55 protein-coding genes and 1 riboswitch (1 of these 56 running past the window's edge) are annotated in these 57,671 nt (G+C 35.9%); of the genes, 17 read left to right on the plus strand and 38 right to left on the minus strand.

Annotation, left to right across the window (positions count from 1 at the left end; all coding sequences use genetic code 11):
- From ABH955_RS25255 to ABH955_RS25265, 3 genes are all read right to left on the minus strand, one after another.
- The coding region (locus ABH955_RS25255; protein WP_483862314.1) for a Cna B-type domain-containing protein at positions 1-2,513 on the minus strand (2,513 nt) is incomplete at its 3' end.
- Between the two features lie 613 nt (positions 2,514-3,126).
- The gene (locus tag ABH955_RS25260) at positions 3,127-4,683 is read right to left on the minus strand and encodes a fatty acid--CoA ligase (RefSeq protein ID WP_404455544.1); all 1,557 of its coding nucleotides are present in this window, start codon (positions 4,681-4,683) and stop codon (positions 3,127-3,129) included.
- A gap of 271 nt (positions 4,684-4,954) precedes the next feature.
- Positions 4,955-6,445 carry a coproporphyrinogen III oxidase gene (locus ABH955_RS25265; protein WP_002010930.1) on the minus strand — a complete coding sequence of 497 codons (1,491 nt, stop codon included), beginning with the start codon at positions 6,443-6,445 and terminating at the stop codon, positions 4,955-4,957.
- A 257-nt stretch (positions 6,446-6,702) separates the two neighbouring features.
- On the opposite strand from ABH955_RS25265, the gene ABH955_RS25270 reads away from it, so the two are divergent.
- Positions 6,703-8,439 carry an S-layer homology domain-containing protein gene (locus ABH955_RS25270; protein ID WP_404491801.1) on the plus strand — a complete coding sequence of 579 codons (1,737 nt, stop codon included), beginning with the start codon at positions 6,703-6,705 and terminating at the stop codon, positions 8,437-8,439.
- Positions 8,440-8,480: 41 nt separating this feature from the next.
- Here ABH955_RS25270 and ABH955_RS25275 read toward each other — a convergent pair whose 3' ends face one another.
- Positions 8,481-9,353 (minus strand): Cof-type HAD-IIB family hydrolase, encoded by an 873-nt coding sequence (locus ABH955_RS25275; protein ID WP_404455537.1) that lies wholly within the window; start codon positions 9,351-9,353, stop codon positions 8,481-8,483.
- A gap of 134 nt (positions 9,354-9,487) precedes the next feature.
- On the opposite strand from ABH955_RS25275, the gene ABH955_RS25280 reads away from it, so the two are divergent.
- On the plus strand, positions 9,488-10,102 hold the full coding sequence (locus ABH955_RS25280) for a DNA-3-methyladenine glycosylase (RefSeq protein ID WP_404491803.1): 615 nt from the start codon (positions 9,488-9,490) through the stop codon (positions 10,100-10,102).
- 179 nt (positions 10,103-10,281) lie between these two features.
- Here ABH955_RS25280 and ABH955_RS25285 read toward each other — a convergent pair whose 3' ends face one another.
- The 4 genes from ABH955_RS25285 to alsS form a co-directional block, all read right to left on the minus strand.
- Complete coding sequence (locus ABH955_RS25285; protein ID WP_404491804.1) at positions 10,282-11,391, minus strand: glycosyltransferase; 1,110 nt, start codon at positions 11,389-11,391, stop codon at positions 10,282-10,284.
- Between the two features lie 50 nt (positions 11,392-11,441).
- Positions 11,442-12,521 carry a tetratricopeptide repeat-containing glycosyltransferase family 2 protein gene (locus tag ABH955_RS25290; protein WP_215576785.1) on the minus strand — a complete coding sequence of 360 codons (1,080 nt, stop codon included), beginning with the start codon at positions 12,519-12,521 and terminating at the stop codon, positions 11,442-11,444.
- 218 nt (positions 12,522-12,739) lie between these two features.
- Positions 12,740-13,498: an alpha-acetolactate decarboxylase gene (alsD, locus tag ABH955_RS25295; RefSeq protein ID WP_404491805.1), complete on the minus strand. Its 759-nt coding sequence runs from the start codon at positions 13,496-13,498 to the stop codon at positions 12,740-12,742.
- A 16-nt stretch (positions 13,499-13,514) separates the two neighbouring features.
- Complete coding sequence (alsS, locus tag ABH955_RS25300) at positions 13,515-15,203, minus strand: acetolactate synthase AlsS (protein ID WP_113936702.1); 1,689 nt, start codon at positions 15,201-15,203, stop codon at positions 13,515-13,517.
- A 400-nt stretch (positions 15,204-15,603) separates the two neighbouring features.
- Between alsS and ABH955_RS25305 the strand changes: the two genes are divergently transcribed.
- Together ABH955_RS25305 and ABH955_RS25310 are read left to right on the plus strand one after the other, a co-directional pair.
- Entirely contained in the window at positions 15,604-16,161 is a 558-nt protein-coding gene (locus tag ABH955_RS25305; RefSeq protein ID WP_113936703.1) for an HAAS signaling domain-containing protein, read from the plus strand.
- Between the two features lie 24 nt (positions 16,162-16,185).
- Positions 16,186-16,815: an NDxxF motif lipoprotein gene (locus tag ABH955_RS25310; RefSeq protein ID WP_215599017.1), complete on the plus strand. Its 630-nt coding sequence runs from the start codon at positions 16,186-16,188 to the stop codon at positions 16,813-16,815.
- Between the two features lie 128 nt (positions 16,816-16,943).
- Here ABH955_RS25310 and ABH955_RS25315 read toward each other — a convergent pair whose 3' ends face one another.
- Positions 16,944-17,300 (minus strand): YlbF/YmcA family competence regulator, encoded by a 357-nt coding sequence (locus ABH955_RS25315; protein WP_404455526.1) that lies wholly within the window; start codon positions 17,298-17,300, stop codon positions 16,944-16,946.
- 143 nt (positions 17,301-17,443) lie between these two features.
- A complete protein-coding gene (locus tag ABH955_RS25320; RefSeq protein WP_404491806.1) occupies positions 17,444-18,589 on the minus strand; it encodes a DUF445 domain-containing protein in 1,146 nt (381 codons plus the stop codon).
- Between the two features lie 125 nt (positions 18,590-18,714).
- On the opposite strand from ABH955_RS25320, the gene ABH955_RS25325 reads away from it, so the two are divergent.
- Both ABH955_RS25325 and ABH955_RS25330 read left to right on the plus strand, forming a co-directional pair.
- On the plus strand, positions 18,715-19,767 hold the full coding sequence (locus ABH955_RS25325; RefSeq protein WP_219301329.1) for a YheC/YheD family protein: 1,053 nt from the start codon (positions 18,715-18,717) through the stop codon (positions 19,765-19,767).
- A gap of 19 nt (positions 19,768-19,786) precedes the next feature.
- A complete protein-coding gene (locus ABH955_RS25330; RefSeq protein WP_113936707.1) occupies positions 19,787-21,247 on the plus strand; it encodes a YheC/YheD family endospore coat-associated protein in 1,461 nt (486 codons plus the stop codon).
- A 16-nt stretch (positions 21,248-21,263) separates the two neighbouring features.
- On the opposite strand, the gene ABH955_RS25335 is transcribed toward ABH955_RS25330, so the two are convergent.
- The gene (locus tag ABH955_RS25335) at positions 21,264-21,509 is read right to left on the minus strand and encodes a hypothetical protein (RefSeq protein ID WP_002087367.1); all 246 of its coding nucleotides are present in this window, start codon (positions 21,507-21,509) and stop codon (positions 21,264-21,266) included.
- Between the two features lie 490 nt (positions 21,510-21,999).
- Here ABH955_RS25335 and sasP point away from each other — a divergent pair, with 490 nt between their 5' ends.
- Complete coding sequence (gene sasP, locus ABH955_RS25340) at positions 22,000-22,203, plus strand: small acid-soluble spore protein, SasP family (protein WP_000013349.1); 204 nt, start codon at positions 22,000-22,002, stop codon at positions 22,201-22,203.
- A 51-nt stretch (positions 22,204-22,254) separates the two neighbouring features.
- On the opposite strand, the gene ABH955_RS25345 is transcribed toward sasP, so the two are convergent.
- The 5 genes from ABH955_RS25345 to ABH955_RS25365 all read right to left on the minus strand — a co-directional run bounded on the left by ABH955_RS25345 (position 22,255) and on the right by ABH955_RS25365 (position 28,561).
- Complete coding sequence (locus ABH955_RS25345) at positions 22,255-22,989, minus strand: amino acid ABC transporter ATP-binding protein (RefSeq protein ID WP_002010843.1); 735 nt, start codon at positions 22,987-22,989, stop codon at positions 22,255-22,257.
- Positions 22,990-23,017: 28 nt separating this feature from the next.
- The gene (locus ABH955_RS25350; RefSeq protein ID WP_404455521.1) at positions 23,018-23,716 is read right to left on the minus strand and encodes an amino acid ABC transporter permease; all 699 of its coding nucleotides are present in this window, start codon (positions 23,714-23,716) and stop codon (positions 23,018-23,020) included.
- Positions 23,703-24,500, minus strand: coding sequence for an amino acid ABC transporter substrate-binding protein (locus ABH955_RS25355; RefSeq protein ID WP_002030008.1), 798 nt, complete (start codon positions 24,498-24,500; stop codon positions 23,703-23,705). Before ABH955_RS25355 ends, ABH955_RS25350 begins: the two co-directional genes overlap by 14 nt.
- Positions 24,501-24,803: 303 nt before the next feature.
- Complete coding sequence (locus ABH955_RS25360; protein WP_404455518.1) at positions 24,804-26,804, minus strand: ABC transporter ATP-binding protein; 2,001 nt, start codon at positions 26,802-26,804, stop codon at positions 24,804-24,806.
- On the minus strand, positions 26,801-28,561 hold the full coding sequence (locus ABH955_RS25365) for an ABC transporter ATP-binding protein (RefSeq protein ID WP_404455515.1): 1,761 nt from the start codon (positions 28,559-28,561) through the stop codon (positions 26,801-26,803). Before ABH955_RS25365 ends, ABH955_RS25360 begins: the two co-directional genes overlap by 4 nt.
- Before the next feature lie 629 nt (positions 28,562-29,190).
- Here ABH955_RS25365 and gapN point away from each other — a divergent pair.
- The 4 genes from gapN to ABH955_RS25385 all read left to right on the plus strand — a co-directional run bounded on the left by gapN (position 29,191) and on the right by ABH955_RS25385 (position 34,183).
- Entirely contained in the window at positions 29,191-30,630 is a 1,440-nt protein-coding gene (gene gapN / locus ABH955_RS25370; protein WP_002010835.1) for an NADP-dependent glyceraldehyde-3-phosphate dehydrogenase, read from the plus strand.
- Positions 30,631-30,807: 177 nt separating this feature from the next.
- A riboswitch (Lysine riboswitch) is annotated at positions 30,808-30,989 on the plus strand.
- A 147-nt stretch (positions 30,990-31,136) separates the two neighbouring features.
- A complete protein-coding gene (locus ABH955_RS25375; RefSeq protein ID WP_404455512.1) occupies positions 31,137-32,561 on the plus strand; it encodes an amino acid permease in 1,425 nt (474 codons plus the stop codon).
- 60 nt (positions 32,562-32,621) lie between these two features.
- Complete coding sequence (locus ABH955_RS25380; RefSeq protein WP_404491807.1) at positions 32,622-33,821, plus strand: ABC transporter permease; 1,200 nt, start codon at positions 32,622-32,624, stop codon at positions 33,819-33,821.
- A gap of 158 nt (positions 33,822-33,979) precedes the next feature.
- The gene (locus ABH955_RS25385) at positions 33,980-34,183 is read left to right on the plus strand and encodes a hypothetical protein (RefSeq protein WP_404455507.1); all 204 of its coding nucleotides are present in this window, start codon (positions 33,980-33,982) and stop codon (positions 34,181-34,183) included.
- 54 nt (positions 34,184-34,237) lie between these two features.
- Here the strand turns inward: ABH955_RS25385 and ABH955_RS25390 are convergent, their stop codons facing one another.
- Positions 34,238-35,500: an MDR family MFS transporter gene (locus ABH955_RS25390; protein WP_404491808.1), complete on the minus strand. Its 1,263-nt coding sequence runs from the start codon at positions 35,498-35,500 to the stop codon at positions 34,238-34,240.
- A gap of 249 nt (positions 35,501-35,749) precedes the next feature.
- On the opposite strand from ABH955_RS25390, the gene ABH955_RS25395 reads away from it, so the two are divergent.
- Positions 35,750-37,489: an SgrR family transcriptional regulator gene (locus tag ABH955_RS25395; RefSeq protein WP_404491810.1), complete on the plus strand. Its 1,740-nt coding sequence runs from the start codon at positions 35,750-35,752 to the stop codon at positions 37,487-37,489.
- 30 nt (positions 37,490-37,519) lie between these two features.
- Positions 37,520-38,038, plus strand: a complete 519-nt coding sequence (locus ABH955_RS25400; protein ID WP_044444655.1) for a hypothetical protein — start codon at positions 37,520-37,522, stop codon at positions 38,036-38,038.
- A gap of 54 nt (positions 38,039-38,092) precedes the next feature.
- On the opposite strand, the gene ABH955_RS25405 is transcribed toward ABH955_RS25400, so the two are convergent.
- Together ABH955_RS25405 and ABH955_RS25410 are read right to left on the minus strand one after the other, a co-directional pair.
- The gene (locus ABH955_RS25405; protein WP_107887887.1) at positions 38,093-38,641 is read right to left on the minus strand and encodes an NAD(P)H-dependent oxidoreductase; all 549 of its coding nucleotides are present in this window, start codon (positions 38,639-38,641) and stop codon (positions 38,093-38,095) included.
- Positions 38,642-38,660: 19 nt separating this feature from the next.
- Positions 38,661-39,200 (minus strand): ester cyclase, encoded by a 540-nt coding sequence (locus ABH955_RS25410; protein ID WP_404491811.1) that lies wholly within the window; start codon positions 39,198-39,200, stop codon positions 38,661-38,663.
- Positions 39,201-39,369: 169 nt separating this feature from the next.
- Here ABH955_RS25410 and ABH955_RS25415 point away from each other — a divergent pair, with 169 nt between their 5' ends.
- Positions 39,370-39,708, plus strand: coding sequence for a winged helix-turn-helix transcriptional regulator (locus ABH955_RS25415; protein WP_002188429.1), 339 nt, complete (start codon positions 39,370-39,372; stop codon positions 39,706-39,708).
- 53 nt (positions 39,709-39,761) lie between these two features.
- Here ABH955_RS25415 and ABH955_RS25420 read toward each other — a convergent pair whose 3' ends face one another.
- The 5 genes from ABH955_RS25420 to ABH955_RS25440 form a co-directional block, all read right to left on the minus strand.
- Complete coding sequence (locus ABH955_RS25420) at positions 39,762-40,964, minus strand: MFS transporter (protein ID WP_002125479.1); 1,203 nt, start codon at positions 40,962-40,964, stop codon at positions 39,762-39,764.
- 210 nt (positions 40,965-41,174) lie between these two features.
- The gene (locus ABH955_RS25425) at positions 41,175-41,753 is read right to left on the minus strand and encodes a TetR/AcrR family transcriptional regulator (protein WP_002134597.1); all 579 of its coding nucleotides are present in this window, start codon (positions 41,751-41,753) and stop codon (positions 41,175-41,177) included.
- 138 nt (positions 41,754-41,891) lie between these two features.
- Positions 41,892-42,206 (minus strand): DMT family transporter, encoded by a 315-nt coding sequence (locus ABH955_RS25430; RefSeq protein ID WP_404491813.1) that lies wholly within the window; start codon positions 42,204-42,206, stop codon positions 41,892-41,894.
- Between the two features lie 2 nt (positions 42,207-42,208).
- On the minus strand, positions 42,209-42,565 hold the full coding sequence (locus ABH955_RS25435) for a DMT family transporter (RefSeq protein WP_002010813.1): 357 nt from the start codon (positions 42,563-42,565) through the stop codon (positions 42,209-42,211).
- 491 nt (positions 42,566-43,056) lie between these two features.
- Positions 43,057-43,416, minus strand: a complete 360-nt coding sequence (locus tag ABH955_RS25440; protein WP_002087388.1) for a MerR family transcriptional regulator — start codon at positions 43,414-43,416, stop codon at positions 43,057-43,059.
- Between the two features lie 140 nt (positions 43,417-43,556).
- Between ABH955_RS25440 and ABH955_RS25445 the strand changes: the two genes are divergently transcribed.
- Positions 43,557-44,327 (plus strand): SDR family NAD(P)-dependent oxidoreductase, encoded by a 771-nt coding sequence (locus tag ABH955_RS25445; RefSeq protein ID WP_404491814.1) that lies wholly within the window; start codon positions 43,557-43,559, stop codon positions 44,325-44,327.
- A 78-nt stretch (positions 44,328-44,405) separates the two neighbouring features.
- Here ABH955_RS25445 and ABH955_RS25450 read toward each other — a convergent pair whose 3' ends face one another.
- Positions 44,406-44,861 (minus strand): N-acetyltransferase, encoded by a 456-nt coding sequence (locus ABH955_RS25450; RefSeq protein WP_404491815.1) that lies wholly within the window; start codon positions 44,859-44,861, stop codon positions 44,406-44,408.
- Positions 44,862-45,152: 291 nt separating this feature from the next.
- Positions 45,153-45,647: an Lrp/AsnC family transcriptional regulator gene (locus tag ABH955_RS25455; protein ID WP_063219320.1), complete on the minus strand. Its 495-nt coding sequence runs from the start codon at positions 45,645-45,647 to the stop codon at positions 45,153-45,155.
- A 205-nt stretch (positions 45,648-45,852) separates the two neighbouring features.
- On the opposite strand from ABH955_RS25455, the gene ABH955_RS25460 reads away from it, so the two are divergent.
- Positions 45,853-46,764 (plus strand): DMT family transporter, encoded by a 912-nt coding sequence (locus tag ABH955_RS25460; protein ID WP_404446163.1) that lies wholly within the window; start codon positions 45,853-45,855, stop codon positions 46,762-46,764.
- 32 nt (positions 46,765-46,796) lie between these two features.
- Here the strand turns inward: ABH955_RS25460 and ABH955_RS25465 are convergent, their stop codons facing one another.
- The 10 genes from ABH955_RS25465 to ABH955_RS25510 form a co-directional block, all read right to left on the minus strand.
- Positions 46,797-47,279 (minus strand): PRK06770 family protein, encoded by a 483-nt coding sequence (locus tag ABH955_RS25465; protein ID WP_404446160.1) that lies wholly within the window; start codon positions 47,277-47,279, stop codon positions 46,797-46,799.
- An 88-nt stretch (positions 47,280-47,367) separates the two neighbouring features.
- A complete protein-coding gene (locus ABH955_RS25470; RefSeq protein WP_002140494.1) occupies positions 47,368-47,772 on the minus strand; it encodes a nuclear transport factor 2 family protein in 405 nt (134 codons plus the stop codon).
- Positions 47,772-48,572 carry an MBL fold metallo-hydrolase gene (locus ABH955_RS25475; RefSeq protein ID WP_404491816.1) on the minus strand — a complete coding sequence of 267 codons (801 nt, stop codon included), beginning with the start codon at positions 48,570-48,572 and terminating at the stop codon, positions 47,772-47,774. Before ABH955_RS25475 ends, ABH955_RS25470 begins: the two co-directional genes overlap by 1 nt.
- A gap of 182 nt (positions 48,573-48,754) precedes the next feature.
- On the minus strand, positions 48,755-49,159 hold the full coding sequence (locus ABH955_RS25480) for a DoxX family protein (RefSeq protein WP_001077751.1): 405 nt from the start codon (positions 49,157-49,159) through the stop codon (positions 48,755-48,757).
- A gap of 168 nt (positions 49,160-49,327) precedes the next feature.
- On the minus strand, positions 49,328-50,386 hold the full coding sequence (locus ABH955_RS25485) for a DUF871 domain-containing protein (protein ID WP_404491817.1): 1,059 nt from the start codon (positions 50,384-50,386) through the stop codon (positions 49,328-49,330).
- Between the two features lie 51 nt (positions 50,387-50,437).
- Positions 50,438-51,802: a PTS transporter subunit EIIC gene (locus tag ABH955_RS25490; RefSeq protein WP_002125455.1), complete on the minus strand. Its 1,365-nt coding sequence runs from the start codon at positions 51,800-51,802 to the stop codon at positions 50,438-50,440.
- 23 nt (positions 51,803-51,825) lie between these two features.
- On the minus strand, positions 51,826-52,710 hold the full coding sequence (gene murQ / locus ABH955_RS25495; protein WP_002166328.1) for an N-acetylmuramic acid 6-phosphate etherase: 885 nt from the start codon (positions 52,708-52,710) through the stop codon (positions 51,826-51,828).
- Positions 52,711-52,865: 155 nt separating this feature from the next.
- Positions 52,866-53,729 carry a MurR/RpiR family transcriptional regulator gene (locus ABH955_RS25500; RefSeq protein ID WP_002010793.1) on the minus strand — a complete coding sequence of 288 codons (864 nt, stop codon included), beginning with the start codon at positions 53,727-53,729 and terminating at the stop codon, positions 52,866-52,868.
- Positions 53,730-53,746: 17 nt separating this feature from the next.
- The gene (locus tag ABH955_RS25505; protein WP_404491818.1) at positions 53,747-54,076 is read right to left on the minus strand and encodes an outer surface protein; all 330 of its coding nucleotides are present in this window, start codon (positions 54,074-54,076) and stop codon (positions 53,747-53,749) included.
- 124 nt (positions 54,077-54,200) lie between these two features.
- On the minus strand, positions 54,201-55,328 hold the full coding sequence (locus ABH955_RS25510; RefSeq protein ID WP_016094715.1) for a cation:proton antiporter: 1,128 nt from the start codon (positions 55,326-55,328) through the stop codon (positions 54,201-54,203).
- A gap of 289 nt (positions 55,329-55,617) precedes the next feature.
- On the opposite strand from ABH955_RS25510, the gene bcaP reads away from it, so the two are divergent.
- Positions 55,618-57,021, plus strand: coding sequence for a branched-chain amino acid transporter BcaP (gene bcaP, locus ABH955_RS25515; RefSeq protein WP_002188416.1), 1,404 nt, complete (start codon positions 55,618-55,620; stop codon positions 57,019-57,021).
- Between the two features lie 144 nt (positions 57,022-57,165).
- Here bcaP and ABH955_RS25520 read toward each other — a convergent pair whose 3' ends face one another.
- Both ABH955_RS25520 and ABH955_RS25525 read right to left on the minus strand, forming a co-directional pair.
- Complete coding sequence (locus ABH955_RS25520; RefSeq protein WP_000391506.1) at positions 57,166-57,369, minus strand: hypothetical protein; 204 nt, start codon at positions 57,367-57,369, stop codon at positions 57,166-57,168.
- An 80-nt stretch (positions 57,370-57,449) separates the two neighbouring features.
- Positions 57,450-57,671, minus strand: the 3' portion of a protein-coding gene (locus ABH955_RS25525) for a LamG-like jellyroll fold domain-containing protein (protein ID WP_404455472.1). It continues 2,241 nt past the right edge of the window; 222 of the gene's 2,463 nt are visible here — the last part of the coding sequence; the start codon falls outside the window, past its right edge; its stop codon occupies positions 57,450-57,452.

The following is a 57,671-nucleotide window of genomic DNA, read 5'->3' on the forward strand; positions in this document are numbered from 1 at the left end:
TCTTTATTTTCTTCTTCAATCGGTGTTACCAAAATTTCCGGTTTCTCTGTTACCTCTGGTTTCTCTAACACATTCGGTTCCTCTGTCACCTTTGGCGTTTCCGGTTTTACTGGCTCTTCCATTTCTTCTGTTGTTTCTTCTTTATTTTCTTCTTCAATCGGTGTTACCAAAATTTCCGGTTTCTCTGTTACCTCTGGTTTCTCTAACACATTCGGTTCCTCTGTCACCTTTGGTGTTTCCGGTTTTACTGGCTCTTCCATTTCTTCTGTTGTTTCTTCTTTATTTTCTTCTTCAATCGGTGTTACCAAGATTTCCGGTTTCTCTGTTACCTCTGGTTTCTCTAACACATTCGGTTCTTCTGTCACCTTTGGTTCTTCCGGTTTTACTGGCTCTTCCATTTCTTCTGTTGTTTCTTCTGTTGTTTCTTCTTCAATTGGTGTTACCTCTACTTGCGGTTTTTCTGTTACCTCTGGTTTCTCAAGCACATTCGGCTCTTCTGTCACCTTTGGCTCTTCCGGTTTTGATGGGTCTTCCATCTCTTCTGTTGTTTCTTCTTTATTTGGCTCTACCTCTGGCGTTACCCAGATTTCCGGTTTTTCTGTTACCTCTGGCTTCTCTAACACATTCGGTTCTTCTGTCACCTTTGGCTCTTCCGGTTTTTCTTCTTTTAACTCTTCTGTTGTTTCTTCTTTATTTTCTTCTTCTGGTTTTACCCAGATTTCCGGTTTGTCTGTTACCTCTGGTTTCTCTAGTACATTCGGTTCTTCTGTCACCTTCGGTTCTTCCGGTTTCGATGGATCTTCCATCTCTTCTGTTGTTTCTTCTTCTATTTGTTCTTCTTCTGGTTTTACCCAGATTTCCGGTTTGTCTGTTACCTCTGGTTTCTCTAGTACATTCGGTTCTTCTGTCACCTTTGGTTCTTCCGGTTTTGATGGGTCTTCCATCTCTTCTGTTGTTTCTTCTTTATTTGGCTCTTCTACTTCTATTGCTTCCTGTATCTTTATATTTGTAATATCATATCCTTTAACTTTCGATTGATATCCTGATACTAGTTGTTCTTTCACTTCGTACTTATGAGCTTTTCCTTCATTATTAACTGCAGGTAACTTTTCAAACTCATATTTCCAACCATTTGCTGCAGTAACTTCTTTCGTTGCAATTATTTTACCATCTTGCAATAAATCTACTTTAATTGTATCTGGGCGATCGTTTACTTTGTCGCCTTCCCACGTTTTCGTTCCCGTAACTGATGTAGTTTTTAACTTATTTGAAATCATAAGTTTTATTCCGTTTACAGCATCCATCTTAATTGTAAAAGGAATTTTTGCTTTCGGATCAAACTCTACGTAGTTCGGAGCGGAAACTTCTTGTACATAATAATTACCTGGAGTAAGGTTTGATGCCTCAACTACTCCGTCTTGGTTTGTTGTATAAGAATCACCGATTTGCTGACCTGACTCTGTGTACAATTTAAAAGAAACACCTGGGATAACTTTCCCTTCGTTTCCTTCAATATGCTTAACAATTTGCAGCGTTCCTTTCGCAGGTAAATCCCCTTCAGCCTCGCCACCGAATGATATATTTTTAACCTTTACACTATTTGATTCAGAAGTAGGCTTCTCATATAAAATTTGATAGTCAAGCTTGTAGTCATTCTGTAGATGTTTCAACTTTTTCCCGCTATCAGTAATAGTTGATGTATAGAAAATGGTGAACGACGTAGCGTTCGCCATATGCCTATAAATTACAACTTCAAATGAGTTATCACTAGTAAGCTTAATGTATCCATAACCTCGGTCTTGAAATTGTTTAAGAGACAAATATTCTTTATTATTAATAGTAATGGTAAAGCTATCTTTATTTAGCGTTTGTCCTTCTTGTAACGTATCTTTTAAAACGATGTTGTCATGTAAATATTGTTTCTTTAAATTTATATTTAAAAACCAACGTACTTCATTACTTTTATCTGGCTGAATATCACCAGATTTATAGAAAAAGATTCCCGGTTCTTTCCCGTCCCCTTTTGAATGAGTAATGCTAACCGTTTGTTTTTCTAAATCTGTCCCTAAATTCGTTTGGACATCTTTCGTTGTTCCCGCTTCTACATTCGTACCTTGAACAGTGAAATTAAAGTTCCCTCTAATATTCTCAAGCTTCTCTACTGTATCATTAAATGTACAAACTACATTATTTGCATTGATTTGACACGTACCAAAAACACGTCCTGACTCATCCTTTAATGGAATCGTTCCACTAAAACCCTTTAATTCTGGAGGAAGTGCTAACGTTAATGTATCACCAGATTTCATCTCTTTTCCAGGTTTTTCACTAAAGTTTACACGTATGCTAGTCTGTTCCCCATAATTTAATGTTGTTTTTTCGATTGCAAAACTATCAACAAACCCTGTTGTGTTTAATTCTTGAGCATGCCCTATGATAGGTGTAAAAACTTGCCCAATAATAACAGTAAAAATAAAACAAATCACAGATATTCTTTTTAAATATGTACTCATAAAACCTCCAATATTAATTGTTAATCTTTTTAACCGTGAGATCCATTCCACCCAAAATACCCCTTAAACTAAGGGGGTACAGACTAAAGATTATTTGCAGCATCAAACCATCGTTAGTTCTACAACATAAAGTAATAAACAATACAATTCATTCACTATATTATGTTCATTCCTACTTTTTTCGGGCAGCCAACAATAAATACTATTCCTAATAAAAACACATTACAAGACTGTTCATTTACATATTAATTTGTTATTATATTCATGCTACCAAAATATACTAAATGACCACTTTATCCATATGGTCATCTGATGACTGACTTTCTTTATCTTTCAGCGATAATTCTCCTCTAATAAATTTATTCCACTCTTACTAAATTTATTATTTTAACATCTATAAAATCCACCTAAAAAGTTCACAAAACCCTTATTTAAAGCGGATTTCATACATTTATAAGCAAAATGTAATCCCTTAAAAGATATTTTTATATAATAATAAAGGAGAGTTTAAATAGAAGATACACACCATTTTTTCAATCGTTTTCAAAAAAATAAAGCTATCTTTTCTTATAAAAAAAGATAGCTTTATTCGTATAGACAACTGCTCTACTCTCTATTGTTTTGCGCCTTTTAACGACTCTCTCAGCACAAATTTTTGCAACTTCCCGCTCGCATTACGAGGAAGTTCATCTACAAATAAGTAATGACGCGGACGTTTATAGTCGGCTAATTCATCACTTTCTTTGCAATACATTTCTAAATCAGCTTCTGAAATATTTTTATCTTTCTTTACAACAACCGCAACGACACGCTCTCCCCATAGTTCATCTGGCTCACCAAGTACTGCAACATCTAATACACCAGGGTGACTATGAAGAAAATCTTCAATTTCGCGAGGATAAATATTTACGCCACCGCTAATTACCATATCATCAACGCGGTCTGCAACGAATAAATAGCCGTCTTTATCGAAGTAGCCTAAATCACCAGAATGATACCAGCCTTTATACATCGATTTTGCATTTGCTTCTTCTCGATTATGATATCCAGCCATCATAGTTGGACCGCGCAAAATAATTTCCCCTACTTCATAAGGAGGCAACGTATCATCTGGCTCTGCTGGTCCATCTTCGTTCGGTTTCACAATTCGAATTTCATGGCTAAAGCACGGTGTTCCTGCTGAACCTGCTTTCGTAATTTGATCTTCTTCTACGAGAAACGCAACAACTGGTCCCATTTCTGTCATTCCGTAAATTTGAACAAGATCAATATAAAGGCGCTCTTTACATTCCTTCACTAGCGCCGGTGCCATTGCAGCTCCACCGTATACACCGATTTTCATTGAAGTTAAATCATACTTAGTTAGATCTTTTTGCAGTAACATATTCCACATCGTCGGTGCTGCAAAAAACGTCGTAATCTTCTCTTCTTGAATGGTATGTAATACTCTATCCGTATCAAAATGATGTAAAATAACATTCTTTCCGCCAACTTGAATGCGCGGTATGATTCCAGCATTTAACTCGCCGCAATGATATAAAGGTGCTACCACAAGCCCGGCGCTATCCCTGTTATATTTTATGAAATACGTACAAATCATACTATGCTCAGCCATATCACGATGACGATGTAGTACGCCTTTCGGATGACCAGTCGTTCCGCTCGTATAAAGCATAGAACAAAAATCCATTTCATCGACTACAATATCTACTTTTTCAGCTGATGCTTCATTTACTTTTTCATGGTAAGAACTAGCATAGGAAGGTGCATCGTCTTCCACGTACCAAAAAGACGAATTTGGAAAATCTCGTTCAATCATAGCAACTGTTGATTCGACTGCTTTTTCAAAGACAACTACTTTCGAGGCTGCATCTTGGAGGATATACGATAGTTCTTTTGCTTTTAAGCGGAAATTAATTGGATTGAAGATCGCGCCAATTTTCGCACAGGCTAAGTAAACGTTTACAAATTCACGACAGTTATATAGGTAAACAGATACACAATCTCCCTTTCTTACTCCTTCTTTCAATAGAGCTTGCGCCGTTTTATTTATTTGCTCATCCCACTGTTTATATGTCCAACGAATATTTTTTTCCGGTTCTACTAACGCCTCTTTATTCGGATATTTGCCAACTGTCAAATCAAAAATTCTCCCTATCGTCATGTACATGCCAACAATTTCCCCCTTTTCTCTTTCATAAATCTATCATTTCGTCTATAAGTAGACATTGTCCTCTAATAATATGACTAATTTTTCTGATTATTATCGACATAGTTTTACAAATGGACCGTTTGATGGTAAATGAAATTATATCGGCGATTTTTTGAATATATCGAACGCAACCAAATTTATATCAGCTATTTTTCGAATATATCGACTTACCGACAAAAACTGACAATATAAAAAGAGGCTGTTCCAAATCGGAACAACCCCCTTCTTCTTACACGAATAGCTCTTCTAAAATTTTCAGTTTATCTTCTGTATATTTCACGAAGCCATCGTTATATGATTTTGGATCTTTCGGATTCGCAAAGTGTGTAATTGCTCCTGTTTGTGGGTGAACAAATTTACTTGATGCCCCGCAACCAAGTCCGATAATCGATTGTACTTCTTCCATAATAACAATATTGTAGATACTTTCTTGCGTCGGTATTGCATACCCAACGTTTTCTAAGTTACCTAAAATATTTTTTTGACGATATAAATAGTATGGTACGTAATTATGGTTCTTCGTCCACTCTTCCGCCTCATGCATCATCGCAGTAATTTCTTCGCGACCTGCTACTTTATATTTACGTTTGTTTTGCGTCATTTCAGAAGCACGTTTAAATGATAACGTATGAACTGTTAACGATTCTGGCATTAACTTTTCTGTTTCATCTAACGTATGCTTGAAGATGTCTAATCCTTCACCAGGAAGACCAATAATTAAATCCATATTAATATTGTTCATTCCCATTTCACGTGCTAAATGATACTTCTCAATCGTTTCTTCTACAGTGTGATGACGTCCAATTGCCTTTAGTGTCTCTTGATGGTATGACTGCGGATTAATACTAATACGGTCAATGTTCCATTTATTTAACACTTCTAGCTTTGCTGGTGTGATTGTATCTGGGCGACCTGCCTCAACTGTTACTTCACGTACATCTTTCACATCAGGGAAAGCTTGGTACATTTCTTCATACAACATATCCATCTCTTCTGCTGTAATACTCGTCGGTGTACCGCCGCCGTAATAAATCGTCGTAACTGTAACACCTTTTTCTTTTAAAAACTTACCAATTTCACGAACTTCATAATGTAACCCGCCTAAGAACGAATCAACTGATCCTTGGCGTCCGTTAATTGCATAAGCCGGGAACGTACAGTACGCACATTTTGTAGGACAAAACGGAATACCGATGTAAATACTTACTTCTTCTTTCAAACGGTATAAATCCGGAACAACCGCTAATTGGCAATCAACAATACGCTGAAGAAGTTCAATTTTCTCTTCATGAATTAAATAACTTTCACGAAGTTCTTTATGCGCTTCTTCTTTTGACATACCATTTTGAAGCAGCTTGTGAAGAAGTTTCGTTGGGCGTACCCCAGTTAATATTCCCCAGCTCTGTTCAAGTCCAGTTAGCTGTTGAAGTACAGAAAGATATACGTAAGAAACAACATGTTTCACTTGCTTCATACGTTCTTTTTCTTCTGTGAAAGCAGATAAATCTTTTGCGAATGTTTCTTCATATACATTTCCGGTTGCAACATCTGTTAAACGAGCCGATGCTGTCACATTACCTTCTATCTGTATATCAACGATAAGATTTGCTTCTTCTTTCTCAAACCCTATCGTGCTCTCTTCAAAAAATAAACCGCCAATATTTTGTAGCGGACGTAAAAAACGATCATCTTGTAACGTTTTAATTGAAATTAACAACATTATCACCTTTTCATTTGCAAACTCTCTTTAGTTTACTTGAAGGGCGTTTGAAGGTCAATACAGAAGGTTTTACCTTATTTCCATATTACATTTACAACATACTGAATATTGATTTTTCATAAACACCCCCTAGTTGTATAGACATTATAATATGCCCTTGTTACAATCTAAAACGTATTAGTACTAACTACTAGTTTAAATACATATAAAGGAGGCCTGTTAACACGAGATTAAAAACCTAACGTGTTAAAACAACTATGAAAAAAAAGTTTTACAACATTTTAGCACTCTCTCTTGCACTACAAACTTTTGTAGCACCTACTTATTCATTCGCAGAAAATGTAGAGAAAACCACGGAATTATCTACTGATGAACAAGCTTTAAAAAGCATTGAAGAACATGCAAAAAAACATCGACATGATGAAGAGAATCACCTTGAAATAAATGGTGAATATCTTCTCCATTTATCAAAAAAACTTCCACTATATGACTCGAATAATTTACAGAACAAAACAAATATTGAAGTTACCGAACAAGTCGTAAAGGCGACAAAGAAAAAAGATAATGCATATTATGTACAAACTGCATCTAGTTCTGGCTGGATCAATAATGATGATAATAGTTTAGAAGTACAAGAGATTCATAAACTCTCTAACAAAAAATTAATTATAAAGGAAGAGACTTTTACATATTCACTTCCTTTCGAATCATTTAAAGAAGAGAACAAAGTACAACCACAAGCACTCACTCCTACCGAACAGTCTGGGAATTGGTTTAAAATTCAATTAAACGAAACATCAAAATGGATTTACGCACCTTCAGCTACATTTGAAGGTACGAAAGCATCATTATTCGAAAATAAGGGTTCAACGGAAAATAAAAATCTATATAGAACTCCCACAAATTTATATACAAGTGATATTTATGGTACGACATTTAAAGAAATGATTGTTCCAAAAGGGAATGAAAACATTCGACCTGGATACGCAATGGATCCAAAATACATTACAATTCATGAAACTGCTAATACTAGTAAAGGTGCTAACGCTTTAAACCACGCAAAGTACTTAGATAACCAAGCACGCGGAAATACGGACCGCTCAGCATCTTGGCACTTTACAGTAGATGATAAAGAAATTTATCAGCACCTTCCATTAAATGAAGTTGGATGGCATGCTGGAGATAAAACTGGAAATTATGAATCTATTGGAATTGAAATTGCCGTAAACAGCGATGGCGATTATGCTAAAGCAGTAGAAAACGCCCGGAAATTAGCTGCTTATTTAATGAATGAACTAAATATCTCACTAGATCACGTTCAAAAGCACCAATTTTGGAGCGGAAAAAACTGTCCTGCATTTATGATTCAACGCGGACAATGGGATGCTTTCTTAAAGGGAACAAACGCTTACTATAATGAACATCATACAAATAAAGAAGATATCCCTGAAGAAGTTACGCATGAAAAAGACGACATTACAGGTGACTGGTATGAACAAGACATTCGCCAACTAGCAGCGAAAAAAATTATGTTCGGTGACGGTAATGGTTCTTATTGGCCAAATCGTCTTGTAACACGTGCGGAGTTTGCAAGTTTAATGTCGCGCTCTTTAAAATTACCTGGTGGAAATTCTAAATTTACGGACTTAAACGAAGCACATCCGTCTTTAGTAGATGGCATTAACCGTGCCGCTAGCGCAGGTATAATTAATGGTCGTGGGAATAATAAATTTGATCCAAATGCTACAATAACACGTGATGAAGCTGTTATTATGATTGACCGTGCACTAGATTACTACTGGATTTATACAAAAGAAGTGAAATTACCATTCACTGACCAGGACTTAGCATACGATAAAAAAGCATTACAAAACGTTTATGCATATGGAATTGTAAAAGGTAACGAGCGAAACGAGTTTGTACCAAAAGGCACAGCAACACGTGGTGAAGCTGCGGCATTTTTAAATAGAATGCTGAAAGTAATCGAAGCATAAAAAAAGAAAAGAAACGTAGCGAAAATGCTACGTTTCTTTTTTCATCGTTTCGGTGTATGTTTATGATTCTTTAAAAATGGAAGTGGGAATTGCTTACGAAAATGCTCTTTAATCATATACTCTACGCCGTTCTCAGTATTAGAACGTGTAATCCAGTCTGCGGCTTTCTTTAATTCTACAGGAGCGTTCCCCATCGCTACCCCAAGCCCAACATTTTCAATTACCTCTAAGTCTTCTACGCTATCTCCAATCGCAACCATTTCACTAAGGTTAATATTTAAATGCTCCCCAAGTAATTGTAAACCACGTAGTTTTGATACATTTTGAGGGAGAATTTCTATATGTCTTTCATCACACTCGACGTACTCTACATCTTGAAATGCCTTTTTTAACGTATTCATCCCTCTTTCTTTTTCACCTTTCGTATGGAAAACAATATCAATTTTTGGCGCAGCTACTGGATGATCACGCAGTGCATCCCCTAGCGAATCTACAAATTGAACCGGATAAAATAATGGATCTGCGCTTGATAATACAGTACGCGCAATTAAGTTTGGTGTATTTCTCTCACGATTCCCAATTGAATATCGTTCATGAGAAATGCGAACATTACAATCAAAATGCTCTAACACTTGCACGATATTAAAGGTTTTCTCTTCAGATAATCTCCTTTGAGCGAACGGCTTATCTAACGTTGCTGAAACGAAAGCACCACCATGTGTAACTAATATAGAATCTAATTTTAACGCCTTCGCTATTTTATGAGCAGATTGAAAATTACGATTCGTAAACAATGTAACGTATACATCTTTTCTTTTCACAAAGTCAATTGTCTCCCGTAACCCTTTTGCGATTTTTCCGTTGTTGTATAGTAGTGTCCCATCTATATTAAGAGCTAGTAAGCGATAAATCATGTCGCACTCCCCCTCTTCGCTGTTGTACTCTATCCATAATTTATGAAATAAATGTAGTAAATAGAACGAGTTAGAATTACTACTGAAAATTTGGTTTACTATATACATATACAACTGGCAAAGGAGATAGTACAATGCAGGCACCACCTTCTTTTTATGAAGGCGATACGTTAGTGGTCGCAAAGAAGTTACTCGGACATAAACTCGTTCATATTGTAGACGGCATAAAGCGGAGCGGAATTATTGTAGAAGTAGAAGCATACAAAGGTCCAGATGATAAGGCCGCTCATAGTTACGGAGGCAGACGGACTAATCGAACAGAAGTAATGTTCGGCGCACCAGGACATGCTTACGTATATTTAATTTACGGCATGTATCATTGCTTTAACGTAATTACAGCACCAATCGGTACCCCGCAAGGAGTTCTCATTCGTGCTCTTGAACCTGTAGATGGAATCGAAGACATGAAACTAGCGCGCTACAACAAAATTGACATTACGAAAGCTCAGTATAAAAACTTAACAAATGGCCCCGGAAAACTATGCCGCGCGCTCGGAATCACTTTAGAAGAGCGCGGCGTATCACTTCAAAGTGATACGTTACATATTGAATTAGTTCCTGAAGAAGACCATTTATCATCCACACATAACATACTAGCTGGTCCTCGTATTAACATTGATTATGCAGAAGAAGCCGTTCACTATCCATGGCGGTTTTATTATGAAAAGCATCCGTTTGTTTCAAAATAAAGAAGCTATCCTATAAGTCAGTGAAACCAACTTATAGGATAGCTCTTTTTTCGTAATTCATCACACGTCGAAAAGCCGAAATCCGGGCTCGGATTTCGGTTTTGTTTCTATAAAAGAAACCGTTGTTCCTCCAACATTGCCAAATACAGCTCATCTCCAAAGAGAAAATCTTAAAAGCATTATTTTTTTAATGCATAATAATTATCTAAATTGAATTTCGACATAATGAAAGTTCCTGTTGGCGTTAAAAGTTGTGACATAGATTGTATGACCTGCGGTAATTTCGCTGGCTCAATAGGATGTGATAACAAAATGTACTGGAATTTTTCATCTGTAAATACCTCATGTAACTTGTCATACTCAGCAGAAGTTGTAGGAGCTACCCTATTTGCAAGAGCTGCTGCTTTTTCATTAATTTCTGCTCCAAATATGGAAACTGCCGGGTAACGCCTTTTCATTTCTAATAAAGTTGCACCACATCCAGCTCCTATATGAAGAATATTCACTTGATCAGGCGCAAATCGATCTACAATTGCTAGTAAATCATAATGAATGTATAAACTTTCACCATAAAATCCCCATTTTTCATACAATTTTATATTATTTGCATGTAAAACTACAGAAAATTTCATACTATCTTCTTTCCATGAGACACTTCCGTAGTGATGAATAAATGTATCTTTACATAAATACAATTTATAACCTTTTTCAAACATTCTTAGTGACAAATCATCATCTTCATAATTCCCCGGTGTAAATCGTTCATCTAATAATCCAACTTCATCTAACACTGATTTTTTTATAAGCATACAGAATCCGATTAATTTCATACGTTCTTCCCATTTATCTTTATCACTTTGATTATATAAAGTTGCAAACTTCTGCATTCCTTCAATATCTTTATAAAAAGTTTGTATAGCAGTATAGTAAGCGGCATTATTAGTTACGGGCCCTACCGCTCCAGCATCCTTACTTTCATATAAACACCGAATTAAGTTGCTTAGCCAATTTTCAGTTACGACCACATCATTATTCAATAATAGAATATTGTCACCTTTTGCCTCTTTAATTCCCTGATTGCATCCCTTTGGAAAACCCATATTCTCCGCATTTTCCACTAGCATAATATCCGATTGTTTTTGTAACCATTCTACAGTACCATCTGTTGACGCGTTGTCCACAACTATTAACTCATACTCTTGTTCCACTGTATAAGTTCTAATACTTTGGATGCATTCTTTTGTATATTGTAATTGATTATGAGTCAATATAATTATACTTGTGAGCATGAATCAAACTCCTCTCAGCAGCCAAAATGATTATCTAGTATTATTAAATATTATTTTTCCGATAAACTATCAAAATATTTTCTATTATATTCAATGCTTGGATTATTAGGTATGAACTGTGCAGCTTGTTCGTTATGATAAATTGCCTTTTCATATTCTTTTATTCGATCATAACAAATACATAGTTGAATATGCGGCAACCATGTATGACACTCTTCTCGGACAAACGGAGAATCCTTTGGCCTGGGCCCGTCAATTGCTGCATGGTACCAATATATCGCTTTAGAATATTCCCCTTGTTGCAAAAATACACGTCCTAAGTGGCAACAAAGTTCTCCTCTAGGCGTGTCATACGTAAATGATTGCAAACAAGACTGTATAGATTTTTTTAAGTCCCCCAATTCTAAATAACATTCGGCTCTTTTTAAACAAGCTTGAATGTTATCTTCAACCCAACCCTTTTCTTCATCTAAAAACCTAGAATACCCCTTAACAGCCTTATCAAATAATCTGTGATCCTTACATTCATTTGCATAATAGTACACATCGCGGGGGCTAAACTCTTTTCCACTCTCAAGATGTTTTTCATATATTTTCAAATTACGATTAGTATATGCTTTTTCTTTTTTATGACTTACCCCTACGTCACTATTTATAAGATTTCCATACACCTCTAAATATTCATGAACAAATCCATACCATTGAAAATTTTTACTTCTGTTGACTAATCGATATCTCCTTAAAGAATGTGTTGGATTTCCTTCTATATCAAAAGTTAAATAATATTTCATAGATACTGCATCCGTACTACGATCTAACGTATGTTTTAACTGCAACAATTTCTTTATATCTTCCGTATCTATTATGTCATCTGCGTCTAGCCAAAGAATATATTCTTTTGTAGCTTTAGAAAACGCAAAATTTCGTGCCGCTGAAAAATCTTCAATCCATTGAAAATCATAAACTTTCGCGTCGTACTTCTTCACAATTTCTTTTGTACCATCTGTTGAACCTGTATCTACAATAATAATTTCATCCACAACACTTTTAACCGATTCTAAGCATTTTGATATAGTTTGTTCTTCATCTTTTACAATCATGCATAAACTAATAGTAATGGAGTTTTCCATCATATCCCCCCTATCCTTTTGATGTATATGTTTGGAGAGAAATTTATATTTCTTTTGCTTCAAAATTGAGTTTTCATTTTACAAAAGAAACATAATGAGGCGGTGCAGTGAAATTGGATAGGGGAATTTCACTCGAAGATTGCAAATCAATGAAAAAAACCGAAGCCTGAACAAGACTTCGGTTCTTTATATAGAGAATACATAATTTCGATTCCTTTTTACTTCGCACCTTCCGCGGCCGCAATATCATTCTCTAAGTTTTCTCTTGATAATTCCGCCGCCATAAAATCAGCTGTTTCAGGAAGTGCTAAATGCATATGAGCTTTTTGACAAATTTGGATCGTACAGTTTTCTACAACATAGTCGAAAACATGTCCGCCACCGCTTCTTTCATTATCAATGTAATGTAAGTGGAAACCAGCTACACCAATACCTTGCGCGTAATCTGGTGTCCAAAATCCAGCTAGCGTACCTTCTGTATCTTTAAATGAAAAGATCGGTTGTGATTTCGTCACTTCAACGAGCGGCGTATACGGTTTTTCTTGTCTTGGAACAGTTCTCGTTCTTACTTCACGGAACGTACCATCCATTCGAATCGCATAAAATAAGTTTTTACTTGGCATTAATTCATGTAATAACGCTTCCACTTCTTCACGATTCATCGGATGCTCTACCGTATAACTCATTTCTTTTTCAAAAAACGTTACAGTCGCAAACGGTGTTGTTTCCTCTGGCTCTACTTTTTCTGCGGAGCCGTCTGAACGTAAATGGTAAAATTCGTTATCAAACGCGATCATTTCACCATCTAATTGATCAAATGTGCCGATGCCGAAATCACCACGTTCCTTCAATTCCTCAAAGCTAATCACACCATCATATATACCATCTAATAGCGCAAGCATTGTAGATGTTTGATATACTTCATTATTCGTTTTCGTTCTTTTTGCATCAATATCAATTAATTGCGCAACAGTCATCTCACTCATGCCCCCATTAGTTTAATTGGTTTGGTAATAGTTTTTCGCTTAATTTAATGTTGTCACGGTAATCGATTGGAATATCAACAATGACAGGGCCTTCTGCTTCTAACGCTTCTCTCAATACACCTTCTAATTCGTCTGGTGTATTGACACGAAGACCTAACGCCCCGAAACTTTCCGCATATTTCACAAGATCGACATCGCCAAACTCTGTAGCTGATGTTCTGCCGTATTTCATCATTTGTTGGAACGCAACCATATCGTACGTACCGTCTCTCCATACGAGATGGACAACCGGAGCATTTAAACGTACCGCTGTTTCTAATTCCATCGCTGAGAATAAGAAACCACCGTCACCTGACACTGAGACTACTTTTTTACCCGGTTCTACTAAAGTAGCAGCAATTGCCCAAGGAAGTGCAACACCTAACGTTTGCATACCGTTACTAAATAATAGTCTACGTGGTTCATAAGAACGGAAACATCTTGCCATCCAAATAGAATGGGAACCGATGTCACATGTAACGGTTGTATCGTCACTAATTAAAGAACGAAGTGTACGAATGACTTGAAGTGGATGCGTAACACCTTCTGAAGCACGATTTGGAACTTCTGCTTGCTCTGATAATTTCGCGCGTAATCGCTCTAAAACTGCTTCTGATTTCGTATTTAATACAAGCTTCGGTAATTTCTCCGCAATGCTATTTACAGTTAAAGCGATATCACCAATTAATTCACGCTCTGGTTGGTAATCATGGTCGATATCTGCTTGGTGGTCATCAAGATGGATAATCGTTCTGTCGCCAAGTTTATTCCAGAATTTCGGATCGTACTCAATTGGGTCATAGCCGATAGATAAAACAAAATCCGCTTCTTCTAGTAAAATATCACCTGGTTGGTTACGGAATAATCCAACGCGGCCAAAGAAATGATCTTCTAACTCACGTGAAATTGCACCAGCTGCTTGATACGTTTCAACAACAGGAAGTTCTGTATCCGCAATTAACTCACGAACTGCTTTCGTCACTTCATTGGTGCTTGCTCTCATACCGAGTAAAATTACTGGTAATTTTGCTGATTTTATTTTTTCTACTACGTATTCAATATGATTTGTGGGAGCGATTCCAAGCTGTGGCTTAGAAAGCGCACCAATAGACTCTACTGTCGTTTCCGCAGTCATAACGTCTTGCGGAAGACTTACAAGTGTTGCTCCTGGATTTGTAGAAGTAGCACTTCGAAATGCATTAGTAAGTGCTTCTGGCACATTATCAGGATGCTCGACTTCTACGCTATATTTTGTGATTGGTTCGAATAATGCAGCATTATCCATAGATTGATGCGTACGTTTTAATCGATCTGTACGCGGAACTGCACCAGCTAAAGCAACAACGGGATCACTCTCCGCATTCGCAGTAACAAGACCTGTCGCTAAATTTGATGTCCCTGGTCCTGAAGTTACAAGACACACACCCGGTTTCCCTGTTAATCTACCAATAGCAGCTGCCATAAATGCTGCGTTTTGTTCATGACGACAAACAATTAACTCTGGTCCTCTTTCTTGCAGTACATCAAATACAGAATCAATCTTCGCTCCTGGAATACCGAAAACATGTGTAACACCTTGTTTAATTAAACAATCAACAACAAGATCTGCTCCTCTTGTTTTTGTTTTCACGTCGTTTGCTTTTACACCTGTACTCAAACTAATCATTCCTTTATTTCATAATGTGTGTAATAAAGATTTTTAATTTCACCTAGTTAATTAATGTGGTGAAGTATTGTTTATCATTATATTACAAATGCATTATTTTTCCAACAATATGAATTTGACAGTTTTTTGACAACCTCTAAGGAATACGCTTACAACCCTTTGTTTATCCTAAAATAATATTTTTATATCTCCTCTAAAAATGCACGAAAAAATTCCATCTAATCACAGTATTAATAAGATTATAGTACCTTGCAAAGAACACTACTAAATGATATATTTGTAAATATTGGAATACCTAATAATTGGAACGCACCTTGTAATTCGTATCCCCCTTTTCAAAAGATAGGATTCTCAGCTGTAATTCATCATTTTATAAAGGAAAGTGATTGTTATGAACAAAAGTGAATTTTTGGAACAACTTAGTTCTTCCTTGCGGAATATGCCTAATGCAGAAAAGAAAGATATTATTTCAGAGTATGAAACTCATTTTATCAGTGCTAAACAGGATGGGAAATCTGAAGAAGAAATTTCTAGAAAACTAGGAGACCCTAAAACTATTGCTAAAGAACTTAATGTTTCATATGCAATAAACAACGCTGACAATAAACGAAGCTTCAAAAATATGATAACCGCACTATTTTCTGTTATGAGCTTAAGTGTTTTAAACTTTGCCTTTATCATTATCGCCTTTTTCGTACTACTCTTTTTATTACCGGTTCTTCTAGCACTTATAATTGCCACTCCATTATTAATCATTTCACCTATTTTATTAATAGGGTTAGGATTTTTTAACGGTTTTCATCAAATCAGTTATTCCGATGTTTATAATGTGTTCATCGCTTTTTGCATCGGCTTACTCATATCCGTAATATCTTACCAAATGATAAAACATATATACGCACTTTTAGTAAAATATTTGAAATGGAATGTAGCTATTTTACAAAGATAATAATGAATGTAAAAGGAGATTAATATGAAAAAGTATATTTTATATCCACTCATGTTACTTACAATTTTATTTCTATCAGCTTGTTCAAACAGTAACCAATCTAATGAAGCAAATGATACACGATATGATAAATTAGACAATGCACAATCTATTAAAGATGTTACTATTAAAATTCCAGAACATATATTCAGCTCTCAAAAAAAGAATGAAACTATTAATGAAGATGAAATGAAACAAAGTATAAAAAATTATATAGATTATAGTTGGGAATTATCTGAAAACATCATTCCACTTGTTTCAACAATTTCTGATAAGAATTTTACTGAATCCGATCGAGAAAAATTACAAAAACTAATAGATTTAGCGAAACAAAATGATACAAATTTCCACGATTTTATTAATAATAATACGATCCCTGATGATTATAAAAAACCTTCAAATGAAATCTATGAATTTATTTCATCATCTACGGCACTTATATTAGAACTAAAACAGAAAACTGATAAATTTATGCAAAATAGTAGCTTACCAGATATAGATTTTTCTTTTTCAAAACATTTCACTAAAGCTAATGGAAGAAAGCAAAAAGAAATTGAAAACTTTTTGAACGAAAAAAATATTAAAACTTCAATCAACAGTAATAAAAAAAATTAAAGGTTGTATCACATATCCCCTTCAAAATAGTCACTAAAGAATGACTATTTTGAAGGGGATTTTTTGTGGAATAACTATCAAATTCCCTAAATAAAAAAGACGCCCCATCCAAGGGGCGTCTTCCACTATTACGCTTGTTGTTGCGCGCTATATAATTCTTCAAGTGGCTTCATGATGATTTTGTTAACGTCAGTGATAACGATGTTTAAACGTTGCTCAGTTTCCATTAACTTTGTGATTTTTGCATCTTGTTGAATGCGAGTTACAACTTCTTGTGCTTTTTGGTTATCTTCTTCAGTGATTTCTTGGCCTTGCATCATTTTTTGTTGTAGGCCAAGTTGCATTGTACGGAACTCTTCGAATAAGTTCTTTGACTCTGCATCTCCTTGTACTGCTGCGTAGCTTGCTTTTAATGTTTGGAAATCTTCGTTTTCAGCGATTGTTTTTTGTAATTCATATGCAACATCATGAATGTTTTTTGTCATTTTATTTTTCCTCCTTTAGAAGGCTAGCGCTTTTCGCTCACACTGCCTTTTAAGTGCATTTACATACGCACCTCTTCTTACCATATCAAACTATGCATGAGATGGGAAGAAATTTCACTTTTATTTCTATACACCCATCTTTATTACTTAAGGAACAAGAGTAACAAGCCTTGAATAAATCCAATTGTCCCCCCTAATAACGCCCCTAAATATGTAATCATTTTTAACTCATTTTTTGTAATGGACAATACGAGATCTTCTAGTCTCTCTGTTGAAAATGTAGATACTTCCTGCTGGACAATTTCCGCAAGCTGTAGATTTCCCAATATACTTCCCACATTTTCTGTCCCCCACTTCAAGCCTTTCTCTACTACGCTAGGGACGACTTTTTCAACGATTGTTTCTCGAACTGGCTCACATACTTGCTGAACAGACTGATTTAAAAATCTACTCACTGTTTCCTCTACTTTAACTGCCGACAATATGGAGTTCACAATCATTTCTTTCTCTACGAACATTTCTAATTCTTTTACGTCTCTTCCTTTTAACTTTTCCCACTCTTTTTGCAGTACATCAGTTAACAGACGCTCTGTTCCATCTTGTCCTAAAAACTTAATGACTTCCGGCTGCACGCGATCAACTAAACTTACACTCCCTAAAAACATACCAACTAAGTTAAGCATCGTCCCGCGAGAAGCGAAAAAGTCATCAATCATTTTTGAAAGGCGTTCCTTTCCTTCTTCACTTTCCAAAAAGCTAATTCCTCTTTTTAAAATAAAAGATGCTACATTCGGAATCGCATTCTCTACTTTTTCATGAACAGAATGAGGTAACGCCTGTTCCCATGTATATGTATAGTACTCTGCTAAAAATGCATGAATTTTTTCTGTAATAACATGTTCGATTTTCCCGATCGCCTCTTCTTCTACATGTTCTAAATTCCATTTTTCTAACATATCCCGTAACGACTGTTCATTTGTAATTACTTTATCAACTTCCACTTGTGTCCAGCGAATTAAACTGGTTTGAAACTCTTTATTTGTTAGTTTTTTTCCGATTCCTTCTGGTGTTAACAAATGGTCTACAACCATTTTACCTAATTGAACAGCAAGCTCATCGCGGCGCTTCGGAATTAACCCTGGCGTAAATGGAACTTGAAACTTTCCAATATAAATCGGACGATGAGGACGAAATAACATTTTTATCGCTAAATGATTTGTGTATCCTCCAATAATTGCCCCGAGCCCTGTCGTTATTAACATATTTAACCATATATTCATCACAATCAACCTTTCACTTCTCCAAAACTATAGCATATCATCATACGGACAAAAGTATAATGGTATAAAAACGTATTTGCAATATATAGCTTCGCCTATAATGCAAACATCTTATTACTAAAGGAGTGATTTCGTTGGTTCTTGGTCTTTTAACTTCCGGGCTCCATCACGAGCAAACGTATTACACCGAAATCGCTAAGCGAGCTCGTCTTTATCATAACGTCGTTGCCCAATTCACACCGTTTAGCATTGATTCAAAGACAGATCTTGTTTCTGGTCTTATTTACGATACAGATACAGGAAATTGGATAGATCAAACCTTTCCCATTCCTTCATATATATATGATCGTTGTCATTTCAAAGAGGATGAGGAATTCCAACAAGCAAATGCGATTATTCATTCATTACACAAACGTTCTTCCACTACTTTTTTAAACAACACACTTATTAACCCAAGCGATTTGCACAATCTTTTTCTTACTAATAAACGTCTTTCCCCTTACGTACCAAAAATAATAAAAGGAACAGTACAAGGAATTTTTAAATTACTACTAGAAACAAGAGATATTATTATAAGACCAATCAATATACACTCCAATGAAAATTTATATCGGGCCACTTACAAAAATAAAACATTTCATATCGAGACAATAAATGAACAACATCATACTTCTACTCAATTCAAACGAACAGATGAATTTATATCATGGTGCAAATCGAACATACACTCATTCCGTTATATGATTCATCCAATGTTACAACCTCCAAATCAACTATCATATCCGATTCATATTCGAACCATTATGCAAAAAAATAAAGAACAGAATTGGAAAGTGCTCGGTCAATTTATACAAAAATCTTCATTCCCAGCACAATTTTTACTTTCAGCAACAGAACGTTCTATGTTACATCCATTTTCTAAAATTAAATATTTACTTTCTCCAACTGGCGTCCAATTATTAAAAGATGCTTTACATGATGTTGTAACCGAAGTTTTTAAAACACTCGATCAGTCCTATTCTTCATTATTTGAACTAGAGCTTTCTACCATTATGGATCAAAAAGGTGCCATTTGGCTTATGTACGTCAATACGATGCCTTCTTACGAAGTTTATACTAGGTACAACGACGAACTGGCTGAACAAATTTTTCATGGTCCATTAAAGTTTAGCCGATTTACACCATAACGAAAGGAGGAAATCCCCGTTGAAAGAGCACATATATACATTAAGTATTTCAGATGAGCATCCAAATAGTATTACTTTACCTTACGTTTTTTCTATTACACCACCAATTACATCCTTTTTCTTTGGCTTACGTTATATTACATGTGAGAATATTAAAATTCATTATTCATTCACGCGAGAAATTATTATTGGCGAACAGATTGCAGCCGATCTTTTACTACCGCATTCGACGACAATCCATGCCTTCTTACACAATCAAACCATTGTTTTCGGCCCATTAATCGGGATTTTCACAACTGGCTTTAACGATGATTCTAATTCTCCTTTAGGAAGTCGTTCCATCTCTCTCAGTGAGTTATTAACACCACCATTCACATTACAGCCATTTGTATTTGTCTTTGGCCTTCAACATATAAACTGGGAAGAGGAAACAATTGAAGGGTACTTCTTTCAAGAAGGAAAATGGGTAAAAAACAAAGTCCCTTTACCAAATGTCATTTACGACCGTTTACCAAATCGGCAAGCAGAAAATTACAAACCTATCGTAAGAGCAAAAAAACGTTTAGAAAGCGACTATGCGATTCCGTGGTTTAATCCGGGATTTTTCAATAAATGGGAAGTGCATCAACTTTTAATGAAAGAAGATTCAATTAAACCATTCTTACCAAATACAGAAGTATTTCAACATTTTGAACAAGTAGAACGACTTCTCGGTACGTATAAGTACATTTATATGAAACCAATACACGGTAGCTTCGGAAGAAATATTCATCAAATACTCTATTCTCAAACTGATAATTGCTACTATTGTCGTTATCGTGAAAATGAACAAAACAAACTAAGAAAGTATCAATCATTAGAAGCCCTTCTTAACCATGTGTTAAAAGGACATGATTTAAAAAAGTTTATCGTACAACAAGGTATCTCACTGCTCCGATTCGAAGGGCAACCCGTCGATTTTCGCATTCATACAAATAAAAACCATTTTGGTAATTGGGTAGTCAGTGCAATCGTCGCAAAAATCGCCGGCAAAGGTAGCTTAACAACTCATGTAAATAGCGGCGGTGATACGAAATTACTTCAGGAACTATTTCCTGATTCAACAAAGCAAGTTCAAATTGAAAATAAACTAAAACAAACAGCCTTACAAATCAGTTATGCACTTGATGGGCAAGTAACTGGGAACATTGGAGAAATTGGTTTTGACATTGGTTTAGACACCACGGAAAACCCGTGGCTATTTGAAGCAAATTCTAAACCGGGGCGAACTGTATTCCAAGATGAAAAGTTAAAAGAACAAAGTGAACTTACGCGCCAATTATTTTATGAATATGCCATCTATTTAACTGAACACTCTTTGCGCGACACGAAAGAAAAAATGTCGCAAATAAAATCAGATCCTTCGTCACATACCGAAAACATCCCTTCCCCTATGATTAACTCACAAATACAAAAACAAAAACTTCCACCTCCTTCATAAGGTGGAAGTTTTTTATTTAAACGAGCTTCACTACAACTTCAGTTTCCACATTACATACTCCGCAATAAAAAACATGATTGCAATACTCCTGTGAATTATTATGTGTTAAACCGTCTACTGCACTTAATAATTCTTGATCCATATATGCACTGTAATCATCTATGTAATCTACAGTTTTCCCATAATCTTGGAGTATACCTTGGCAATTTTGACAAGAATATGTTTGTGATTCTAGCGCGTTGCAAAGCGGGCAAATCCCCATCATGATTCCTCCATACGTTATCGTTTAAAAACAATTAAAAAGCCCTTTTTTTAGATTGAAGAGAGCATCTAGCCGTGCACAGACGCGGTCAGTTCCTTTTTCTGCCCCACCCTGGGTTAAAACAGAACTATGTAGTTGCTCCCGATTTAAATTTCATTTTACTAAACTGGAATTTGTCTCACTTTAACAAATCATAAGCTAAGTAAGCCAAGCTGGTTATACAAAGAAAAAAACGCATATGATTTCGCTCTTAGTTTAGCCTTCTTTCTTAAAAATACAACGATTACTCTTATTTCATAATTTACGAAATGACGAAATATTTTTTACAAAATTTACAAATTATTTTTTTGTATATCTTTCTAGGTAACATCCATACTATGAGTACAAACTTAATTACCGATGGATTAGCGCCAAACGGGGCGATAATCTGGTTCAAATCCAGCTAGTCCAACCAAAAAAATTTTTATAACTCTAAGGAGGATATATTCCTATGGCAAACCAAAGTTCTTACAATCAATTAGTAGTACCAGGTGCAACAGCAGCAATCGATCAAATGAAGTACGAAATCGCTCAAGAATTTGGTGTACAATTAGGAGCAGATTCTACGGCTCGCGCTAACGGTTCTGTTGGTGGAGAAATTACAAAACGTTTAGTTGCAATGGCTGAGCAAAGTCTTGGCGGATTCCAAAAATAAATATATATGGCAAAAAGGTCTCAGGGCATATGCCCTGAGACCTTCCTTAATTTACTGCAACATTTGTAAAAACTTCTTCGTTCGTTCTTCTTTTGGATTTGTAAATACATCTTCCGGTGTACCTTGTTCGACAACGACACCGCCATCCATGAAAATAACACGGTTCGCAATTTGATGAGCAAAGCGCATTTCATGCGTTACAATGACCATCGTCATTCCTTCTTTAGCAAGTTCTTTCATAACCTTTAAAACTTCTTGAACTAGCTCAGGATCAAGTGCTGACGTTGGCTCATCAAATAGTAAAACTTCCGGCTCCATCGCAAGCGCACGAGCGATTCCAACGCGCTGTTGTTGTCCACCTGATAATTGGAACGGATATAAGTCTACTTTATCCGCAAGACCAACTTTTTCAAGGAAATAGTTTGCTTTTTTCTTCGCTTCTTCTTTCCCCATCTTTTTCACTGTAACGAGCCCTTCCATTACATTGTGAATTGCTGTTAAATGAGGAAATAGATTATGGTGCTGGAATACCATACCTGTTTGCGTACGAAGATTTACAATATCTTTCTTCGATACTTTTTGAGAGAAATCGAGCTCTTTATTGCCGATGCGAATGTTACCAGCGTTCGGCGTTTCTAACACGTTGAGACAACGCAAGAATGTCGTTTTACCAGATCCAGATGGCCCGATAATAACAACCACTTCGCCCTTCTCAACTGATAAGTCTATATGTTTTAATACGGTATTATCTCCGAAACTTTTTTGTAAATGTTGAATTGAAATCATAAAAACAAAAACTCCTTTTATGAAAGGGTTATTTTAGAGTATAACGTTCTGAACGTTTTTCTAATATTTGTTGCACGATAGATAATAAGAAGCAAATTACCCAATAAATTAGACCTGCTTCAAAATAAACAATTAAAAACTCATAGTTCATTGCCGCAATTTCCTGCGCTTTTCGGAACATTTCTGTTACTAAAATTAACGACGCTAATGACGTATCCTTCACTAAACTAATAAATGTATTCGAAAGCGGCGGAATTGATACGCGTGTTGCTTGTGGTAAAATAACACGTTTTAATGCTTGCGGGTATGTCATCCCAATTGTGTAAGCTGCTTCCCACTGTCCTTTCGGGATTGAAAGGATAGAAGCACGAATAATTTCAGATGCATATGCACCTACATTTAATGAAAATCCAATAACTGCTGCTGTATATGGCTCAACTTCAATATTAAGAGTTGGAAGACCATAGAAAATAATAAATAACTGTACAAGAAGTGGCGTTCCGCGAATGATAGATACATAGACACGAGCAATCCATTGTAAAATACGACTACCTGAAATACGTGCGAGCGCTGTTAACGTCGCAAGTATAATACCGATAATAAATGTAATAAGCGTTAACGGAATTGTCGTAAAGACAGCTTCCTTCAGCATAGGCGCGAAGGAAGTCTGCATAATATCTATCCAAGTAGACAATCGATCTGACATCAATGCGCTACTTAGATACATTTTCACCGAACCATTTTTTCGTTATTTTATCGTACGTACCATCTTTTTTCATATCTTCTAACGCTTTATTTACTTCTTGTACAAGTTTGTCGCTACCTTTACGGAATAAGAATCCACTTTGTGACGCTTCTTTTTCTGTATCTACAATTTTAATTTTTGCATCTTTTTTCGTTTCTAAATAGTTTAACACTGATAATTTATCATTGATTGTGAAATCAACGCGGCCAGAACTTAATAATTCTGCTGCTTGGCTAAATCCTTCTACACCTGTGATTTCCGCACCATTTTTCTTAGCAATATCTGCGTAGTTACTTGTTAAAGATTGTGCTGCTTTTAATCCTTTTACGTCAGCAAATGTAGCAGGTTTATCTTTATCTTTCGCAATAACTAATGCTGCTGAAGAAGAAATATATGGACTAGAGAAGTCATATTTCTTTTGGCGATCTTCACGAATACCAACTTCGTTCGCAACCATGTCGAAACGTTTTGCATCTATTCCTGCAAGTAAGCTATCCCATTGTGTTTCTTTAAATACAGGCTTTACACCTAAACGTTTTGCAACTTCTTCTGCTAATTCAACGTCAAACCCAGTTAATTTATCGTTTGTATCGTGGAACGTAAATGGTGGATATGTACCTTCTGTACCAATTACAAGCTCACCGCTTTGTTTTATCTTCTGTAATGCATCTTGATTAGCTGTATCTTTTTTCTCTTCTTTACCGCAGCCCGCTACAATCCCAATCGCTAATGTAGTTACTGCAAGCACTGAAAATAATTTTTTCATGATAGTAGTCCTCCAAGTATTCTGATAGGAATTTAAAAACTATATTGATTGTATGCAATTTCGAACAATTTTTCAATGAAAATGTTCTTATTTAGTTTAACCTTTTTCTTCATAATCAAACAAAATGGAAAAATAGCGCTACATACAAAAAATAAGTAACATTTTTTAATATAGCATTTATAAAGAAAAAGGTAAAACAATACCTACTTATTTATAAGTTTTTCAGCCGGTGAAATATATTAACTTCTAAGCGGACAATCCGATCAAAAAAGAACTTGCGAAAATCGCAAGTTCTTCTAAAAATTAAGCACTCTGGTTTCCTTCCATTTGCGTTTTATACATATCGTAATAACGCCCGCGCTTTTTCATTAATTCATCATGGGAACCTTTTTCCAAAATCGTTCCTCTATCAAGCACAATAATTTGATCAGCGCTCTTAATTGTTGAAAGACGATGAGCGATAATAAACGTCGTTCGTCCTTTCTTCACAACTTCTAGCGCTTGTTGAATCATCGCTTCTGTTTCTGTATCAATACTGGAAGTCGCTTCATCTAAAATTAAAATAGCAGGATCAAAAGCAAGTGCCCTAGCAAACGATATAAGCTGACGTTCTCCGGTTGAAAGTGTACTTCCTTTCTCCGTAATTTTTTCATCTATATTGTTCGCAAACCTTTCCGCACCAACATCACGTAACGCCTTTACGATGCGATCTTTTGAAATTTTTTCATTTTCTAAGCTTACATTGGATGCCACTGTCCCGCTAAATAAAAACGGATCTTGCAATACAATTCCCATATGTTCACGTGTTGCTTGTTTCGGCATCTCTGTTACATCGTGACCATCAATCGTAAGCTTCCCTTTTTGAAATTCATAAAACTGAAAGAGCACATTCATAATGGAACTTTTTCCTGATCCAGTATGACCGACAAGTGCCACTGTCTCCCCTTGTTTCGCTTCGAAAGAAATATTTTTTAATACTTCATCTTTTCCATTGTAAGAAAACGAAACATTATCGAATTTCACATTTCCGGTTAAGCGAGGCATACGTTCTTCTTCTACTGCCTCTCCCTTTTCCTCTAGCAATTCAAAGACGCGCTCTGATGCAACACGCGATTGCTCTAAGTTAGCAAGTTGGTTCACCATGTTCGTAATTGGCGAGAACAATCTCGTTAAATAATCGACGAAAGCATACAGTATCCCTAGAGAAAGGAGGCCAGAAGCACTTAATGAAGCACCACCAAAATACCAAATTACACCTGTAAAAGCGATGTTTCTTAATACAGACACTAAATTATGCGAAGTTGCTGCATTTAAATTTAAAATTTTATTTTGATATTTAAAATAATCACCATTTAACTCTTCAAATTCCTTCTTCGTTTCATGTTCTTGACGAAATGCTTGAATAATTGGCATCCCTTGAATTGATTCATTCACTGTTCCGTTAATATCCGATAAACGCGAACGCATTTTATGATTGTATACAGACGCATACTTTCTATACATAATCGCCCAAACAATTAAAATTGGGATGATGAGTAAGCATAGTGCCGCCAGTTTTACATCAAGTAAAAATAGCGCAGCGAAAATCCCGATAATATAGATGATACTAGAGACGAATGTCGCAAGCACTGTTACATATAAATCACGAATCGCTTCTGTATCATTCGTTACACGCGATACAATTTTCCCTGCTGGTAAATGGTCAAAATAACGAATTGGCAACGTTTGAATATGGGAAAAGACGTCTTCCCTCATAATTTGAATAATTTTATTTGCCGCCTTCTGTAAGAAGAACTGCTTTCCGTATGCAAATAATGATACGATTACTAATAAAGCGAAATATCCACCGCCAAGTAGTAATAACCTATTTATTTCTGGTTTATAAAACGCAAATACTTCTTCTTTCGTTAAGGCTTTCGATTTATACACTTGCACTGCCTTACCACTTTGTACTGTAAGCACATCACCCTTAACAGAACGAGTTCCTTCAAGCGTTATTTTATTCGGTACAAAATAGTACTGAAAACCAACTTGAATCACTCGGACTTCTTTCCCTTTTTGCTCACCTTGTTCAAAGCGATCACTTCGCTTATAAAAGGCGCCATTATATGAAACAGCATCCTCACTCTTTTCTGTTTCATACCAGGGTCTCTCTATTCCAACGATATGCTCATCGATCATCGTTTTTGCGACGAAAGGACCCGCGAGTTCTGCAATAACGAAAACAAATAGCATCGCCATCGCTGCAAAAATCGGCCCTTTTACTTTCATCGCGTATTGAAACAATCGTTTTGAAACACTCATATTTTCACCCCACTATCCGTACTTTCACTTTCACCTTGTTGTCTTTCGAACTGCTCTGCATACCAGCCCCCATTTCGAACGAGCGCTTCATGCGAACCTTCTTCAATAACCTCACCGTTATCCATAACGAGAATCCAATCAGCATGCTGCACTGCTGACAAACGATGCGTTGTTATAATCGTCGTCTTCCCGCTTCTTTCTGTTCGTATGTTTTCAATAATTGCCGCTTCAGTACGAGCATCAACAGCTGATAAAGAATCGTCCAAAATTAAAATTTCCGGATTTTGAATAACAGCCCTCGCAATCGAAATCCTTTGCTTTTGCCCACCTGATAAAGAAACACCTTTCTCTCCAACGAGCGTTTCTAAACCTTCCGGTAAAAACTCTAAATCCTTTTTAAACGCAGCTATTTCAATCGCTTTTTCAAGTTCTTCTTCAGTCGCTTCTCTATTTCCGAATAAAATATTTTCCTTCGCTGTTTTTGAGAACAAAATGTGTTCCTGAGGTACATACCCAATCCAGCCAAGTACGTTATCATTCGTAATTTTATCTAGCTTCACATCAGAAACCGCAATATCCCCTTCTCCAAGTGGATATTGACGAAGAAACTGACGAACGAGCGTCGTTTTCCCGCTTCCTGTTTTCCCAACAACTCCAAGTGTCTCTCCTTGTTTTAATGAGAACGAAACATTTTTTAAATTTGTTTCAATTGATGAAGGATATGAAAAAGTAACGTTATCAAATTGAATGTAATCTGGCTCTTGTACAACCTTTGGATCTTTCGGACTCTTTACATCTGGTTCATAAGCTAACGTTTCATTTACACGGTCGAGCGACGCATTTCCTCTTTGCATAACATTAATCAATTCACCAATTGCAAACATCGGCCAAATCATCATCCCTAAATAGACGTTAAAAGAAACGAGCTCGCCAAGTGTCACCTTTGATTGGAATACGAGATATGCACCGTACACTAAACCAATTAAATAACTAAGACCGACGAGCATTTTCACAGTCGGCTGGAATAATGCATCGATTCTTGCTACTCTCATATTTTTCTCGTATACGTCATCTCCTAACTGATGAAACCTTTCTTGATCAGCTTTCTCCTGTACATACGCACGAATAACGCGTACACCCGCAATTGATTCAAGTACTTTATCGTTCATATCCCCGAATGCATCTTGCGCGACTGTAAATCTTTCATGCAACTTCTTTCCGTATCTATTCATCGCATACGCCATAATCGGAAGTGGTATAAGCGCAGCAAATGTTAACTGCCAACTAATTGAAAAGCCCATCATACAAACGATTGTAAGCATATATAGACTAGAATCAACGAGCGTTAATATACCAAAACCAGCTGTCATGGAGATTGCTTTTAAATCATTTGTCGCTCTCGCCATTAAATCGCCAGTACGATTTTTTTGATAAAACGTCGGTGTCATCTTAAGTAAATGCCCCATAAATTTTGAACGCATCGTTTTCTCAAGTACGAACGCACCGCCAAATAGTTGGTGCTGCCAAATGAAAGTAAGCACATACCCACCAATCGTTACCCCAAGTAAAATAAAAATATATTGCATAATTGCCTCATTCGTTAAGGCCCCTGTTTTAATGTTATCAATGGTAATTCCTAACACTTTCGGAGGAATTACCTCTATCACGTTTACAATTAAAAGTACCCCAATTGCGATACTATACCTTTTCCAATGCTCCCTAAAAAACCAGCTTAACTTTAGTAATACTGAAAACAATATAACCTCCCCTTTCTCGTTCCCGTTTGATTCACATTTCTTTACCCGCTATCCAAACCCATCACATTTACATTTCGTAAGCCATACAATTTCATCACATTTTTCCACCTTCCAAATTCTGATTTTTTATAGTAACAAGGAAAATAAACAAAAAAAAGCATACCGCCGCTTTGACGATATGCAATAGAATGCATAAAAGCGTACGTTACGATATACGCAACGTACGCTTCTCATAAGACAAAAAGGTCCTATATATCCGCACGGGTTGCGTAATGATATGAATGTTTTCCGCCATTTAACAGAGCTAAGCCCATTACATTTACGATTACAATCATTACGCACACCCCCTTCATTTATTTTCCATTTATAATCTTACAACTTTATTGAGTATTCTGTCAATTATTTTTTTCGCTTTAGAATAAAATAATCTTTTATCACAAAAAATAAAAGTGATGCATTCTGCTTATAATTCAGCTTGAAATAAGAGAATCTTCTGTAAGAAAGGGCATACAAAATAAAAAAATAGTAAGAAATCGTTTTCACAAACATTTCATTTGAAAAATATTATCAAACCACCTACAATCACCTTATACTCACTCTTACAAGTTGCTATTTTAGGAGGACTAATCATGACAACTAGCAATACGTACAAATTTTATTTAAACGGAGAATGGAGAGAAAGCTCTTCAGGTCAAACAATCGACATTCCATCTCCATACTTACACGAAGTAATTGGGCAAGTACAAGCAATTACTCAAGGAGAAGTAGATGAAGCAATTGCATCTGCAAAAGAAGCTCAAAAATCATGGGCTGAAGCTTCTCTACAAGATCGCGCAAAATATTTATATAAATGGGCTGATGAGCTCGTAAATATGCAAGATGAAATTGCCGATATCATTATGAAAGAAGTCGGTAAAGGCTATAAAGATGCGCAAAAAGAAGTCGTTCGTACAGCTGACTTAATTCGTTACACAGTTGACGAAGCACTTCACATGCACGGTGAAAGCATGATGGGTGATAGCTTCCCTGGTGGATCTAAATCTAAACTTGCGATTATTCAGCGCGCACCACTTGGTGTTGTATTAGCAATTGCACCATTTAACTACCCAGTAAACTTATCTGCTGCAAAACTTGCACCAGCACTTATTATGGGTAACGCTGTTATCTTCAAACCAGCAACTCAAGGTGCAATTAGCGGTGTTAAAATGGTTGAAGCACTTCATAAAGCTGGCCTTCCAAAAGGTCTTGTAAATGTAGCTACAGGACGCGGTTCTGTAATTGGTGACTACTTAGTAGAACATCCTGGCGTAAATATGGTATCGTTCACAGGTGGTACAAATACAGGTAAACATTTAGCGAAAAAAGCTGCGATGATTCCACTTGTATTAGAACTTGGTGGTAAAGATCCTGGTATCGTTTGTGAAGATGCAGACTTACAAGAAGCTGCAAAGCATATCGTAAGCGGTGCATTCTCTTACTCAGGTCAACGTTGTACAGCTATTAAGCGTGTACTTGTACATGAAAATGTAGCAGACGAACTAGCTGGCTTATTAAAAGAGCAAGTAGCTGAACTATCAGTTGGATCTCCAGAACAAAACAGCACAATCGTTCCATTAATCGACGACAAATCTGCTGACTTCGTTCAAGGTTTAATTGACGATGCTGCTGAAAAAGGTGCAACAATCGTTATCGGTAACAAACGTGAGCGTAACCTAATTTATCCAACATTAATCGACAACGTAACAGAAGAAATGAAAGTTGCTTGGGAAGAGCCATTTGGCCCAATCCTTCCAATCATCCGTGTTTCTTCTGACGAACAAGCGATTGAAATTGCTAACAAATCAGAGTTCGGTCTGCAAGCAAGTGTCTTCACAAAAGACATTAACAAAGCATTTGCAATTGCTAACAAAATCGACACTGGTTCTGTTCAAATTAACGGACGCACAGAGCGCGGCCCTGACCACTTCCCATTCATCGGTGTAAAAGGTTCAGGTATGGGCGCACAAGGTATTCGTAAGAGCCTTGAGTCTATGACTCGTCAAAAAGTAACTGTATTAAACTTAGTTTAATCTTATATGTAGCAGCTGATCTAATATTTAGGTCAGCTGCTTTTTAGTTAAAATCCTCCGGGACCTAATAACAAATTCTTCTCTATAATCTGATTATTACTATATCCATTGACGTATAAAAATACATTTGTTACTCTTAAACATGTTAATTTAATACATAAATCCTCATTCGTATCTCGGTGAGGTAGAGGTTGCAATCATTAAAAGTATCATTTCAGGAGATGTAGTGGCATTGATGAAGGAATGAGAAAGGAATGGTTGCCGAAGTAAGACGTGTCCACCATGCACGCTTGCTGGGTCTGCATTTAATAAGTGCAGAACTGTCACAAACGTTTCGTTTGTGGAGAGCTATCGAGAGGTATGTCGTGGGTTTCTTATAAGATAGAAAGCATGTAGCGGCAGATTACGTGCTTTTTTTGTTTTGTTTGGACCTTCTCTTCCCTATCGTGGAAGACATACATATCTCCTCGCTTGACTTGGTTATACTAACTTTGGAGGTATTTTCTATGCAACAAAAAAAATGGGGCTTTTGGGTACTAACAGCTTTCGTTGTCGGTAACATGGTTGGCGCTGGTATTTTCATGGTGCCAAGTACGTTGGCACAAACAGCAAGCCCACTCGGTGTCACTTTAGCTTGGTTAACAACAGGGTTTGGTGTTTTAATGCTAGCTCTTGTTTTCGGTAATTTAGCAATTCGTCGTCCTGATTTAACAACAGGACCACAAAGTCATGCATATGCTTTATTCTCAACACCAAAAAGAAAGAAAATGGCTGGTTTCAGTATGGTATGGGGATATTGGGTTGCAAACTGGGCAAGTAACGTTGCCATCATTACATCTTTCGCGGGATATTTATCGCTCTTCTTCCCGATTATGAAAGATACACGACTATTGTTTTCAATCGGCTCTTTCAATATAGAAGTTGGAAAACTAATTACATTTACTATTTGTTCCATCTTACTTTGGGGAACACATTTAATTTTAACAAACGGTGTAAGCGGAGCTGGGAAGCTAAACTTCTTAGCAACAACAACGAAAGTAACTGGATTCCTTCTATTCATCGTCGTTACGTTATTTGCGTTCGAAGCTTCAAAATTTGGACAATGGTACACACCAATGATCGATAAAGAAGGCGTATCACATGGCCTCCTTTCACAAGTAAATTTAGCGGCTCTTACAACGCTTTGGGCATTTATCGGGATTGAATCAGCCGTTCTTTTATCAAACCGAGCTACCTCTCCAAAAACGGTAAAACGTGCGACTGTTGCCGGTTTATTAATAACGGTTGCAATTTATTTAGGAATTACAATTTTAACAATGGGTGTGCTTCACGTTGATAAATTACAAGCTTCTGAACGTCCATTAGCAGATGCATTAAACGCTGCAATGGGTCATGGTGGCGGGAAACTTATGGCATTACTTGCTCTTACTTCCCTATTCGGTTCAATATTAGGCTGGATTTTATTAAGCTCAGAAGTACCTTACCAAGCTGCAAAAGAAGGTTTCTTCCCTTCCTTCTTTACAAAAACAAATAAAAAAGGAAGTCCAATTTACTCATTACGATTAACAAACATTATGTCACAAGTGTTCTTATTCTCAACACTATCTGGAACCATTGCGGAAGCTTATACATTCGTTATTACAGTATCAACTTTAGCCTACCTCATTCCATATCTCGTTTCACCAATATTCCAGTTAAAACTGGTCGCAACTGGTGAAACTTATAAAAATGAGTTACGGGCAAGAATTATAGATGGTGTGGTCGCAGTTATTGCAATTTGCTATGCGTTATGGGTTATTAAAACAGGCGCGTCCGATATAAAAACATTCCTTCTCGGAATTGGTTTATTCGGGATTGGCTTTGCCTTCTATCCATTAATGAATCGTGATCAGAAAAAAAATAAAGAAAAGAAAAACGAGCAAGTTGCGTAACGCAATTTGCTCGTTTTTTACTTTATAAAACATATATAATAGAAAAAAGAGGTGAAAAACATGTCAATCGAATCACTATGGAGCTCTCGCTTTCAACAACATATTCAAAATGCCATCACATACTTTGCACGTATGATTAACGGTTTACTATATAGCTTCATCTTCGTCTCATGTGTAGGTGCATATTATTACGCTAAGTTTCTTAAAACGGATCCTTCTAAAGGAATATCTCTATTGCTTATTACAATCGTCTTAACAGCGATTATAACGAGATGCCCAATACGTACATTTATTCAAAAGCCCGATGCTGTCTATTTACTAGCACTAGAAGAGAAATTAACTTCTTATTTTAAAAAATCTCTTCTATATAATTACATCATTCAGCTCTTCCCATTATTATTTACGTTCCTTATTCTCGTACCACTTGCACTGCAATCATTACAATTAACCGTACCTTTTTTATATACAATCTTTATCGTTTTAATGATTTTAAAAGGCTGGAACATATACATACATTGGATGTGGCGTGATAGTTATGAAAAAAACATATGGTTTATCATTCGTATTGCTTGTAACGCCCTGATCATTTACATGCTATTTTATACTGCAAATGTAATTGTATTAGGTGGATTACTCTTACTTCTCGCTTTCTTACTTCTATATACGAAGAAACAGCCCACAAAGCGAATACCGTGGGAATACATAATTGAGCAAGAAGAAAAAATGGACATACGCTTTTATCAATTCGCTAGCATCTTTACCGATGTTCCGCAGCTAAAAAAACAAGTAAACGGCAGAAAATGGCTTACAAATTGGATCGAACCTTTACTACATAAAAAACGAGCTACTTTCTTCTATTTATACACACTTGCATTTTTACGTGGTAATGATTATTTCGGTATATATATTCGCTTGGGGGTAATCGGTGCTTTCATCCTATATTTCGTTCCGAATATATACGTAAAAGGTGCTACTGCTTACATCGTCCTATACATGATCTCTATGCAACTTCGTTCTCTGTGGAAATATTTTTCAGGAAATATTATTGTAGCATTATATCCGATTGCTACTGAAAAAAGAATGAATCAATTTCTCAGCTTAATTTTCACATTACTAAGTATTCAACTCATTGTATTTTCAAGTGTTATACTCATTGCTACAGTACAATTTTTACATAGCCTTATCATTATGGTTATCGGGTTACTCTGGATCAAATTTATTATTGTACCAAAAACGAAGAAACGAATTTCCGCATTTTAACGAAAAAGAGGCTGCACATCACAGCCTCTTTTCTCGTCCCAAAATTTCTAATCACTTTTCATAGGCAGTTCTCATATAGTGAAAATGACTATACAATTCCTATCCATAAGTTAAATAATGATTTTACACATATAAATAAAAAAGATAGGAGACCTATTATGAACAACAATCCGCCTGCAACGCCCCAAAACAACTCAGAAAAAAATAGCCGTGACATTAAATTGCAAACATTACGAGTCATCGGACTCATCGTCCTCATTAGTGGTTATATTCTCGTCGCTCTCTCAGAAGTGGGTGAACTGAAAACCTTATTAACAAGTCCGAATGCCAACCCTGACTTAGCTGAAGTTGATCCGTTTTAAAAATTATATAAAAAGCGAGTCCCAGTATATAACTGGCTCGCTTTTTATATAGTTTTATCCAATCTGAGAAACCTCCCTTTCATCCTCATACTTTTCTTTCCCTATCGCCTTCATAAATAATAAAATACTGCTCATACCAACAATAAAGTACAGAGCACTCATGCCCCAAGATGCAATAAATGAGCCTAGCATAACACCTAATGCACCATTCATTTTCGCAACTTGAAAGACCATTCCGTTAATCGCCATATAAGAGCCTCTTGCCTCATTCGGCACCATATCTGCCATAATAGATTGACGAACTGGCACATACATCATCTCTCCTACAGTTTGGAAAAGCCCTGCAATTAATAAAATCCATAAACTATTGCTCGTTCCGAGTATGGTAAATCCAATTGTATAAATGAATAAGCCTACATATAAAATCTTTAAATCGTTGAAGCTCTTCAACATTTTAATAAGAAGCGCTGTACATAACACAACTAAAATTGTATTCTCTGCCGATATCCAGCTGAGCATTCGAATACCTGTTAAATCGAATGTAAAACCATTCCCGAAGAAAAAGTGCACCGTTTCAAATTCCTTCTGTAAACGTATCCCTAAATAATTATTAATTTGAAACTCTAAAGATAATGTACATATACTTGCTGCACAAAAAATTAAAAACGTTCGGTCTTTCATCACGACTTTATAACTATCTGCCATATCTTTTAATACATTTTTCTTCTCCACTGTTTTTCGTGCTACATACACTTCTTCCATATATACAGCCATCACATATAAAGTAATGATTGCAACAACCGTTAATACGATAAACAATTGTAATCTATAGTTTTCAAATAGTAACCCGCCAAATATTGCTCCAATCGCAATTGACAAGTTAATAGCCCAGTAGTTAATGCTGTACATGATCTTTCGATTTTCAGGTGTACTCACATCGATTAACATCGCTTCGGTCGCTGGGTTCATAAGTCCAGATCCTAAGCTGTTCACTAGCATAAATAAAAATGTTAACCACGGTGAATCTACATAATCTGAGTTCGCAATTCCCATACAAGCAATGGAAACGACTTGTATACTTTGGCCGATAATCATTACTTTTTTACGACCGAGTCGATCTCCAATATATCCACCGTATAAACCAATTACTAATGAAGCTATTACATTAATTAGTAGTAAAGCACCAGCCATCGCACTACCTAACTTTATTGAAAAATAAATTGCCATAAACGGAAAAATCATCGTTGATACCGCTCGTGTTAAAAATGATGTTATAATTCTAATTTTTATATTTCGATGCATACTCCAGAATCCCATCGGTTCCCCCTCCTTATGCTTATTCATTTTACTTTGAAAAAGAGGAAGAAAAAGGTTAGAATATTCTAAAGAGTTTCCCCTTTTATCAAACATTAACGGGCAGTAAGACCCCCACCTCAAAATTCAGCGAAAGCAAAGAAGTTAGGCGGGGATCAACTGCCCGTAAAAGCCCGATTGGTGAAGGCTAATAATCAGTGGGGGATGCCCCACTGATTAAAGTTTCACTTTATTATAGAAGGAAGTGTACATATGAAAATTATGGACTATTACATTAGACTAAGGCTACATGCACAAGATCAACAACATATACGAAATAGCTTACAAGAATTAGCGGATGTTTTATATTGCAGTACGAAAAACGTAAAAATTTTATTAAAGAAAATGAGCGAGGAACAATTAATTCACTGGACTCCAGGACGTGGTCGCGGAAATAAAACGGAAATTTTATTTACACATAGTTTCCTAGAAGCAATTGAATCCTATACAGATGAACTGTTAGCGCAAGAAAAGTTAAAGGATGTTTTTCTTCTTTTAAAAGAACCTCTACCCCTTGCACTTCAAAAAAAGATAGAAAATAAACTACATCATCATTTTGGATACAAACCTTCAAATGATATGTACGACATATTGAAGATTCCTATATCAAGAAAGATATTCCCATTAGATCCGGCTTTTGTGGCTGTAACTACGGAGAGCCATCTTACGAGTCAAATTTTTGATACGTTAGTCGTTTATAATGATGTTACTGAAAAAATGGAACCACACATTGCACATACGTGGGAATTAAGTTCAGACGGGCTTACGTGGACCTTTTATTTACGAAAGGATATACATTTTCATAACGAAACAGTTTTAACTTCTAAAGATGTACAATTTTCATTTGAAAGACTAAAACAAGTTCAATCTCCTTTCGAATGGTTAACAGAAGAAATTGTTCAAATTGAAACACCATCACCACTGCAAATACGATTTCATTTAGCAAAACCTAACGTTTTTTTCTTACGTTATGTGAGTTCCATGCAACTCGCAATTTTACCGCATGATGCAGTTATTCAAAATCATCACTACATAGGTACTGGACCTTTTAAACTTACTCATTACTCTGAAGACAATATCGTACTCGAAGCGTTCACCCATTATTTTAAAGAGCGTGCGTTATTAGACCGTATTGAATTTTGGGGTATTCCTGATCATTTGCAAATAGATGCTGATTATGAACTACCAAATGAAGAGGAAAACGAAAGGCATGATATACAAATAGAAGAAATAGGTTGTATTTATGCTAGCTTCAACTTTACAAAACCTGGTCCTCATCACGACATTCACTTTCGAAAAGCTTGGAGAGAACTATATGACGTTGAAACGATACTTCGTAACATAGAGGGCAGACGAACAATTGCTGCATCAAGCTTTTTTCCTGAAAGAAGCCGCCAAGTTCCTAACAGGTCCTACTCTTTAGAAAAAGCGAAAGATTATTTAAAAAAGAGCACCTATAATGGCGAAACGATACATATTTATTTCTTCGCATTTAAAGATAGTGCAAATGATGCACATTTCCTAAAAGAACGCTGCGAACAATTAGGAGTACACGTAGAACTTCACCCATTTCTCGTTTCAGATTATATGGATCGTTCTATTGATAAACATGCGGATATTATTTTCATGGGGGAAGTATTTGCTACCGATCATGAAATTGCATTTTTAAATGTATTTAAAAATAAAAGTTGCTTCGTAAATCGATTCATGGACCCACACTATGCAAAACAAATTAATTGTTTACTTGATACCTTTTTATTAGAAGACAATAAAGAAAAACGGTATAAGCTCATGTATGAGATTGAAGAGTTTTTACAAGCTGAAAATATCATTTTATTTAACTATCACGTTTTAAAAAGAAAAACATACCCTTCTTCTTTAAAAAACGTAACAATTGATTCATTCGGTTGGGCGAATTTTGCGAAGTTATGGATACAGCCATCCACGTATTAAAATATGAGTTTTTATAAAAGGAGAAGAACCATGAAACGCAACCTAGAAAAAAGACTTTCCTATCTATACACAGGTGAGTTATTTTCAGTCATTACTTTTATTTTCACAAGTTACTTACTTAATTATGCTTATCCTACGTTACATTTATATTCCCTATTTTCTTTTTGGATCTCATTTCTTCTTTTAGAGTTTATCTTATTACAAGGAGCAATTTACTGGTACGTAAAGCGGAAACGACTAAAAAAAGAGAAAACATCTATTACACCTATTAGGATGATTCAATATTTAAAAGTACTTAAAAAGATAAATATAGCATTGATTGTCACGGGATTTATTACGTTTACTATTGATTTTGTAATTTGGTATCCCCACTTACCTTTAGGCGGGGTATCATTCACTCTATTTATTTATATTTTTGCATTACTTGAGTACATTAACTATTATCATACTCAACTTTCATACGATAACATCTCTGATATTAAACATTTAATCAAATCAAAAAAACTAAAACCGTCCTGTATGAGTAAAGATTTTCAACGTATTTCATGAAAGAGAAGGTACTACATCCTTAGTAGTACCTTCTTCACATACAGATACAAACTATTATTTAATTACTCTATCTAAGTGATCTCTCAAGTTCAATAAATATTGCTCAATATCCGGATTTTTCACCACATCATAACAAGCAAAACTCTTTAACGGACTCATGCCAAGAAACTTCTGCACACGATGTAAATGACTAAGTGCTGATTCTAAACTTTCTCCTTCAAAGAACTTCGTCTTATCTCCGAATGCTTTTTCAGGTGCGTTCCAAGTTGTAGAAAACATATACTGCTTCTCTTTTAATAAACCACCTGTTCCGTATTCATCTGCACCTTTAAAGAACAAACCGTATTCATACACTTCATCCATATATGTTTTAAATAATCCCGGTACACTAAACCAGTAAATAGGTGTTTGATAAATTACAACATCAGCCCATAAAAACTTTTCTTGCTCTTCCTTAATACTGTATCCATCTTGAATCGTTGTTGTTTTCACATGATGATTTTCACTTAGTAAACTTATCATGCAATCAGCTAGCGTTTTATTTAATCGACCTTCCTTTGAACCGTATTTTTCATGCCCATTTATAATGAATATATTTTTCATAACTTTTCTCTCCCTTATTTTACTCTTCAGCTATTAACCCAAGTTGTTGTTTCAGCGTAAGATTATCTTCTAAATGCCAATCTTCCGTTACCTTTCCGTCTTTCACATGCAAAATATCAATTGCAAAAAAATTGATTTTCTTATCATTATGAGTTCCTGTAAAAGAAAGACGAGCTGTTACTTTATCACCAACCACTAATAAATCTTCAATCTCGCAATGTATATTTGGAACGACTTTACGAAAGTTTTGCGCCGCAAGCTTTAATCCTTCAGTGCCTTGTGGTCGACCTTTCGGCAGTGTGTTATCGAAAAAATTTTCAGTAACCGTCTGCGGAATAAGCTCCTCTTTACCTGTATCCCAAAATGCATAAAAACGCTGAGCTGCATGCACGATTTCTGTCGCTTCCTTTTTACTTAATGAAGAATCAATTGTCATTGCTTTTGGCTTCGGCATTTCCTTTAATAACTGAATTTCAGTTTTTTGCTCACCACTACATGCTACAAGCACAATACAAATGACAAAAAAACTAAGAAACATAAACAACTTTTTCATACCCATGGAAATCACCTCCTCCTCATACAAACCCTTTGTATTTCGTATTGCTATTGTATATGCACTAACTTCCTTTATGGAAGTAGTGATATTTTTTTCATATAGTTACCAAAAAGATAGTTTTGTGATACGATAAGGCAAATTCATTCAAAAAAATTTTATGGAGGCTATTTCCATGAGCAATATAGATCCAGTTGTATTAACGAAAGGTTTACCTGGTATACCTTGTCCTATCGCTAAAACGCTTGACGTAATTAGTACAAAATGGACGTTTTTAATCATTCGTGACCTTCTTATCGAAGGAACTTTACGATTTAGTGATTTACAAAAATCAATGGACGGGATTAGTCCGAAAACTTTATCGCTTCGCCTAAAAGAATTGGAAACACAAGGGATTATAACGCGAAAAGTATACCCAGAAGTTCCGCCTCGCGTAGAGTACACGTTAACGGATAAAGGAAAGCAATTAGAGGGGATATTTATTGAATTAAAGCGGTTTGGATTAAGTTTATAAACGAAAAGCCCCTTACCATAAAAATAGTAAGAGGCTTTTCGTTATTCACTACATTACTTCGCAAAACTTTGAGCTAGCTGTTTCTCTCTCCACATAAATGTAATGCCGAGACCAACGATTAAAACAACACCTGAAAATGCATATGGATAATTAATGTTTATATCAAATAATATTCCGCCCATCGCTGGTCCTGCGATATTTCCTAAACTCGTATACGTTGAGTTCATACCAGCAACGAATCCTTGCTCTTTTCCAGCTGCTTTTGATAAAAACGTCGTTAAAGCTGGACGAAGTAAATCAAATGCTAAGAAAATAAAACAAGTAACGAGAAGTACAATCCAATAATTAAAGACTACAGTTGAGACGAATGCTAATACTGCACCTACAATTAAACATATTTGAATTAATACTTTCTCACCGAACATGTCAACCAATTTGCCAAACATAAATACTTGCACAACTACCCCAAAGATGGAGCTAATCGTAATAATTGCAGCAATATCTTTCGGTGTAAAACCAAATTTATGATCAGAAAACAAACTAAAAACAGTTTCATATGCTGATAAACCGAATGCGAGTACAAATACAATAATAAATGCGATTGCATACATTGGATTTAATGATTTCTTTAAATCCCCGATAAAGCTTGATTCTTTCGTATTAGCAGAAATCTCTGCAAGCTCTTCTTTCGTTAACGGCTCTTTCAAAATAAAGATGGAAATTACACATGCGACAAAAGCAATCACTGCTGCCACAAAGAACGGCACACGTATACCGTATTCTGCAATAAACCCGCCAATTCCAGGCCCTATAATAAATCCGGTACTAATAGCGGCTGAAAGATAGCCCATCGCCTTTGGACGTTCTTGAATAGAAGTAATATCAGCAACATATGCCGTAACACCCGGCATAATAAACGCAGCACTAATTCCGCCTAACACCCTCGCTGCATAAAGCATCCACACATCTGTACCTAATCCAAAAAGAAGCTCTGAAACACCAAAAATAAATAATCCAATGATTATCATTTTCTTCCTACCGTAAATGTCGACCCAACGACCCGTAATAGGTGAAGTAATAAGCTGCGCCATCGCAAACACTGCAACGAGATAACCCATCGTCTTTCCTGTTAAATTCATATCATTCATAAAGGACGGCATAACCGGAATGATTAATCCAATCCCTAAAAAAGCGATAAATATATTACTCAAAAGAATGATCAATACCATCTTTTGTTCTTTTATCGGTTTCTTCAATTTTTAACACCTCTTCCCGTAGTTCCTCTCAAAAATAATGCCCAAGAAGCTTTTTCTTTATCCTGCTATTTGTGGGCTCATACTGAGTAAAGATGTCCCCACTCATTAGAATTTCACTCTATCCTTCCACACATACATAAACACAGGGTGAATGACTATCATTCAGTTTCCCGCAGAAATGAACCTACCTTTTCAGACAGGTTCATCTTACTACTTCTTTATATGTAGTGCATGTGTTAAAAAATCTAGTACTTCTGCCTTTTGTAGCTCGACTTGCTCATCATCTTTATGATCATATAAATAAACTTGTTCCGCTGCTGATTCAACAAGAGCGATAAATAACTTCGCTGTTCGCTCTGCGTGAACCGAATCACGAATTTCACCTGATTCTTTTGCCTCACTTAAAAAGTCACTTAGCCATATATAAAGAGGCTCATACACAGCTTCCCATTCTTTTATATGTTCAGTAGATGCAAGACCCGCATACATTAAAGCTTGTATTTCACGATATTCAGCTATAAAGTTAAACACTGCATCTATTACTTGCTCAACCTTACTTGAAAAAGGTGAATCGTTCTGTACTTTTTCTTTCACTGCAAGTATCATCTTCTCAACCATCACTTCTGCTATTGCAGGCATAACAGATAACTTAGAAGGAAAATATAAATAGAACGTTCCTTGCGCAATGCCAGCCAATTTCACGATATCAGAAATCTTCGTTTTTTCAACGCCCTTTTCCTGAAATACTTCAATAGCTGCATAGACAATTTTTTCTTTTTTATTCATCATCTAAACCCTTTCACACGCGTATTGAATGACTGTCACTCATTTTATAAAATAACTAGCTGTACTGTCAATTATAGTGCACTTTTCATAATAAAAATCTCCCAACAAATCGTTAGGAGATTCAACTTTAATATCATTTTCTTATGAAAGAGCCTTTAATCCCGTAACTCCACATACGATAAGAGCTACACTAATCAAACGTGCCTTACTTTTCGATTCACCAAACAGAAACATATTTAATAAAACTGCGCCTGCTGTTCCAATGCCAATCCAAACCGCATAAGCCACACTTACTTGTAAGAACAAGAAAGATGTGTATAAAAATGCGAAGGAAGTTGCAAATCCACCTATATAAATCGCTCCATTTGCTAACTTCTTATCTTTACTATACATTTTAAGGCCTATCACACCGACTATTTCACTAATTGCAGCACAAAATACGAAAATCCAACCCATTTTTAAGCAGCTCCTTCCATAGTTTCTTCCGCGGTTTCTTCTTTATTATCAGCCAATTTTAAACCGATAACGCCCGCTACGACCATCACGATAAAGAATAGTTTTCCTACACTGAAACTGCCGCCGAAAAGGAATACATCCATTAAGAAAGTACCTACCGTACCAGCTCCGGCAAACACAGCATATACAGTCCCTGTTGCAAGATGTTCGCACGCTTTCGATAGGAAGTAAAAATCAACAGCGATAACTCCTACAATAATGACCCAATGCCACCAAGTATGAGCTGTATTAAAACCAAACACCCAAAAGACTTCAAAAATACATGTTAATATGACATATAACCAAGCTTTATTTTTCATATCTCTCACCTTCTATTATTCACTGACTGACCGTCAGTCATTTTTAATTTAAAAAATATAATCTCACTCTAACTACTATTTAAAAAACCAATATCATCCTCATTTATCCTTATATTTGCTCCGTTATTAAGTTAACTACATATAAAAGTTGCTTATCTACACCCTTCCACAGAAGAAATGACTGAATGTCATTCATAAACATTCTACATGACCAATTGATAAAGTGTCAACACCCGGATTCTATTAACCAAAAATATTTTAAATTTCTTAAATCCACATGAATATTTCTTAATAATCTGTGAATAATGGTAGTAACATAATATTTTCTCCATTCCCCCCTTGGAGATCCCTTTGAATCGAGCAGTTGCTTTTAGCTAACTGCTCTTTTTTAATTTATCGGTACATTATAATAAAATACTCATAGATAAATTCCAAAACAAAGACCTGTACTCCCTTTTCAACATGCAACAAAGAACGAAATATTTTGTACGCTATTTACTTTTCAACGAGTCTTTGTATGCAATAATTTTATTTTCGAGCATCTTCTCTGTAATTTCTAAGTTTTCTCTTTGAGTTCGAATAGATTTTTTATGATTTTCTAACAGTTGTAAACGAGCTTCGGTTGTATGCTCCCCTTCTAAATATAATCTAGCATATTCTCTTATTTTCGCTATCGGCATTTGTGTTTGTTTTAATTTCATTACAAACTGCAACCACTTTATATGTGACTCTTCATACAATCTATTCCCATTTGCATCGCGATTTGCAATTAATATGTTCTCCTTTTCATAATAACGTAATGTATGTGTGCTCACTCCTAATAATTTAGCTACCTCGCTAATTGTGTACATAACCATTCTCCCTCCGCACGCCATTTACTCTCATATATTTTACTGCCTTATCCAAATTATAAAAAACATTTGACTTAGAGTATACTCTAACAAATACAATCTAACCATGATAAATTAATTTGAATTTAGGAGGCTTTTATATGAAATATACTGTTATTACTGGTGCTAGTTCAGGAATTGGCTATGAATCTGCTTTAGCCTTTGCATCTCGCGGAAAAAATTTAATACTTGTAGCTCGAAGACAAGAAGAATTAGACGGATTAAAATTAAAAATTAACGAAATGCATCCAGAGTTGGATGTTGTCATTCGAAGAACTGATTTATCCGTCACTGAAAATGTTTATAAACTTTATGAAAGCCTACAAACTTTTCAAATTGAAACGTGGATTAACAACGCAGGTTTTGGTAATTTCGCCTCAATTGCTGAACAAAATTTAAACAAGATAGAAACGATGTTGCATGTAAATATAGAAGCACTAACAATACTATCTTCCCTTTTCGTTCGAGATTATTCAATGACCGAAGGAACACAGCTTATTAACGTTTCATCAGGCGGTGGATACACGATTGTTGCCAATGCTGTTACGTATTGCGCTACGAAATTTTATGTAAGTGCATTTACAGAAGGACTATCTCACGAACTGAAAGAACAAGGTGCAAAATTACAAGCAAAAGTTTTAGCTCCTGGTGCAACTGAAACAGAATTTGCGAAACGTTCATTTAATATTGATGAGTTCCAATATGATGGTGTTGTACCGAAATTCCACACGGCAAAACAAATGGCACAATTTATGCTCGACCTTTATGATAGCGATAAAGTTGTAGGGCTGGTCGATGGTTCTACTTATAACTATGAGCTTAAAAATCCCATTTTTAATTTTGCAATGAGACAAACGAATTCAAATTCTTAACAACATCTCATTTCTGATCAAAATATAGATACCCACTATTTCTTAAATAATAGTGGGCCTTTTTTCTCTCTAAAAATTTCACCCCACATACCGTATCATCGCCACCTCATCACAATAATCAACTTTTGGACAATGTCTACAATCAATCCACACTTTTTCTGGCAATGCTTCTCTATTCATAAAATCAAACCCGCACTTTTGAAAAAATTCTGTTTCATATGTTAAAGAAATTACCCCGTTCACTTTTATCTTCGCCGCCTCATTCATTACATGATTCACTAACTTACGCCCTATCCCTTTTCCTGCATATGTATGCGAAACTACTAACGATCGTACTTCTGCGAGATCCTCTCCTAACACATGCAAACCAGCAACTCCAACGACTTCCTCCCCTTCTTTCATAACATATAAACATTGTAAATATTGATAGAGAGACAAAAGAGAACGCGGCAAAACAACTCCTTCTTTTGCATACATTTCAATGAGATTATAAATTTCTTTCACATCACTTGTAACCGCATTAAAGATTTTCATATTATATCCCCTTGCCCCCAGTGTTAATATTTATAACATTATATGAATTTTAATTCATAATTTCATATAATAATACATCTCTCTTTTCTCTCCGTCAATTACTTTTCTGAATTTTATCCCGCATTAACGGGCAGTAAGACTCCCACCTCAAAATTCGGCTGAAGCAAAGAAGATAGGTGGGAGTCGGGCTACCCCTAAACGCCCGATTGGTGAAGGCTAATAATCAGTGGTGGATGAACAAAACCCCCACTGATTAAAGTTTCACTTTACACAAACAAAAAACCAAGCAACTTAATCGATGCTCGGTTCCTCATTTCGTATCGGTAATACCGTTGAATATTTAATTTCACGAAGTGCTAAACTCGTCTGTATACGTGTAATACCAAGCTTATTCAGCTTTCTAATAAAATGCTCCAGTTCTTTACGATCACGATTCGCAACTTTTAATAAATAATCATACTCTCCTGTTAAACAGTGACATTCTAACACTTCAGGCATAGATTCTAATTCTCGTTCTAACACTTCCAGCTTTTCATACTGATGAATATTCGTACTCATAAAAATGAAACATAATAAATCAAATCCAAGCTTTTCTTGATTTAAAATTGCTACTTGCTTATCAATAAAACCTTCCCCATCTAACCTTTTTATTCGTGCATGCATCGCAGCTGGAGATAAATTAACACGGCGTGCAAGCTCTGCATTACTTACTTGTGATTCTTTCTGCAATATATCTAAAATTTTCACATCCAAATCATCAAGCACTTTAATAACAGATGACTCCATCAAAATTCCCCCTTTTTTCTTACCGACGATTATTCGAAGAAACATCTCATAACTTATATAAAACTGAATGTTTTTCTGCAAATAAGATTTCTAACGAAACATTTTATCGAGTTTTCACCATTATACAAAAGAATATATTAGATAATAAAGAAAAATGCTAAAATTATTTACAGTTCATTCTTATTTCAACAAAGGGGTTTTTAGCATGCCTTATTTTTATGTCTTTTTACTATTATTAACAAGCTTATTATGGGGAGGAAATTTCGTCGTTGGGAAATCACTCGTCGATCATGCATCTCCGATGACACTGACAAGTTTAAGATGGCTAATTGCGATCATTTGTTTATTACCAATGGTATGGTTTAAAGAGAAGAAAATCATTCCACCACGCTCTGCAATACTTCCGTTAATACTTATGGGAATTTCAGGAGTCGTTCTTTTTAACATTTTTCAATTTTTAGCACTAGAAAAAACATCCGCAACGAATGTAGGTCTTATTTCTACATTGAACGCTATTTCAATTGCATTATTTTCTGTGCTATTTCTAAAAGAAAAAGTAAATACACTTCAAATTCTTTCTATGATTCTTTCATTTTTCGGGGTTATGCTCGTCCTTTTAAAAGGAAATTTCGCTCTTTTATTTTCACTACATTTTAATAGCGGAGATTTATGGATGATGGCGGCAGTATGTATTTGGGGTATTTATTCTGTTTGTAGTAAATGGGCGACAAAAATAGTTACACCGCTAATGGCGACGTTATATTCTGGTATTTTCGGCGTCATTTTATTGCTTCCATTTAACATAGGCAACTTCACTGTTTCCAATATTAATTCTTCCTTCATAACATCACTTTTATATACAGGACTCATTTCAACAGTACTTTGTATGGTGTTTTGGAATATTGGTGTACAGAAATTAGGCGCTACTACATCGGGGATTTTTCTAAATTTCAATCCAATTTTCACAGCTATTTTAGCATTCCTTTTCCTTGGAGAAGAATTAACATGGATTCAAATTTTCGGTACAATCATCGTCGTGACAGGGTGTTATTTATTTTCTCATTTCAAAACCGTTGCTGTTCAGCCAACTAGAGCTTTAATGCGAAAACATTCTTAATCAAAAACATCGCCACCAAAGTGGCGATGTTTTTATTTACCTTTCATTTCTTTCACATACTGCTTTTCTTCTTCTGGCGATAAACGTTCTGTTGCCTTTCCGGTATCACCACCTTGAATTTCCCACAAAAAGTTATGATCCTCAACCGTTTGTGAAAAGTCTCCTTTCTCCCAACGCTCCAAAGTAGAAAGTAGCTTTGCTTTATATTTAAAATTTGTACTGCTTTCTACTGCGTTCTTCTCACTACGAATTTCCTTATTTGTCATTTCGATAAATCCCCATTTATCAGATGATTTCACTTTTTGATGTACCATCCTATGCATTGTAGAAATAATTTCATCTTCACTAAATTGTGGCTTCTCTTCCGCAACTTTCTTGTCCTGTTGGCTCATCACTTTTTGTGTTTTAAGACTCTTCTCCTCTTCCTCTATATAATTAAGAAGTTTAGTAACACCGAATACAGCTCCTATCGCAATTACAATCATTGTAATTGCCCCTATTATCCATTTTTTCATATTATGTACTCCCCATTCCCCCTAATAATTACATAAACAAATGGAATCGCCTGCACATAGTCGATTCCATTTGTTTCCTTATTTCATTTTAAGCCTTCATCGCTTCTCGTACAATGTAACTGTCCACATATTGCTTAAATTTCACGATTTTTCCATTTTCAAGCTGCCATACATGAACAAATTCCGCCTCAAATGATTTTCCCGTCTCTTTATAAACTCCTGAATAAACACCTTCAGCAATAATCACATCTTTTCCGTTTACTTCATGGTACGTCTTTACACTCGCTTTATAATCATCCCATTCCGATCCTAAACGACTAAATACATTTTCCATTATAGCTTCTGTACCTATATACGTTCCGCCGTACGGAAAACCTTCTGCCTCTGTCCATTCCACTTTTTCAGAAAATGCTTCTGCTAAATGTTTTGCATTCGAAGAAGCTGATCCTTCATACGTGCTTTGAATAATTTCTAAATTTGTTTTTTGCTTCATTATTTTTTCGCCCCAAACGCGTTTGCCGCTAAAATAAGTCCAATTTCTAACGCTTTAACGCGCGGGAATCGTTCCTTTATTGCCGTTTGAATTTCTTCACTTGAAGGATTTCCTGCAAGAACTTCATCAAATGCAACTAAATATTTACGAGTATGTTTAATCGCGTCTGCTGTATTTGGTACGTCATAATCACGATGACCCGCTACAACAATTTCAGGATGAAGATTTTCAAGTTCACTTAATGTTTCTAACCATTTATGACGAGCTTCAGCATCTGTTTCTAACGTCCATACGAAAGTATTGTTATAAACGATATCGCCTGTAACAACGGCTTTTAATGATGGAATCCATACATAACTATTATTCGGTGTATCACCTTGCAAACCACCTTTAATGATTAAATCATTTCCCTCTAAAATCAATTTCTCTTCTGTTAATTCATCTGGAACAATTGGTTGATGAGGAACATTATGCCCAATAGATGGTTTCCACTGTTCCACTTTCTTCTCAAATGTATTACGAATATCTTCAACAGTATTCCGTAACGCAACAATCTTCGCTTCTGGAAATGCTTCATGTAATACATTTAATCCAAAATAGTGATCTGGATGGAAATGAGTCACATAAATATGAGTTAAATTCTTTCCTGTTTCAATAATTTGAGCTGCTAAACGGTGCGCATCACTTAATAAAAATTGTGCATCGATAAGAATTGCATCTTTTTCTCCGTATACAATTGTGGATGTAACTTGAAATGCTTGCTCAGATCCTGTAAAAACCTCTAAATGTAATTTTGACATGTTATTTCCTCCACTTTTTATTTACTCTTTTATATTCCTTTATTCTTTAAGCTTTATTCTAGTTGTAACTAAACTAGTTACAACTAGAATAAAAAAATATACGAATCATTTTATTACTAATCGACTTGTTGTAATCATTATAGTTACACCAAGTCGTCAAGTCAACACTTAAAAAATGAAATTTACTTCGTTTTCATTACTTTCTCTTTTAAAAAACGATCTACATATCCTTCTGCTTTTACAACGAATAAATACGCACCCATTGATAATAATGCAAGATCTAATTCATATCCCGGATTCTTTCCATCTCCTAATAAGCCTGCTGCTCCATTTACCTTTACGATAGCTCCAGCCAAAATAAGAGCGAATAACAATCCTACATACCTCACGCCTAAACCGATAATCAATAATATACCACCAACTAATTCAACTGTTGCTACGCCGTATGCAAGACCACCTGGTAAACCGATGCTTGTAAACCATCCTGCTACGTTATCTATACCTGATTGAAACTTTGCTAAACCGTGTGCAAAAAAAGTAACTCCTAATACGATACGAATAATTAAATTCCCAATATATTGATTCATTCTGAACTCTCCTTTTTTGTTTTGTTATGGTGAACATTTATTCACAAGACAAAACAATACGGTATTTCTTTTCATTCGTCAAATACTTTTTTAAAGAAACCCAAAAACATTATCCTTTTTGCAGATAATGTTTTTTATAAAATAGTGCTAATTCAAGCTTTCGCTCTATTACTTAGAAAAAAGTTGAAAATTTTTCCCAGCACCTATATAAGACAATAAAGACACATCTTCTTCCATCACCATTCCAACAACATTCACTTTCCTATCTTCAGGTAAATCATTTATAACTATTTGCATTTCACCAGCATATCTACCGTACAATTCATTATCAATTGTAATACTGCCTCGTTTTCTTGAAATTGTATTTATCGGTTGTAATGCAACTTTATTTTCTTCTCTTGATTCTACAGAGCGAATTACGTCACGAGCCGGATCAAGCCGGTTCGTATGCACTCGTTCTATCAGTTGCACTGTGTCGCTATCATTTATAAACGATTGATACCGCACCGGAATAATCCCACCACTCGCACTTGCTATTTCTTGTACACTTTCTAAACTCCCGCTTATATCGCCAATTAAAACTTTATCAACAGCACAATCTTGCACAAGTTCTAAATATGCTTGAAGCGGGCGCATACTGCGGTGCTTTTCTAAAGTTGGTAAGCCCTCATATAACGGACCGCGTTTTTCACCATCTCCCGGAATAAACGCCATCGTTTTTATTCCGCACTCATGTAAATATTTATTTTGTTTTTGCAAAAACGACTTTGCTAGTCCTGTTTCTGGACGTGGATAAAAATTATGCCACGCTTCTACTCGATCTACTCGTATATTTTCCGCAAGTAACTCTTTCCAAAATGATTCTGTAATCGTACTCGCGTTTAACGCTACCTTCATCCTACGCGATACACTCGCAATTTCTTTTGACATAATTCCGTAATCCATTCGTAAACCAGTAATGCCCCACTCTAATAATTCTTCCACATTTTCATACGTTATGCCTAAATGGTTTAACGATTTTGGAGAGACATCGACCATTAATTCCATTTCATTTTCGAGAGCTTGTTTCCCAAGTATTTGAATTAACTCCTTATACGTATTCGGATCATCTTCTGGAATGTGAAGAGATGTAAAAACAGATGAAAATCCGTTTTCTTTTGCTAGTTTTAACCATGCTTCTTGTTTCTCTACTCGCTCTTTTGAAAGATAAATTGAAACTCCTATCATATAAATCTCTCCTTCTATTAATATAAAAAAAAGAGAAAGGAATCCCTTTCTCTATATGTTTTCTGCCATTTCTTCTTTAAAGCCGAAGAAGTACGTAAAGATGAATCCGAAAATATATGCCACTACTAATCCAAGGAAATATAATAAATATTTATTATCAGCAATTAACGGAATTAATGATAATCCTGATACACCTATTCCGAGTGAAGCCGTTTTCATAACAGCTTGGAATGCACCACCGACAGCCGCTCCTAAACAAGCAGTAATAAACGGTTTCCCAAGTGGCAATGTAACCCCGTATAATAGCGGTTCGCCAATTCCTAAAAATCCTACTGGTAATCCACCTTTAATCACATTACGAAGGCGTTTATTTTTTGTTTTCACATAAATCGCAATTGCTGCTCCTACTTGCCCAGCGCCAGCCATTGCTAATACTGGTAATAAAGGCGTTACGTGCGTTTGATTAATAAATTCCATATGAATCGGTGTTAAACCGTGATGTAATCCGACCATTACGAGAGGTAAAAATGTTCCGGCAAGCACAGCTCCAGCAAATGCTCCGCCAACATTTAAAATTGCATTAATACCGCTTGTAATACCATCAGATAAGAAGCCTGCTACTGGCTGAATCGCTAACATCGTTACTATACTTACAGCTAATACAGTAATGAGTGGTGTCACAATAATATCAACTGCATTTGGCACAGCTTTTCGCACTCGTCTCTCAACTACAACCATAAGCCATGCTGCAAAAATAACTGCAAATAATCCGCCCCGTCCGGGTACGAGCGCTTCACCAAATAATTTTACATTCGCCATCGCTGGGTTGAAAATTAAAATACCTGCAATTGCCCCAAGAACTGGTGTCCCGCCAAATTCTTTCGCTGTATTCCAACCGACTAAAATTCCTAAGAATGTAAAGATACCGCCGCCAATAAGTAGTAGCATTTGTAGCCACGTTGCATTCGGGTCAGCACCTGCGTTTTTCGCAAAGTTAGCAACCCCATTTATAATTCCTGACGCAACAAGTCCCGGAATTAGCGGAATGAAAATACTTCCTATTTTTCTTAAAAAGTTTTTCACTGGTGTATTATTTTTCTTCTTAATCTCTGACTTCATCTCTTGCCCAAGATCTTCAAGGTGGTGATCTGCCACCTCACCAATTCGCAGTCCCGTTAAATCTTCCATCTCAGCTGCTACTTTATTTACTGTCCCTGGCCCAACAACAACTTGAAGTGTTTCATCTTCAATCACTCCCATAACACCTTCAACCTTTTTTAAAAGGTCCATGTTCACTTTACTTTCATCATGAAGCGTTAATCGTAACCTCGTCATACAATGAGCAATGCCACGAATATTTTTTACTCCCCCAAGCTGCTCTGAAATTTCTTTGGCCATTCTCTCTTCTTTCTTCATAATAGAATCCCCCTCCCCAAAGTTTAAAGTGCTTTCTTCACAAATCCTTTCGCACCTTTTAATTTTTCTAGTGCTTCCCCATATTCACACTGTAGTAATATCATAACGATTGCAGCTTTCACATTTCGATCTGCTTTCTCATAACACTCTGTAGCTACTTCATAACTAGCGCCTGTCGCTTCAACAATAATTCGTTTTGAGCGTTCTACCAATTTTTCATTTGTAGATTGAACATCTACCATTAAGTTTTTATATACTTTCCCTACACCAATCATAGACGCTGTAGAAATCATATTGAGTACTAACTTTTGCGCTGTGCCAGCCTTCAACCGTGTTGAGCCTGTTAATATTTCTGCGCCTGTTTCCACTTCCACATTTAGTTTTGCATATTTACTTATTTCAGCATTTTTATTACAGGAAATACTAGCTGTACTTGCTCCCACGCTACTTGCATATTTCAATCCGCCAATTACATAGGGTGTTCTACCACTTGCTGCAATTCCAATAACCGTATCTTTCTCGTTTAATCCAATACTTTTTAAATCTTCTTTTGCTAACTCTTCACGATCTTCGGCACCTTCCACCGCCTTAGTAAACGCTTTCAATCCACCTGCTATAAATCCTTGAACCATGTTATCATCTGTTCCAAATGTCGGGGGACATTCTACTGCGTCTAAAATGCCTAAACGGCCACTCGTACCAGCCCCAATATAAATTAAACGGCCTTCTTCTTCAAAAGACTTAGTAACAATTTGTACAACCTTTTCAATTTCTTCTATTTCATTTTCAACTGCTAACGCAACAGTTCGATCTTCTTCATTCATACTTTGTAACACTTCTTTTATACTCATCTCATCTAGATTCATCGTTTTCTCATTACGGTGTTCTGTCGATAAATTCTCTAACATATTGCCACCCTCTTCGAAATTATATTTCACACTTTTATTATAACTTTAAGAAACTAAAAATCAATAACTCTTTCTTATTTTATGAAATAAAATTTCACAACATGACATATTTGTGTCAAAGATAATAAAAAAGATGAGTCTCCCCATCTTTTCTTCTACTTCAATTTCCGTAACCGTAATGCTTCTTCTCTCGTCTCCATAAATTGATCTAATACTTTATTACCAATTCGATTGAAAGTAATCACATATAAAGCATCAATCATATTCAGTTGCGTCATTCTCGAAGCAATACTCGCAATGCGATGGTCTTGCTCTACATCTGGCATACAAAGGCGAATGTCTGCCGCTTTATATAACGGAGATGATTGGTCTAGCTTCGTAATCGCAATAACTGTAGCCCCTCGCTTCTTCGCATATTGCGCCATTTCGAGCACATCTTTCGTCCGCCCAGAAGTTGAAATCGCCACAAATATATCTCCCTCTTTTAAATTCGTGACGAGTGGCAACATCATATGAAAATCAGATAGCATCATCGCTGTAAATCCGAGCCTTGTAAATTTATAAGCCCCGTCCATCGCCGGAGTAGCCGATCCGCCTACTCCGTAAAATATAATTTTATCCGCATTTACAATACGATCTGCAGCTTTCTCAAGTTCCTTTTTATCTATCGCAGTAACGCTCGCCTCAATTGCAGCTTTATTCACATATGTAACTTTATTAAACAAGTCGTACGGTCCATCTTCCGTATTCATCACTGAAAAATCATTAATATTATAATCAGCAATCGTTAATTCACGAACGAGCGCGATTTTAAATGATTTAAAGCTCCCAATCCCAATCGACTTACAAAAGCGAACAACACTTGCCTCACTTGCGCCTGCATTCGTTGACACTTCTTTCGTCGTTAAGTTCGGAACAATTTCTGCATTCTCCATTATGTACATGGCAACCTTCTTTTCGGCTGGTGAAAATTGATCCATATTACTTTCAATTTTAAATAGTAATGTTGAAGCTTTCACTATTTAACCTCCACTTCTTATGGTTGCGTATATTCTCTAATATCATTTGTATCATATAGATAAAAACCATCATTGCCAGGTGGATGGTGAACAATTACAGTTCGATCCCCTTTTTTATATGACGTTATTTCACCTTCAGATCGCTGTTTTTCCCATCCATGTATCCAAATTGCAAAGTCAGGTACAAAAGCAGTGTACTTATAGTCTTTCGGATTTTCGTCTTCTACATAGGAAGAAAAAATAGAAACTGGAAAATTTTCCACTTTTGACTCTTTCCATGCAGTAAATGGTATACATAGTGCAATAAGTATGATTACACCTATAACTTTCCCCTTTGTAATCTTCACACTTCCCTCTCCTTGTCATATCACATACATAGATTTTATCATAATTACAATCCATTCATGCTACATGACCACTGCATTTTGCAATAAAAAAAAAGCTTACCTACATCAGATAAGCCCTTCCTCTCTATACAAAATACTTCTTCAAAAGCGGCGGCGTAATAATTGTCGTCAATATAACAACAATGACAATCGCTGTGAAATTTTCTTTCGCTAACAAATTCGCCGCAAGTCCATTTGCTGCGATGATAAGCGCCACTTCTCCGCGCGAAACCATTCCCGCACCGATACTAATAGAAGATTGAAGGTTGAATCCTGTCAGTCTTGCGCCTAAACCTGATCCGATTAACTTTGTGAATATCGCAATAAGAGTCATGATGATAATGAACCAAAGCTGGCTTCCGATACCTTGAAATGTAATTTCCATTCCGATACTTACGAAGAACACTGGAACAAATATTGCATAAGCAATTGGTTCAATTTTATGTTCCACTTCATGCTTATACTCTGTTTGAGAAATGGCAATTCCAGCTGCGAATGCTCCAATAATACCTGCAATCCCCATCATTTCACTGTAATACGAAAAAGAGAAACAAATAATAAGAGCTGCACTAATTAATGCTTCTGTTACGCGAAGTGGTACGAGCATTTTCATAATCCACGGAACAACTTTCCAAGCGATGAAAACAATACTTACAAAAAAGATGATTTTCTTTGCAATGACAAGCGTTACATTTACATCTTGTGTGCCTAAAAAACTCATGACAAACGCTAATAAAATAACGACAATTACATCATCAAATACAGCTGCACCTAAAATCGTCGTACTTTCTCTCGTATTCATTTTCCCTAAATCTCTTAGCGTTTGAACAGAAATACTAACCGATGTGGCACAAAGTAATAACCCTAAAAAGATCGCATGCGACTGTAACATTCCAAAAGCAAGCCCCGCTAAATACCCACCAAGGAATGGGAAAATAATTCCTCCCATCGCTACTGCGAATGCAGATTTTAAATTCCGATTCAACTCTTCTAAATCTGTTTCAAGTCCCGCCATAAACATAAGTAGCAAAACACCAATTTCGCTAAGCTCATCAATAAGTTCTGAACTATTAATAATACCTAGCAAAGCCGGACCGATAATAATACCAACGATTAATTTACCGAGTACAGAAGGCTGGCCAAGTCTAACGCTAATATCACCAGCTAATTTCGTACAAAGTAAAATGACGACAAGTTCAAAATAAAATAACATAACATCTTCTCCTACTATAATAAAGTAAAACTTTAATCAGTGGATTATTCTTCATCTCTACTGATTGTTAACCTGCATCTATTTCTGCACATAGTTTCTCCTTACAACCGGCTTTTTATTTGTTAAAATTTTATTTGACAAAATATTCTGAATTATAATAAGATTAACCCAGAAATTTTAAAAAACTACATACCATAACTGTATTTTCATTCACTTACATACTCTTTTCCAATGGGCTCGTACTATATTCGCAGTTATGGAAATGAAAACTAAAGGAGGAGAGTTCAAAGTGAAGTCATTATTACGAAAAAAAGCACTTAGTACTGAATCACCAAGACAGCTAGATCGAACATTAACGGCACTTGATTTAACGTTTTTAGGAATCGGCGCCGTAATTGGGACAGGGATTTTTGTATTAACAGGTATCGTAGCGGCAAAACATTCTGGCCCTGGTATTATGCTATCATTCCTTATTGCTGCATTTACTTGTGCTTGTGTAGCCTTTTGTTATGCCGAATTTGCTTCTTCTATTCCTGTCTCAGGAAGTGTGTATACTTACGCATACATGACAGTCGGGGAAGTCGTCGCCTTTATCGTTGGTTGGTGTTTAATGCTCGAATATTTACTCGCTGTTGCAGCGGTAGCTGTTGGCTGGTCTGGATACTTACAATCATTGCTTCAAGGGTTCAATATACACCTTCCCACCATTATTTCCTCGGCCCCTGGTACAGGAAAAGGTGGTCTCATTGATTTACCAGCTGTTTGTATTTTACTTCTCATTACTGGGCTTTTAAGTTTTGGTATACGCGAAAGCGCACGCATTAATAATGTTATGGTCCTTATCAAATTAGCAGTTATTATCGCCTTTATCGTAGCAGGCGCAAAATATGTAAAGCCTGAAAATTGGACACCGTTCATTCCATTCGGGTACGACGGTATTATTACCGGAGCTGCGACTGTCTTCTTCGCCTTTTTAGGTTTTGATGCAATCGCAACCGCGGCAGAAGAAACGAAAAAACCGCAGCGTGATTTACCAATTGGCATTATAGGTTCCCTTCTTATTTGTACAGTTTTATACATGATCGTATCTTTCGTTTTAACAGGCATGGTTCCTTATACGCAATTAGACGTTTCTGATCCAGTTGCATTTGCACTACATTTCGTTGGTGAAGATACTATTGCGGGGCTACTTGCAGTTGGTGCGATGACAGGAATGACAACCGTTCTTTTAGTCGTTATGTATGGACAAGTTCGTGTTTCTTATGCAATGAGCCGAGACGGCTTACTCCCAAAAGCTTTATCACGCGTAAATAAAAAAGTAAAAATCCCTTTATTAAACACATGGATTACTGGAGTATTTGCAGCTTTATTAGCAGGACTTTTAGACCTACATTTATTAGCGAATTTAGTAAACATCGGTACGTTAACAGCCTTCACATTCGTTTGCTTTGCTGTACTTATTTTACGGAAAACTCATCCTGATTTAAAACGAGGCTTCCGCACACCACTCGTACCTGTACTACCGGTTGTCGCTATTCTTTGTTGTTTATATTTAATGACTAATTTGTCCAAAACGACATGGATCAGCTTTTCATTTTGGCTTATAGTCGGTTTATGCGTATACTTCTTCTACTCTAGAAAACATAGTCATTTAGCTACTAAAAAAACAAATGATGAGAAAAAAGAAGTATAAAAAAATAGCTCGCCTATAATAAAGGCGAGCTATTTTCATTAACGATTGTAAAACGAAAAATATACCGATCAACTTTTGTATACTTATCCCGCTATTTGCCGGGCAGTAAGACTCCCACTGATTAAAGTTTCACTTTATTCTCCCTTACTTCGTCTCTTTCTTTTTCTTTCTCCACGCGTTTACACTATCAAAGAAAAAGTTAATAAATAGCGTTCCTAATCCCGCTAATAAAAATGTCATTAAAAATAGAATCCATATACTTTTATCTTTTAATAAATAATATCCTACAAGGAGCACAACGGCGATCCATACATATTCAAGAATTCTTTTTAGCTTTTTCTCTTCCAAATTATTCGCTCCCTTTTTCTATACTACTTTTAGTATAACAAAAAAAAAGCCTATCATGATAAGCTTCTTTTTCTTACACCTTATTTGTTGATGCTTTTTTCAACAAGTGAAATAGCGTGCTCTAGCGTACGATTCATTGATTCCACATACTCATCTTTTACATTTTTATCTTTTAACACAGCTTCCGCAACTGTGATTTTTTGACTTAATGATTTAACAGAACCGTCTGTTACATTTCCATCTTGCGCTTTCTTTACTAAAGCTTTTGCAGATTCAATATTCACTTGTAATTTTTCTTTCGG

The organism is Bacillus sp. RC240 (assembly GCF_044907945.1).
GTDB classification, from domain to species: domain Bacteria; phylum Bacillota; class Bacilli; order Bacillales; family Bacillaceae_G; genus Bacillus_A; species Bacillus_A mycoides.

Coding starts and splice junctions, on each gene's coding strand:
- ABH955_RS25260 (WP_404455544.1), bottom strand. CDS start 4,683: ATGTACATGACGATAGGGAGAATTTTTGATTTGACAGTTGGCAAATAT.
- ABH955_RS25265 (WP_002010930.1), bottom strand. CDS start 6,445: ATGTTGTTAATTTCAATTAAAACGTTACAAGATGATCGTTTTTTACGT.
- ABH955_RS25270 (WP_404491801.1), top strand. CDS start 6,703: ATGAAAAAAAAGTTTTACAACATTTTAGCACTCTCTCTTGCACTACAA.
- ABH955_RS25275 (WP_404455537.1), bottom strand. CDS start 9,353: ATGATTTATCGCTTACTAGCTCTTAATATAGATGGGACACTACTATAC.
- ABH955_RS25280 (WP_404491803.1), top strand. CDS start 9,488: ATGCAGGCACCACCTTCTTTTTATGAAGGCGATACGTTAGTGGTCGCA.
- ABH955_RS25285 (WP_404491804.1), bottom strand. CDS start 11,391: ATGCTCACAAGTATAATTATATTGACTCATAATCAATTACAATATACA.
- ABH955_RS25290 (WP_215576785.1), bottom strand. CDS start 12,521: ATGGAAAACTCCATTACTATTAGTTTATGCATGATTGTAAAAGATGAA.
- alsD (WP_404491805.1), bottom strand. CDS start 13,498: ATGACTGTTGCGCAATTAATTGATATTGATGCAAAAAGAACGAAAACG.
- ABH955_RS25305 (WP_113936703.1), top strand. CDS start 15,604: ATGAACAAAAGTGAATTTTTGGAACAACTTAGTTCTTCCTTGCGGAAT.
- ABH955_RS25310 (WP_215599017.1), top strand. CDS start 16,186: ATGAAAAAGTATATTTTATATCCACTCATGTTACTTACAATTTTATTT.
- ABH955_RS25315 (WP_404455526.1), bottom strand. CDS start 17,300: ATGACAAAAAACATTCATGATGTTGCATATGAATTACAAAAAACAATC.
- ABH955_RS25335 (WP_002087367.1), bottom strand. CDS start 21,509: ATGGGGATTTGCCCGCTTTGCAACGCGCTAGAATCACAAACATATTCT.
- sasP (WP_000013349.1), top strand. CDS start 22,000: ATGGCAAACCAAAGTTCTTACAATCAATTAGTAGTACCAGGTGCAACA.
- ABH955_RS25345 (WP_002010843.1), bottom strand. CDS start 22,989: ATGATTTCAATTCAACATTTACAAAAAAGTTTCGGAGATAATACCGTA.
- ABH955_RS25350 (WP_404455521.1), bottom strand. CDS start 23,716: ATGTATCTAAGTAGCGCATTGATGTCAGATCGATTGTCTACTTGGATA.
- ABH955_RS25355 (WP_002030008.1), bottom strand. CDS start 24,500: ATGAAAAAATTATTTTCAGTGCTTGCAGTAACTACATTAGCGATTGGG.
- ABH955_RS25360 (WP_404455518.1), bottom strand. CDS start 26,804: ATGAGTGTTTCAAAACGATTGTTTCAATACGCGATGAAAGTAAAAGGG.
- gapN (WP_002010835.1), top strand. CDS start 29,191: ATGACAACTAGCAATACGTACAAATTTTATTTAAACGGAGAATGGAGA.
- ABH955_RS25375 (WP_404455512.1), top strand. CDS start 31,137: ATGCAACAAAAAAAATGGGGCTTTTGGGTACTAACAGCTTTCGTTGTC.
- ABH955_RS25380 (WP_404491807.1), top strand. CDS start 32,622: ATGTCAATCGAATCACTATGGAGCTCTCGCTTTCAACAACATATTCAA.
- ABH955_RS25385 (WP_404455507.1), top strand. CDS start 33,980: ATGAACAACAATCCGCCTGCAACGCCCCAAAACAACTCAGAAAAAAAT.
- ABH955_RS25390 (WP_404491808.1), bottom strand. CDS start 35,500: ATGGGATTCTGGAGTATGCATCGAAATATAAAAATTAGAATTATAACA.
- ABH955_RS25395 (WP_404491810.1), top strand. CDS start 35,750: ATGAAAATTATGGACTATTACATTAGACTAAGGCTACATGCACAAGAT.
- ABH955_RS25400 (WP_044444655.1), top strand. CDS start 37,520: ATGAAACGCAACCTAGAAAAAAGACTTTCCTATCTATACACAGGTGAG.
- ABH955_RS25405 (WP_107887887.1), bottom strand. CDS start 38,641: ATGAAAAATATATTCATTATAAATGGGCATGAAAAATACGGTTCAAAG.
- ABH955_RS25410 (WP_404491811.1), bottom strand. CDS start 39,200: ATGGGTATGAAAAAGTTGTTTATGTTTCTTAGTTTTTTTGTCATTTGT.
- ABH955_RS25415 (WP_002188429.1), top strand. CDS start 39,370: ATGAGCAATATAGATCCAGTTGTATTAACGAAAGGTTTACCTGGTATA.
- ABH955_RS25425 (WP_002134597.1), bottom strand. CDS start 41,753: ATGATGAATAAAAAAGAAAAAATTGTCTATGCAGCTATTGAAGTATTT.
- ABH955_RS25430 (WP_404491813.1), bottom strand. CDS start 42,206: ATGGGTTGGATTTTCGTATTTTGTGCTGCAATTAGTGAAATAGTCGGT.
- ABH955_RS25435 (WP_002010813.1), bottom strand. CDS start 42,565: ATGAAAAATAAAGCTTGGTTATATGTCATATTAACATGTATTTTTGAA.
- ABH955_RS25440 (WP_002087388.1), bottom strand. CDS start 43,416: ATGTACACAATTAGCGAGGTAGCTAAATTATTAGGAGTGAGCACACAT.
- ABH955_RS25445 (WP_404491814.1), top strand. CDS start 43,557: ATGAAATATACTGTTATTACTGGTGCTAGTTCAGGAATTGGCTATGAA.
- ABH955_RS25450 (WP_404491815.1), bottom strand. CDS start 44,861: ATGAAAATCTTTAATGCGGTTACAAGTGATGTGAAAGAAATTTATAAT.
- ABH955_RS25455 (WP_063219320.1), bottom strand. CDS start 45,647: ATGGAGTCATCTGTTATTAAAGTGCTTGATGATTTGGATGTGAAAATT.
- ABH955_RS25460 (WP_404446163.1), top strand. CDS start 45,853: ATGCCTTATTTTTATGTCTTTTTACTATTATTAACAAGCTTATTATGG.
- ABH955_RS25465 (WP_404446160.1), bottom strand. CDS start 47,279: ATGAAAAAATGGATAATAGGGGCAATTACAATGATTGTAATTGCGATA.
- ABH955_RS25470 (WP_002140494.1), bottom strand. CDS start 47,772: ATGAAGCAAAAAACAAATTTAGAAATTATTCAAAGCACGTATGAAGGA.
- ABH955_RS25475 (WP_404491816.1), bottom strand. CDS start 48,572: ATGTCAAAATTACATTTAGAGGTTTTTACAGGATCTGAGCAAGCATTT.
- ABH955_RS25480 (WP_001077751.1), bottom strand. CDS start 49,159: ATGAATCAATATATTGGGAATTTAATTATTCGTATCGTATTAGGAGTT.
- ABH955_RS25485 (WP_404491817.1), bottom strand. CDS start 50,386: ATGATAGGAGTTTCAATTTATCTTTCAAAAGAGCGAGTAGAGAAACAA.
- ABH955_RS25490 (WP_002125455.1), bottom strand. CDS start 51,802: ATGAAGAAAGAAGAGAGAATGGCCAAAGAAATTTCAGAGCAGCTTGGG.
- murQ (WP_002166328.1), bottom strand. CDS start 52,710: ATGTTAGAGAATTTATCGACAGAACACCGTAATGAGAAAACGATGAAT.
- ABH955_RS25510 (WP_016094715.1), bottom strand. CDS start 55,328: ATGTTATTTTATTTTGAACTTGTCGTCATTTTACTTTGTACGAAATTA.